Raw genomic sequence first — 55,820 nt, forward strand, 5'->3', positions numbered from 1 at the left:
ACCGCCTCGGCAGATTGACCCCCATTGAATTCGAGACCATCATCAACCACGAGGCCCCTCAGGCCGCGTGACTAACCCTGTCACCTATCCGTGCACCAGGCCCGAGCGAGCGTCGTCGCTGTTGCCCGGCTGCTTGGGCACGAAGACGCGGCAACGACGCTGCGTCACTACGCAGGCATGTTCCCAAGCGACCTCGAACACGTTGCGAAGAAGCTCGAGGCGCGGAGTCGGAAAGCGAGGCAAAGCTACGAACTGAGAACCGGATACCGGGCGAACACCACCCCGTCACAACCCGACAGGGTGTCCCAGACCATCGATTGACCTGCGAATAGTGTTCTGACCTGGTGGGGCGGGCGGGGCTCGAACCCGCGACCTACGGATTATGAGTCCGCGGCTCTAACCGACTGAGCTACCGCCCCGTGACCTCGGCAAACGAGGCCGCCGAACAGGTTACCGCAGGGCGGCGGCCATGCCGACCGCCGGTCCGGTCAGCGGGTGAGTGGCCCCACGGTCAGCAAGGTCACCGACGCCGACCGGCAGCCGGTGGGCTGTGGGTAGCGGATGAACAGCGACGCGGTGTCGTCGGGCGGATACACCCGAAATCCGTCGACCGCCGACGGTTGACACTGGGCGGGATCGTAATTGCCCGCCTGAGCGATACGCAGTGATGCATGCGCCGACGTGCCCGGCGTGAGCCACACCCTGGTGACCTCTACATCGTCGCGGCGCGTGGCCGGCGCCCCGATCTGCGTTCCATTGTCGTCTCCGACGAAGGAGACGCCGGGGAAACCACGCAGACTGCATGCCGCATCGGAGGAATTGGTGAGCACGAGATCGACCTCGGTACCTCCCGCCGCGCCGCCACCGCCTTGCCCGATGCTGCCCGTGAGGCTCGCCGCGTGGCACTGTGAGCGGTCGACCGGGGTGTTGGTGGTGGGAGCGGCCGATGTCGCGGGTGCCGCCGGTGCGGGTGCCGACGCCGTGACCGTCTCGGTGACCGGGGCAGCGGTGCTGGTCGCCGACGACGTGTTCGACCCGGAGTCCGAGCACCCGGCGACCAGCGACACCGCACCGACGACGGCCAGCGTGGCGACTGATGTGGCACCGACTCTCATGGCCCGATCGTGCCACCGGAAAAACTCAGCGTGCGCCATTTGATGCCGCGGCGTGGCACCAAGTCCATAGTGGGGAGATGGTGCGTCCTCCCGATCTCCCTGTTCTTGATCTGTCCGGTGCCGATTCCGACCCCGATGCCTTCCGCTCCGACCTGCTGTCGGCTGCACATGACGCCGGATTCTTCTACCTCGTCGGCCACGGGATTGACACCGGGCGAATTCGTGAGGTGCTCGACCTCGCTCGCGCATTCTTCGATCTGCCCGCGAGCGACAAAGAGGAGATCAGTCAGCTCGGCAGTCCGCAGTTCCGCGGCTACTCGCGGGTCGGGCGTGAACTGACCAATGGGCTCGTCGACTGGCGTGAACAGATCGACATCGGCCCCGAACGTCCCGCTGTCTCGGGGGCACAGGGATTCTGGAATCTGCAGGGGCCCAACAGATGGCCGAGCGCGTTGCCGCGACTGCGTCCGGTGATCGAGCAGTGGTCGGCCGATCTCTCCGACGTGGGCCTGCGGTTGTTGCGGCACTGGGCCGCGGCTCTGGGCGCAGACGAGAGCGTATTCGACGTGGCCTTCGCCGAGGCTCCCGCATTCCTGCTCAAGCTCGTGCGCTATCCGGGAACCGCCGAGACCGAACAGGGCGTCGGGGCGCACAAGGATTCCGGCGTGCTGACGCTGCTGCTCGTGGGTGAGCACGCCGATGGGCTGGAGGTCGAGACCGCGGAAGGGGAGTGGATCGACGCGCCGCCGGTTCCCGGTGCATTCATCGTCAACATCGGTGAGCTGCTGGAGTTCGCGACGGGCGGCTACCTTCGGGCCACCCGCCATCGTGTTCGCGCTCCGGCGCCAGGTAGCGACCGCATCTCCGTGCCGTTCTTCTTCAACCCCGCACTCGACGCACAGGTGCCGATCCTTTCGCTAACCCCAGAACTCGCCACTCAGGCGCGCGGGGTCGAAGACGACCCGAACAACCCGATCTTCGCGACGTACGGCGAGAACGCCTGGAAGTCGCGGGTGCGCGCACATCCTGACGTCGCCGAGGTGCATCACGGAATCGGCGCGACCGGTCGCGCCTCGGCGTATTGACCGACGCTTCGGCGCCTGGGTTCCCCGCTCCCGCGCAGTGGGAGCGGGGAACCTGGTGCTGCCGGGCTTCCCTCCCGACCACCCAGACGCTACGACGGGGTACCGACAGAGCGCTCTCGGATGGGCTCCCTCACATCGGCGCCCTCGGCTACGGCACCGTGAAGTAAACATTTATCAATGCGTAACAAAAATCTGACAACCCGAAACCTGGCCTGTCGGACAATTGCGCAGTGACAGCAGAGATCACCCTTCCCAGCGCTCCGACCGAACGCACCAAGACGCCCTGGTACAAGTCGATGTTCACCTGGCTGATCGTGGCCATCGTCGCGGGCATCGTGATCGGGGCCGTGTGGCCGGACTTCGGTTCGAGCCTCAAACCCCTGGCCGACGGCTTCATCAAGCTCATCAAGATGCTGATCGCGCCGATCATCTTCTGCACGGTCGTGTTGGGCATCGCGCATGTCGGCGACATTAAGGCGGTGGGCCGCATCGGGATCAAGGCGCTCGTCTACTTCGAGGTTGTCACTACCTTCGCCCTCGTCTTCGGCCTGGTGATCGGCAACATCGTCAAGCCAGGCGCCGGTTTCGACGTCAATCCCGAGACCTTGGCAACCGGTGCCGACGCGGTCGCCAAGAAGACCAGCAACGGCGAACTGCCCCACACCGTCGAGTTCCTGATGAACATCATCCCGACGTCGGCGATCTCCGCGTTCGCCGAGAACGAGTTGCTGCAGGTGTTGTTCTTCGCGGTGCTGTTCGGTCTGGCGCTGGCCAAGATCGGCGACAAGGCGCCTGTCGTCCTCGGGTTCGTCGACCAGTCGAGTCACATCTTCTTCACGATGATCGGCTGGATCATGAAACTCGCCCCGCTCGGCGCATTCGGCGCGATGGCCTACATCATCGGTCAGTACGGCATCTCGTCGCTGGGCAGCTACGGCAAGCTCATCGGCTGCTGCTACCTCGCGGCGGTGCTGTTCATCCTGGTGCTCGCGGTGATCGTGCGCGTCCTGGCAGGGGTGAACCTGTGGAAGTTCCTCGTCTACATCAAGGACGAGTTCTTCGTCGCACTCGGCACCGCCTCGACCGAGGTGGTGCTCCCGCGGATCATGACGAAACTGACCTACGCGGGTTGTTCACGCTCGACCACCGGTCTGGTTGTCCCGACCGGCTATTCGTTCAACCTCGACGGCGCGACGCTCTACCTCTCGATCTGCGTGCTGTTCCTGTCGCAGGCGATGGGCGTGGACCTGAGCCTCGGCGAGCAGCTGACCGCGATGCTCGTGTTGATGCTGACGTCGAAGGGGATGGCCGGCGTGCCGGGGTCGTCGTTTCTTGCGCTGTCGGCCACCATCTCGGCGATCGGGCACGGCTCGATTCCCGTCGCCGCTGTTGCGCTGCTACTGGGCGCCGACCGGATCATGGACTCGATGCGGGTGTCGGTGAACCTGATCGGCAACTGTGTGGCCACCTTCGTCGTCGCCGCCTGGGAGGGCGAACTCGACAAGGAGAGAATGCAACTGGTCCTCGACGGTCAACCGGTGCCGCCGCTCGAGGAGACCGACCCGATCACCGGGGCGCGGGAACTGCTCCCCGAAGAGGAAGGTCTCGGACTGCACACCGTGGAGTCGGACATGATCCAGCGACGAGTCGAACCTGCGGCGCAACCCGACTGAGGCTCCGGGGAGTCTGCGGCCAGGGGGATTCCGCGACCTCGCGGGCTGTCTCACTGTCAATCGACGGGACAGCCCGCGGCGGTCCCCGACCCGCAACAGCAGCAAAGGCGGTCCCGATTACCTCGGAAACCGCCTCTGAACTGGTCTTTCTCTGCTCCCCCAACTGGACTCGAACCAGTCGGTGCTACCCTGGTCAGAGTCATTTATCGCAGGTCAGCGCGGTATGGTGTGCCAGGATATAGCTGAAATATGCCAACTTCCCGCATCCAATGGCCCACGCGGGGCCCACGGGGCCCACGACGACAAGGAGCAGCCCATGGCCAAGCGACGCGAGTTCGGACGGATCGACCCACTGCCCAGCAAGCGCTTCCGCGCCCGGTACCCCGACCCGACCCCGGGCAGCACCGATCGCATCCCGGCGCCGAAGACGTTCACCACCAAGACCGCGGCGCAGGACTGGCTCAACGCCCGGCGCGCAGAGATCCAGAACGGCACCTGGGTCCACCCCGACGAGGCGAAGAAGCGGGCCAAGGCCGAGGCCGAAGCCGAGGCCGCCAAAGCCGCCGAAGCCGCCCGACGGCAGATCACTGTCGGCGAGTACGCCGAGCAGTACGTCCAGCGGCGCGTCAGCGCCGGCAAGCTCGGCGGCAAGACCGCTTACGACTACCGGCTGTACTGGCACGGACCGAGGCCGAAGGCCCCCGGCCAGCGCGCGACCGCTGGCGGCCGGCTGCACCACTTCGCCGACTGGCCCATCGGCGAGGTCACCTACGACGACGTGTGCTCGTGGCACGACGAGCAATTGGAGAGCGGCAAGCTGACCCAGGTGACCCGGTGCTACGAGCACCTCAAGACCATCATGCTCGACGCCGAGGACCGGGGCGTGATCGCGCGCAACCCCTGTCGGATCAAGGACGCCAAGGCGAGCACCGGCGTCAAGCGCGATCCGCCCACCGACGCCGAGCTGCCCGTCGTCATCTCGGCGATGCCGTTGCAGCTCCAGCCGCTGGTGATCCTCGCGGCCGCCGTCGGCGGCCGCTTCGGCGAGCTGACCGCGTTCCGCAAGCGCGACTTCGTGATCGAGCACGACGACCACGGCGCGGTCGAGTGCGTACGGGTCACCGTGGACAAGGCGATCACCTACGTGCCCGGCGAGGGCCGCAGCGAGAAGGGCCCCAAGACCGAGGCCGGTCGCCGGACCGTGCCGTTCTACGGCGACGACGCCCTGATCTTCGCCTCGCACCTGACCACCGTCACCGCGCCCGACCAACTGCTGTTCACCGACGCCACCGGCGACCACCCGCTCCCGCACGGCTCGTGGACCCACCACTGGATCAAGGCGCGCAACGATGCCGGGCGTCCGGACCTCCAGCTGCACTCGCTGCGGCACTACCACGGCACCCGCTACGCGCAGCTGTCCGACGCGTCATTGGCCGAGGTGATGGCTCGGCTCGGACACACGAGCGTCGCCGCAGCCATGCGCTATCAGCACGCCGGCTCGCGGGCCGACAAGTTGGCTCGCCAAGCAGCTGGCCAAGCCTGAGCACCACAACAACCGTGCTGGGCAGTGCATCCGGACGCCCGATGGCCGTACCCGCGTGCGATCACTTCACCCTGTCCCTCGCAGCCGACGGGAGCACCCGATGACCACGCCGCCGCCCAAGTTCCGTCGCCGGTTCCGCTGCGCGACGGCGCACTTCCACGATCTACTGGGGGGTGGACGAAGACGAGACGATGACCGAGGCCGAGATCGACGCGGAGTTCGAGCGCACTTAGCCCTAGGCAACGCGATCAACGCGCTGGCCCAGGCCGAGCTGGCGGTGGCGGCTGCCGACGGGCTGCGGCCGGACTATCAGGCCGTCTGGATCAGACTGTCGCGAATGTGTTTGACTGGAACTGAACTGCGGCAGCTGACCATGCTGCTATCTCACGTGGCACTCAGGTTTAACTGTCGCTGAGTATCTGCTGAATCCGGCTGCGACTCACTCCGAAGGCCTCCTGAAGCTCCTTGATGGCCACTCCGGCGGCTCTCAGCTCCCGGCACTGGTCATCCCGCTGCTTGATCAACGAGGCGTGTTCGGCCTCAACGATACGAAGACGTTCGACGAGTCCCACAGTCTGCCTCAGGAGCGCGGTTTTCCTCTCGGCTCGTTCGACCACAGTCATGCCAGTCATGGTATAGGCTGCTAGCTCTGAATGTGTAGCCAACTACACACTTACGTTCACTTGCATATACAATGAGACTATTCATCCAACCGCCAGGAGCATGCATTGACAGTTTTCGATACGAAGGCCGTCCCGACGGACGACAAGCTTCGCGGCGGTTACTACACACCGTCGCCGATAGCAGAGTTCGTTGCCGGCTGGGTCGCCCAGGCCGGCTGCCGACTGCTCGAACCCTCATGCGGCGACGGGAACATACTCGAGCCGCTCTCGCGGCTGTCGAAGAAGGTCCAAGGTGTGGAACTGTTCCCCGATGAGGCTGCGGCCGCCGTCGCCAGGACCGGGGTCAAGGTCGAGGTCGATGACTTCTTCAGCTGGTTTGATCAGGACAAACGCGAGAGTTTCGACGGCGTCGCAGGGAATCCGCCGTATATCCGTTTCGGCAACTGGACCGAACCCACTCGCACCAACGCCCTCGATCTCATGCGCTCGGTCGACATGCGGCCCAACAAGCTGACCAATGCCTGGGTGCCCTTCGTCGTCGGCTCAGTTCTCGCCACCCGTAAGAGCGGTCGCATCGGTCTGGTGATCCCCGCCGAGCTGATGCAGGTCGGTTACGCCGCTGGCCTGCGTGAGTTCCTAGTTGACAACTGCGCCGAGGTAAACGTCGTCACCTTCAAGCGACTGGTCTTCCCTGGAATCCTCCAAGAAGTTGTACTTCTATTAGCGGTGAGGGGAGAGGGTCCAGCGCGGATTCAGGTCATCGAAGTCGACGACGCCGCATCTCTCGCCACGCTTGACATAGGTGCAGCGCATGTCCGGGCACCCTTGCACGAGCGGGAGAAGTGGACGAAGTACCATCTCGATCCCACTCAGGTCGAAGCTGTCCGGTCGTTGCGGTCCGACGACCGGCTGCACGCGATGGACAACTTCGCGTCCGTCGACGTCGGCGTGGTGACCGGGCGAAACTCTTTCTTCGTCATGTCTCCGGACGATGCGAAGGCGCACCGTGTGAGCAATCTGACGATCCCTCTCGTGGCGCGTTCGGCCCAACTGAGTGGAATCGTCTACACCGATGACGACCATCAGCAGGCAACCGGACGCAAATCGCTCCTTGATGCGCGTGGAGTCACGCTGTCACGGCACCGCGGTCTGCGCGAGTACGTTGCGCTCGGCGAGGAGCAGGATGTCCATACCGGCTACAAATGTCGCATCCGCAAGCAGTGGTGGGTAGTGCCCTCGATCTGGGAAGCCGACGCTTTCATGTTCCGCCAGATTCACACCCATCCGCGGGTCATAGCCAACAAGACGTCAGCTACCTGTACCGATACCGTGCACCGGATGCGGCTCGCCGACGGGGTCAGCGGACCTCACCTGGCCACGGCATCGTTCAACTCGATCACCTTCGCCATGAGTGAGATCATCGGCCGCAGCTACGGCGGCGGGATCTTGGAGCTTGAACCGAGCGAGGCCGAGGAACTCCGCGTCCCAGACCCCGGGCTGGTACCGGGTGACTTGATCGACAAGGTCGACGAGCTCGTTCGTGCCAAGCGCATCGACGACGCTCTCGACGCCGTGGATCAGGTTGTCCTCGTCGACGGGCTTGGTTTTACCTCGGAGGAGGTGGCGTCGGCACGCTCTGCCTGGGTCACTCTCCGTGACAGGCGCAACGGGCGGGCCAAGGGCAAGACTGCTTGACCTCACGCGATAGTGAGCCAGTAATCATCATTGACGTCGAGCGCGATCTCCAGATGCATACCGGTCACGTCAACGCTCTTTAAGATGTCCGCGATCGGCTCAGTGTGAAGCTGACTGATAGGTACAGCTCGTGTCCCCTGCATTCTGTCTGGGTCAGTGCTGACCTTCAGAGTGATCAGCCCGTAGTACTTCCCACCGATCGTGGTGTGCATCGGCACCTGCGTCGTGTCGATGGGGTTGCCCTTGCTGTTGTTGCCGCTATGGGTCCAAACAAGCGGGCTGAACAACTGGTTCCTAAGGAAAGACACGAAGAAGTCCACCTGGTTCATACCTTTACTCTGATTAACCAGGCTACCCTTCCCTAGAGGGATGCTTCCGCGTGAGTTGGCCCCGGCTCCTGGCTTACGGCCAGCGTCCGATCTGGACAGCTTCTTGCTCCACTGACGAACGATGACGGCCGGGGCCGGCGCAGTCGAGGGAGGAGTCGGAGTGACGGGCCCGGGATGACCACCTGAGGTCGATCCGGCGGCACCGCCAGACTTTCGGGACGGTAGCGGTGCGTGCACTAGTGGAACCGAGACTAACGTGGACAGGGTATGCCCCGTTGGCTTCGGGCTGGCTTTGCTCCCCCCCGGGGAGGTGATCGTCCGTCTCGTTCGAGCTGGCTTGACGTCGAGGACACCAGCCTGCACCAGCGCCGTCAAATCCGCAGGGTTGGATATTACGTACAACCCTGACCTGGGGCTGACGAACCAGTCGTCGATGGCGTCGGCGATCGAGTCCAGCACCGCGGATGGGTCTGATTTGCTGTCGATGATCAACCCGGCCTCGACGTGCAGAGACGTGACGCCGTACCCGGTGAGGTTCGCCGATCCGACGTAAGCCGTGGAAGATCCGTCCGCGCGCGTGATGTGGATGACCTTGGGATGGAAGTAGCCCGTCTGATAACTGACTATCCCGAGCTCCATGCCAGTGCGTGGCGCACCGGTCACTACGAGAAGGTCCGCCATAGCGTCGTATGAGGTCTGCCCGTCATTCGAGCCGATCAGAAACCTGGTGTGCCCGTCACTCTGCGCAAGCGACCGCAGCGCATCTTCAAAGTAGCCGAGAACACCTGATCCGAAGAAGCCCGTCTGCACACGGAGCGCAGTCGGCCCCGAACCCCCGATCAACTCGCTGTCCAACCATGTGCCCAGCGCATGCCTCGGATCACGGGACCCAGAATCGATATAACGCATGCCGCTAACTATATCCAGCCCCCGCGCACCGGTGCGGCACGTAATCCTGGTCCCCGATAGCTGAGACACTGGACGCGCAGCTTCAGGCAGCGGCTTTCCGCGCAAGCCTGGCGCGTGTGTCTCGGCTAGTCCGCTACTGGGCCGACGACCGCTTCAGCGATCTGGTCAGCGATCTCGGCGATCTTGAACTCGCCGGTACTCAGCGCCCGCTTGTCGGCGAGCGACGGACTGTAGCCTCTGACTTGTTCGGCGGTCACGTCGTGCCAGATCGGTAGCATCGTCTGCTCGCCTGCCACGGTGCGCGTAACGAGGCCGTCCAGTTCGTGGTTCGTCCACCCTTTGGCGAAGAACGCCGGCGACAGCACAACGACGCCGAACCGGCTGGACCGGATACCCTCATCGATCTTGCGGCGCAGGCTGTCTCCGATCTTGATTTCGGTCTTGTCCAGCCACACCCGGACGCCGCGCTCAGCGAGCTCGTCGCGCAGCGGCACGGCTATCGAGTCCTTGTCCTCGGTGGCATGCGAGAGGAATACGTCCCAGGTCTGGCCGCCAAGGGCGTCGCCCACCGGCTCGACGGGCTCGCGGACCTGGATGTCGCGGACCACGCTCGACGACTGCCGGAACGTCGGAAGGTTGCCGCGTGGCGGGGGCTCCACATTGATCCCGGACCGAATCTTGCCGCTTCCGCCGCCGAGATCGATGGCGACGACCCACCGCCCGTTGCTTGGAATCTGTATGCGCGCAGGAGACCGCTTGACCAGGCCGCCGTAGTAGCGGTGCCTGCGGCCCGCTTTGTATGAGCGGTAGTCCGAGGAGGTCATGAGCAGGACGTTCGCCTGCTTGTCCAGGGAGACCACGACCGTGGCCCCTTTGCTCTGCTGGCCCAGGTCGTAGTGAATGTGCTGCACCCTCGGTCCCTACCGCTTGTCCCGCGGCGGGAATGGGTCACTGCCCGGCGCCACGGTGTCGGAGTCCCGGATCTTCCCGTCCTGGCCGTGGATGCGAACCTCGCCGCCGCCGGCATTGCCGACGATCTCCCTGGCTCGGGCGATCGCTTCGGCCTGAGTGTCGGTGTGCGCGCTTGCCCGGCTCCCGCCGGGCTTCTGCACGTTCCAACCGCCGTTGGTGTCCGGAACGACGTGCCGCCTGTTGTCGTTGCTCATGGCAGGGCCTCCTTGTGGGCATATCGATTTTGGGAGCAAGCCTATTCCGCAGGTACGACAGAGTCTGCGAACACGATAGCGTGCGTCGCACACCTGTTCGACTTGTTAGCCCTCGGGGCCTTTTCGCAAGCCGGTCGGTGAGCGGACGCTCCGCGAACGGTGTGTCGAGCAGGGCCGACACACGTCCGTAAGGCCTGTACGCAGAGAGTCGCATTGAAGGTACCGCTAACGTACACTTAAGGCATGAAGATCGGATACGCCCGCGTCAGCACCGACCGTCAGGACCTCACCGCGCAGATCAACGAGCTGGTGTCGCTCGGCGTAGACGAGAAGAACATCTACTCCGACCCCGGGTTCACCGGGACCAACCGGCAGCGGCCCGGTCTCGACCAAGCGCTCGCCGCCGCCAGCCACCCCGGCGCCGAGTTCGTCGTCACCAAGCTCGACCGACTGGCTCGCTCGATCCGCGACGCCAAGGACATCGCCGATGCGCTCGTCGCCAACGGCGCCGTCCTGCAGATCGGACGCAGCGCCTACGACCCGAGCGACGCGATGGGCAAGATGATGTTCAACATCATGGCGACCTTCGCCGAGTTCGAGGCGGATTTGATCCGCCAGCGCACCAAGGAGGGCATGGCCTTGGCCAAGGCCCGAGGTCGACTCAAGGGCAAGCGGCCCAAATTACCGCCGAACCAGGAGAAGCGCCTGGTCGAGCTGCACGCCACGGGTGATTATTCGATCACCGAGCTGGCAGCGGACTTCGGCGTCAGCCGTGCCACGGTGCACCGCGCCGTGGCACGGGCGGGCTAGATGTTGCGGGGCAGGAGGTTGTTGACGCCTGCCGGGGGCCGGTGTGATCAGGCTCCGTGCCCGGGAGCCCATAGCCCAGTCGCGGTACCGGCTTGAAGGTGCTCGCTGTAGACGCCGACCTTCCATTCGATCAGCGCCCGGCATTCTTCGAGCGCGTGGATCTGGGCCTCGATGCGTTGGCGGTGTTCGTCGAGGAGCTTGAGTCGTTCCTCCTCGTTGCCCGGCCCTTGCCTGACGAGGGTGGCGAACCGGGTCAGGTCCGCGAGAGGCATGCCGGACTCGCGGAGTTTGACGCAGATCTGGAGCCAGTCGATGTCGACGGCGGTGTAGGTGCGGCGACCGCCGGACGTTCGTTGGACTGGGCCGATGAGCAGGTCCTGTCGCTCGTAGTAGCGCAACGTGTGAACGCTGAGGCCGGTGCGCTCGGCGACCTCGCCGATCGTGAAGGTCTCCTGCTGCTGGGCCTTGGTGGTCATGCCAGACCTTTCCGCGCTTGATCTAGAGTCCGCTCTAGATTCTAGGTTCGCGTCATGACAATCAACCAACAGGCACCGCTCCAGTCAGGATTTACGGCCGCGTCCTCGGCAGAGGAGGTGATAGCCAGTGTTGATCTCGGCGGCAAGACGGCGCTGGTCACGGGCGGATATTCCGGCCTGGGGCTGGAAACCACGCGAGCCCTGGTGAGGGCGGGGGCGCGGGTGCTCGTACCGGCGCGGCGTCCGGAGCTCGCCGATGCCCGACTGGATGGCCTCGAGTGCGTCTCGGTGATTCCGATGGACCTGGCCGATCTCGCGAGTGTGCGCAGGGCTGGGCGGCGCCTCCGTGAGTCCGAACCGAAGCTGGACATCGCGATCGCTGCCGCTGGGGTCATGGCCTCACCGGAGCGGCGCGTCGGACCCGGATGGGAGAGCCAGTTCGCGATCAACCACCTGGGCCACTTCGTCCTCATCAACCTGCTGCTCCCGTTGCTTAGAAGCGCCGACGGTGCTCGCGTGGTGTCGTACTCCTCGGCTGGACACCACCTGTCTGATGTCCGGTGGGACGACCTGAACTTCGACCACGGCTACGACAAGTGGCTGGCATACGGCCAGTCGAAGACGGCCAACGTCTTGTTCGCAGTGCACCTTGACGCAGTCGCGAAGAACGAGGGGATCCGCGCCTTCTCCCTGCATCCCGGGGCCATCATCACCGACCTGCAGCGCGACATGACTGTGGCCGAACAGATCGAGCGGGGGTGGATTGACGCAGAAGGGAATGTCATTGGGCCCGGCTTCAAGACGCCGAGCCAAGGCGCAGCGACCGGGCTGTGGGCGGCGACGTCCCCCGTGCTGGAGAGCCGTGGCGGGGTCTACTGCGAGGACTGCGACATCGCGCCGCTCGCCAGCCCGGGAGGATCGATGGACAACGGCGGTGTTCGTGGCTACGCCATCGATCCCGAAAGTGCCGAGCGTCTATGGCAGGTGTCGGCCCAGGTCACCGGTGTCAACATCAATGGCGGAGGGACCGAGTGACTCACGCCAACGCACCACTGTCCATCGAGGGCCGTCGGCGGCTGATCGAGCGGTGCCGAACCCGACCGATCGCTCACGTTGCAGCTGAGATGGGCATCTCGCGCGCCTGCGCGTCGAAGTGGGTCAGCCGCTGGCGGCGTCACGGTGACGCTGGACTCCAAGATCGCTCGTCGACTCCGCATCGGAGTCCGCACGCGACTCCTGCCTGGGTCGTCGAGAACATCGAGACCTGGCGGCGTGAACACAAGTGGGCGGCCCAGCGCATCACCGACGAGCTTGCCGACCTGGGCTACCAGACCAACCGCCGTACCGTGACTCGACACCTAACCCGATTGGGCCTTGGTCGACGACGGTTCCTCGACCCTGGGGGCGAAAATAACCGCAAGCCGGGCAAGATCACCGCCCGCTGGCCCGGGCACATGGTGCACCTGGATGTGAAGAAGGTTGGCAGGATCCCCAACGGCGGCGGCTGGCGCATCCACGGCCGCGACAGCGACCAAGCCAAGGCCGCCGGCCGCGCCAAGTCAGCTGGCGCAAAACGCGGGTACACCTACCTGCACTCGGCCGTCGACGGATTCTCGCGGCTCTCCTACACCGAACCTCTACCCGACGAGAAGGGAGCGACCGCTGCAGCCTTTCTCGCCCGGGCCAGGGTCTGGTTCGCAGCCCACGGGATCACGCGCATCCACCGCGTCGTGACCGACAACGGCGCGTGCTATCGCTCGGGTGACTTCGCCCTGATCGTTGGAACCCAGTCCCGGCATCAGAAGACCAAGCCCTATACGCCTCGCCACAACGGGAAGGTGGAGCGCTATCAGCGAATCCTGGCCGAAGAAGTGCTGTACGCCCGGGACTTCACCAGCGAGGACGCGCGCTCAGCTGCAATTGCGGTCTGGAACGTCCACTACAACTACCACCGACCACACTCAGGCGCAGGCGGTCAGCCACCGGCATCCCGACTACGGGAAGGCGTCACCAACGTCCAGCCCTCATACAGCTAGATGTCAGACCCCGCCGATACCGTCGCCGCATGTCCTACACCGGCCCCTTCGGTGAGCCACCACCGCTGCCACCTGGTGCGGAGGGCCCGACCTACAGCGTGCCCAGCAGGGCCGGGGTCCCCGGCCCTGGGTGGGGGTTGGAAGGAAGGGAAGGGGGTGATGGTCGAATGACAGTGACGCTCAATGTCAGCGCCAGGGTCTACCCTCTGACCATGACCCGAGATCAGCTCATCGCCACCCTCTGGCGCCTCGTCGAGGTCGTCGAGGCGACGGAGCAGCGTTGGGCTGCCCTGCGTGGCCTGACCGCCGGATCGCCCGCTCACCGGCAGATTTCCGGCGAATTGAACCAGCTCAAGGCAGCGTTTGACGGCCTCGGCGGGCCGCAACTGCTCCCCGCCGACGCCGTGGACTCGATGGTGCTGACCGCCATCGTCGTCGCCATCGAGGACGAGCGTGCCTCTACTGTCCGTGGCGCCATCCGCGTGCTGGAGGATGACGAGCGCGCCGCCCGTGCCCGGGTCGCCGAGCGGTCACGGCAGCGCCGTGCCCGTCGTGCCGATCACGAGGCGCGGATGGCCAGCGATCACGCGGCGTGGGCCAACGCTCAGCGGACCCGCTGGGCGATCACGGACGCGGTCAGTGACCTCGGTCGCCGACTTCGACCCTGATCACTACCCAGACAAGAGATCCCGCCACCTTAGCCAGGTGGCGGGATCTTGTTTTATAGCGGTGTCAGCCGTAGGACGGACCACCGGGGGGCGGCCGACGCGGTGACGAGTCCTGCTGTGGCGCAGCATCATCAACCCCCGCGACTTTGAGATGTGACGGTAACGAGGGCCGGGTGCACGATTCACCCAACATCGACGCGAGCGAATCATGCGAGGCCTGCGTCGCCTCCGGCGACTGCTCCCACGCCACATACGCCGGGATGCCCTGGTCGGTGGTGGTGCGCAGCAGGAAATGCCGCATCTCCTCGCCCTCGGACTGAGTCACCTTGCCATCGGGTCCGCCGAGTGCAGCCAGCCCACCCCGCCGGCCCCTCCGCTGCAGCCGAGCCTCATAGGCATCGGCCAATGATGTGCCGTCAGCTGACCTCTCACGCATCAGAAACGCCGCGATCAGCCCTGCCGGAATGCCTACCAGCGGTGCCTCGCTGGTCAGACTGCCGATACCCTGTGCCACTTGTGCCCGAGTGCGGTCGCGGCGCTCGCGCTGCGCCGCCCGGTGCTCATCGGCATCGGCCAGATCCGCACGCGCATCCTCGACCGCGGCCTGTCGGCGCCGCAGTGCCTCGCGGCGATCGTCACTGCTGGTCATTGGGGTCTCCTATCTATCTAGTATCTGCACTCACCCTGCCGGGGGCGCCCACACCGGGGCACGCGCCCCGGTGTGGATCAGGTGGTGGTGGTGCGGCTCAGCGCGCCAGGGCACCGGCATCCGGGACGCCGGCGATGTCGACGTCGAACACATCGATACCGTCGATACCGTCGTGCACGGTGATGGGCGAGCCGGCGATCACCGTGCTCTCACCACCGGGCACACGGTGCAGCGTGCCGCTGTGACCGGCCACGGTCAGCACCCCGTCGCGGATCGTTGCCTGGCCGGCCCACAGCGTCGAGCCGGGCAGACCCGGGATGCCGGGGATACCGGCGATGGCCCGGTAGACGCCCGGGGCCGGGGCGGACAGACCATCGGCAGCACTGGCCGTACCGGTGCCGAGGACACCCCCGGCCACTGCGGCTGCTGCTCCGGTGGCCAGCACGGCGGCTGCGACGCGGTTGCGGAAAGTGTTGGTGTTCTTCATCGTTTCTCCTTGTGGGTTGTTGCTCGTGTGGTTGCTCAAGACGGTCGAGGGGGATCGTGGTGTGTGGTGGGCTCAGTCGGTCGGCATCACCTCCCCTCGGTGGTGGTCGCCGGAGCGGTCTGCTCCGGCACGTATTCCAGGGCGGCCACCACGACCGAGCTGCCCATCACCGCGACGACCCGGTTGGCCGAGTCATCCTGCGGCGCAGCAGTGGTCGTGGTGGTCGCAGCGGTGCCGGTGGTCTCGGTCGCCGAGGATGCGTCGCCCTTGATCGCCACCACGTCGACCTGGTCCTTGCGTAGACCGGCGGCATCGGCGGGTACGGCGCCGACCACGGCGTAAGTGCCGGCCTTGCCCGACGGGCAAGCACCGCTCGCATCCTGGTCACCACCTGGCCACGACGCCACAGTTCCGACCTTGAGGCCGTTGTCAGCGGTGTCGACTGGGATCTTCCACCAGGTCTGCTTCGTCGCCGTGTGCGGCGAGAAATCGTCGACCGCGCCCGTAGTCTGTTGCGGCTGAGGCAGATACAGGCCCCAGCTGTTCGCACTGAGCTGGAGCAGTTGCAGCTTTGCTGGATCGGTCTTGAGCGAGGTGGCCACCTGGCTGGGCAGCGGTGCGCTGTGGATCACCCGCAGCCGCATCGACGCAGACGACGGGATCGAGACCGTCTTGTCGACTTGGGCCTTGGCCAGGTCATTGCAGACGTCGATCGGCGGATGCTCGATCTCGTCGCGCTTAGCCGTCGCGGTGGTCTTGAGCGCGTTGGTCTTGTCGGTCACCTTGGTCTTGACGTCGGCGACCGTGCTCTGAGATCCGATGCTGTGCAGGCCATAAGCGACGCCGCCGCCGACGGCCAACACGACCGCCGCCGCCACGGCGACCGCGACCTTCGGCACGCGGCGAGCGGGAGCGGCCACGGTCTCGCCGGTCACTGACCCCGCCGCCGGCGGCTGCGCCGCAGGCGCGGGAGCCTGGGGCGCCACCGCTGCCGGGATCTCCTCGATCACCTCCTCGACGATCTCGACGTCGTCGCCGATCTCGCTGGGATCGACCGGATCGCCGTTCTCGTCGACGTACTCGTACTGATCAGGCATCGGGGACCTCCTTCTTCACGACGACCCGGCGCACCACGCGCCGCGTAGTCGGGGCCGGGGCGGGTGCCACCGGCGGCTGCGGGTAGGTCGGCTGCGGCGCGGGCCCATACGGCTGCGGCGCCGTCGGGGGTGTGTAGACCGGGGCCGCAGAGGGTGCCCCCTCGGGTCGCACCACGCCCTTCTGGCGCAACGACGCCATAAAGTTCGGGAACAGGCTCGGTGCCACCACCAGAGATCCCAGCAGCAGCGCGAAACCGCCAGCGATGAACATGTTCTGGAACATGGTGAGCGCCATCGTGATCGCGGTGCGCAGCCCCAGGAACAGGAGGCCGTAAGCGAGGCCGATCAGGCTCAGCATCGGCACCGAGCACCGGCTCAGGTACCCGCCGGACACGGCAGTGGCCGACTTGCCCACTTGTCGCAAAAAATCGGCATCGGCATCGCCGTTCGCCGGCTCACCCGACGCGGGGATCGCCAGGATGCCACGGCTCCACAGGCGGGTGGCGATGAACGCCACCGCCGCCGCGAGCACTGTGGCGACCTTTTCGGCATATCCCTGTTGGGCCACCACCCAGGCCAGTACGCCGATACCGCCAAAGGCGAGCAGCGTGCCGACGATGCGGATGATCTCGCCAGCACCTGTTTGGATGTGGACGTTGACCGGCTGCGGTTGTGGGTTCGTCATTTCTTCTCCTCGTTGTCTCGTGCGCGTGCGCGCTCGGCTGCGCGCTGATCCCGGATGGCGTTGACCGCCAGTGCGATCGGCCCGCTGTAATGGCCCAGCAGTCTGGGCACCGTGGTCAAGGCCAAGACGCCGATCACCAGCGCGGCCAAGGTCGCCGTCGGTCGGCCGCAGCGTCGTGGTGACGCTGGACCCGGGCAGCGGCCGGGTCCGCGGCAGCTCGGGTTCGATCCCGGCCAGGCGCCGCGTCTCGGCGCTCACGCCGGTGGGTGCGGGTGCCTCGCTCATCGGTTCCCCTCCCGGAACTTCTCGGGAAGCCGGTGCGCTTCGCCACGCACGGTCAGCCACGCCGCCACCGCGGCGTCCTGGCTCGTTCGGTCGTACGTCGAACGGTCAGCCGCGCTGTTCATGAACTCCAAGGCCTCGTCGGTCGTGAGCACGTTGCGCGCGAGCCAATCGGTCTTCGGCGGGTGCGCCTGACTCCAGTCGCGGACCGCCCAACGGATCGACTCGGCCACATCCCGCAGGCGCTCCTTCATGTCGCGGATCATCGCTCCTCGTCCTCCTTGCCCCAGTAGGTCTGCTCGTCCGCATCGTCGACGGCGATCGGCTCGGGTTCCGGCAGCAGCTCGTCGGCGCCGTAGACCTCGAAGCCGATGCGCTCGGAATCCGGGATCTCGCGCCAGCTGCCGTCGCGGTTCTTGGCCGACGGCGCGACGGCCCTGCGCGGCACCGCCGCCCAGCCCCAGGCGCGGATCGCCCACGCCGCCGTCGCGCACGCGACGACCAACGACCACTGGAGGTAGCCGAGCAGCCCGCCGAAGCCGATGAAGTCGGCGGGGAAGTAACGGCCCGTGCCCAGGCCCACGCCGAGCTTCGGCCAGCCGAGGTGCAGGTACGCCGAGGCGATCCACCGCCCCACCAGCAGTGCGCCGGCCGCGACCAGCCACGGCCAGGCCCACAGCCGTCCGATGCGCGGCGACGCCCACTGCAGCGCTCGGTAGACGCCGTGGCCGAGCAGCACGCCGGGCCCGACCCACACCGCGGCGAGCACCGCGAGCACGCCGAGCTTCCCGATGCGCCGGCGCTCGCCGCCGGAGCCGTGGGTCTGCCGGTACCACCACGACCGGCCCACGCCTGCGTGGCTGGTGGCGCCGGACAGACCCGCCTCGGCCCGGCCGGCCCGGACCGCGGCGCGCGTCAGCTTGTCGGCCCGCATAAGCGCAGACGACTCAGGCGCGGCCCCGTCGCGAAGGAAGTCGGCGCGCTCGGCCTCCCATCGAGACTCGTCGCGGGCGGGCCACTTCATCGGCCCTCCCCGAGGCAGCGGTCCAGATCCGCGGTCGTGGCGATCGGCAGGCAGCGGGCCACCCGCCCGCGCGTGTCGCCCTGGTGGCCGGTGGCCATCGATCCTCCGGCCATCGCGCCCAGGACGAACACCAGTGCCAGGGCGATCAGGATTATCACGGTCTTGAAACCGCCTGCGCGCATTGGCCTCAACCTCTCTACTTGACATAATGTCGTTGTCGGAGACATTACCCAACCGGGGTAGGGTATGCAATAGTTATGTCAAGTAGATCGATGAGAGAGTGGGAGCGACATGGCTGACCGACTGACCGCCAAGCAGGTGGTGCCGCTGACCGAGGAAGAGCGCGCCGAGCTGCGCGACATGGCCTCCGCGCACGAGATCACCCCGGGGTTGCTGGCGCGCGCGCTCCTGCTGCGGGGGATGGGCGAGCTGCGGTCCGGGGATGCGATGTCCCTCAGGGCCGTGGCCGCCGAGAAGATCGCGGCCGCCAAGCGGATCACCGCTGGCGCGCGGGCCGCCGTCGCCCAGCGATGGGGGAAGTGACCGTGGGCATCCGAGACATCTCCCGCTCGGCGCAGCAGCGCAGCGCCCCGCAGCCCGCCGACGAGCCCTACGTCGGGATGGCCGCCAAGGGCGATCCCCGCCCGCGCCGCACCGGGATGCCGCACGCACTCGTGACGGGCGTCACGGGATCAGGCAAGTCGAGGACCGTCCTGGCACCGGCGGCCCTGGAGTGGGGCAAGCGCCCCGCGGTCATCGTGAGCAGCAAGGCCGACCTGGCCGGGCTCTGCGCCCCGACCCGGGCCCGCTACGGGCCGACCTACCTCATGGACCTCTCGGGGGAGGTCGACGACGCCGAGCTGAAGGGCGCCCCGGTGATCCGCGTGGCCAGCGACCCCATCGCGCTCATCCACGACGACGACTCGGCGATGGAGCTGGCCACCCTGCTGCAGGAGGTGGGCCCCCTGGCCGCCGGCGACAGCACCGGCGGCGGCGGTGACTCCGGTTTCTGGAAGTCGCTCGCCCAGCAGCCGCTGGCCGCGATCCTGCGGGCCGCGCACGGCTACTACGACGTCGAGGCCAACGAGGACCGCGACGGCGGCGGCGTCCGCTGGGCGATCGATGCCACGATCAACAGCGACGCCCCGGCTTCCATGGCCAGCGGCGAAGACGACCAGGACGGCCCGCCGCCGCTCGACCTGGTCACCGCGAGCTGGGACACCGCCGTCCACCGGCTCGAATCGATCGGCAGCCGGCACGGCCGCGCACTGCTCACCGCCAAGGGGCGGCCCGACGAGCAGAAGGCCTCCATCGGCATCAACATGCAGGTCGCGCTGAACAGCTGGGTCATGGACGCCGTCGCCGGGTCCGGAGATCTCCCGGTGTTCCGGCCGGAGATGCTGGAGGCGCCCGGCGCGAGCCTGTTCATCGTCTCGCCGCTGACCGGTGCCGCCGGGCCCGCTGCCGCGGCCACCCTCACCGCGATGGTCAACCACTGGCGCAAGCGGGTCGGCAAGCTGCCGTCGCTGCTGATGATCGTCGACGAGCTGCCCAACACCAGCCCGCTGCCCCGGCTGGCCAACTGGATCGGCGAGGCGCGCGGGCTCGGGGTGCGGATCATGGCGGCCGTGCAGGCGACGTCACAGTTCGAGCCCCGCTGGGGCTCGGCCCAGCTCAAGGTCCTCAAGGACGTCTTCCCGCAGATCCTCGTCCTGCCGCCCGGCGTCACGGAGCAGGAACTCCTCGAACGCGCGGCCTGGGCCGCTGGCCAGGCCGAGCGAGCGACGACCAGCACCGACACCGCTGGCCGGGCATCGCAGGGGCGCGACCGCACCAACCGCATCGACGCGGCCGAGCTGATGCCGCCGCCCGGCTACGGTCGGCTGCTCATCTCCGGCACCCCCGGGCACCTGGTGCATCTGCCCGACCTCGACGCGACCGACCTCCGGCGCGCATAGCGCCGCCGACGACAAGAGACCCCGTGACGATCGCCGTCACGGGGTCTCTGGTCTCTGCACTGCCGCTCACATCTTCTGACCGGCGCCCTGGCGCTGCGCCTGCTCCTTGCGCCGGTCCTGCGCCTTGTTCGCCGCGTGAACCCGCTGACGGCTCGCCTCGACCCGTTCGCGGGCCCGCTGCTGACGCAGATCCCCGGCGCTCTCGGCGCCCGTCCGGCCCGCGGACGCCGGCCCGGTCTCGGCGGCCTGGGTCCGTCGCTGCCCTTCGGCCTGCTCGCGGCGCACCGCCTCGGCGCGCTCGGAGCGCGCCCGGTCCTCGTTGCGGGCCCGCTCGGCGTCGGCGACCCCGCGCTCGACCTGCGCCCGTTCCCGGGCCAGTGCCGCTCGGCGCTGGCGCTGCGCGTGCTCGAACTCGCGGGACTGCAGCGCGTCCTCGCCGAACCGCTGCGCGACCGCCTGCTCGCCCTCGGTGGCCAGCAGCGTCCGCATCTGCGCCGATCGCTCGACGTCCAGTTCTTCCTGTGCCATCAGATCCTCCCTCGTCTGCGAGCGAGCTCGCGATAGGCGTCGGCCCTGCGCCGCAGCGCCTGGGCCTCCTTGCGGTACTCGTCGGCGGTCGAGACCGACGACACGAAGTTGTAGGTGCCGCCGCCGTACCACCGCGCCGACCTCTCGTAGCGGCTGTCGGCCTGCGCCTCCAGCCGCGCGGCCTGCCGCTCCAGCAGGTCGGCCTCGACCTCCGGCGGCAGCTCATCGCTGTCGTTCATGTCACTTGCTTCCTTTCATCCTGCGCCCGGCCTGCTGCGATCGCCGCTGGCCGTTCTGCTCGATCTCCGTTGCCAGCGCATCGCTGCGCCCGCGCATCCGCACGCCGCGCTCCTCCGACGTCTCGGTCATGAAGGTCTTCTCGCTCACGGGATCGCCCACGCGCTGACGGCCCTTGTGGTTCTGCAGGCCCATCTTGTGCGCGGCCGTCAGCGCCTCCCGACCGTGCGGCACCACCTTGAGATTCCGCATCAGCTCGGCCGACGAGAACCGCTCGGCGGCCTCGGGGTCGTAGACGGGGATCGCGTCGCGGCGCTCCTGGGCCTCGCGGTTGGCCTTGGCGGCCTCGGCCTTCTCCGCAGCGGCCGCCTTACGATCGGTGACTGCATCCTCATGCACCTGCTTGGCCTCGGCCCAATCGGCATTCGCCTTCCGGCGGATCTCGTCCCGATCGCCCTTGGCGTCCTCGACGACCTCATGGGCGACCCGCTTGGCCTCGGCGGTGGTCTGTCGGGCAGCTGCGTCGGCGTCAGCCTTGATCTCCCTGGCCTCGACCTGGGCCTGTTCGGTGATGGTGCCCGCCTGGGTCTGGGCCGCGCTGACGATCTGGCCGGCCTCGGTCCGCGCATCGGCCTCCAGCGACTCGATCCGCTGCACCCGCTCGACGAGCCCGGCATCGACGTCGACGGCCAAGGGGCCCTCGCCGACGTCCACCCGGGCGCTCGCCCGGCCGTCGGCGCCGCGGACCAGCTCGACCCCGGGGACCTGTTCGCCGGTCGCCAGCGCCCGGGCGGCCCGGCCCTCGTAGGTGCCGCCGGTGGCCTGCACCGCCTCGGTGTAGGCGGCCTGGGCCTGCTCGTCGTCCCACGGCGGCTTGCCATCGACGGTGAGGTACTGCGGCCTGGGCCGGTCCGGTGCCACGGTCGGCGTGAGCGGCACCAGCACCGGCTCGGGCACGTCGAGGGTCTCGCCGCGCTCCAATGCCGCCGCGTTGGCCTCGCATCGCGCCTCGACCTCGGCCTTGGTGAACTCCGGGCCGATGCCGGTCTTGCCGCGGGCGCGCGCCTTGCGCTCCAGCCCGTCGTCGCCGACCCATGCGTAGCTGACGCCGGACTGCCCGTGCACCTGGACGTCGACGGCCATCGCCTGGCATCGGGTCACGTAGTCGGACCAGCCGTCGGACTGCGCCAACGCCTCGCGGAGCTTGAGTCTCACCTGGTCGTGGTTGGAGTAGCCGCGCGCTGCTCGCTGGGCCAGGTCTGCCTTGGCCACCTGGCCCTCGCTGAACCGCCGGCAACTGTCCACGTAGGCGGCGTTGTCGTAGCGCCACTGCTCCAGCACGACCTCGTCGACCATGCCCTGGAGCCGATAGATGTTCTTGATGTCGCCGTCGATGGCGCGCCCGGCCTTGTAGTGCTTGACCAGCTCGTCGCCGTCGGCGCTCGTCCACCGCAGCGTGACCTCCTGCTCGGCGACGTTGGCCACCATCACGTGGGTGTGCCAGTGGCCCTCCACCCACCGGCGGTCGTCGCCCTCGCCCTCCCAACGCCCGTTGTCGCGCTGGGTGACCAGCTTCGCCTGCCGGCCGGGGAACGTCCGCGCCACCCATTCCCGGGCGAGCTGGTGGGCGAGCCAGCCGTGGAAGTCGTTGGTCGGGTCCAGCTCCTCGTGGCTGTGGCTGAGCACGTAGGAGTACGCCTCGCGGACGAGGCTGGTCTGCCCGAAGGCGAGCGCCGTGCGCCGCATGTCGGGGACAAAAGTCTCGGGCGTGCAGTCGCCGACCGTGCTCACGTACTCCGCCCGCTGGCTCGGACCCCGCGGGTTGTCCTGGTCGTGGGCCGGCGCGGTGCCCATGTAGCCGTCGAGGGACACGGGGTCGTCGACCGCGCTGCCCACCAGGGTGGTCATCGCTCCACCAGAGCCTCGACGCTCGCCCGGAGCCGGGCCAGCTCCGCGGAGTTGGCGTCCAGCGCCGCGCGCAGCTGCTGCATTTCTCCGGTGACGCTCACCGGCAATTCCTTGTACCGATTGGTGAATTTAACGAGCTGATTGAAATTGTTCCCCTGGCGCGCCAGTTCCATTCTTTGATCGCCGACGGATTTGGCGACGGCCCGCAATTCCTCTTTCAGTCCTTTGCGCAGCTGCTCGCGCACGAGCACTTCCACTCCGGCCGTCCGGCGCTGCAGGTAGGCGTCGACAGCGGCCTGCACGATCACGGTGATGCTTCGGCCCTCGACCTCCGATCGGCGCTGGAGCGCGGCCCGGGTGCCGTGGCGCGGGCGCCAGCCGATCAGCTTGTCCAGCTCCGGCCGCTGCGCCCCCTTGCGCGCCCTCCGGGGCTTGGCCTCGCGGGCGTCGAAGCGCGGATCGATCCGCGCCGCGGCCCGGCACCAGCTCGCCGCCCGCTTCTCGCTGACGCCGTCGATCGCCGAGGCGATCTCCGCGTACGGCGCGCCTTCGGCGCGCCGTCGCAGCGCGTCCCGCACTGCGGATCGCGACGGCTCCGGGCCCCGGGGGCCCGTCACCGCCGCGACGACCTCGGAGGCCAGCACCGTCAGATCCACGACGGCTGACGCCGTCGGATCTTCGCTGCTGGCCTCCTCGGTCATGGGAGCCACGATACCAGAACATCTGCGACCGGAGGTTGCAGCCACGGTGAACGTCCCCGCCGTTAAACGTCGGCGGCTTCGCCGCCTCCGTTCAACGCCCCTCTCGCTGGCGCTCGCGGGGTCCGCGGGGGTCCACCAGGGGGGTGCTGCGCCCCCCTGGACCCCCAGCCAACAAACGGCCCTGACCTGCGACGATGCGATCATCGCCCCGAATGCGCCCACGCGCCGGCTCGGCCGCGCATCCGAGAACCGCCGCCGACCGGCAGAAAAATGGCCCCTGCGTCACGGCGCCTTATTACTAATGGGCCTATTCCGTCGGCGCCATACCGCGCCGTTTATGCCGCGAATCGCCTGTGCAACCTGCTGACCTGCGAATAACCGCCGCGAACACATAGCCACCGCCAGCGGTTCCGAGGGCCTGAAACAGAATTGGTGCTGGCTATGTCCGATTTCAACCCCTGGTCAGAGGCCATTTTCACTGGCTGGGTGCCTTCTGGCCGTGACGCAGGTGTCAGGGTGCCAAATATCGGCCCCTGACGGCCTCGACGGCCGGTGCGGGGGCCTCTGCGGGCACCATCAGTGACCGGTGCGATCCCGCGGCTGTGGCCGCCGATCCGGTGGCGGGCGCGTCGTCACATCGCCCGAGAGGCTCGGGACGCGCAAGGGGATGGGCAGCGGATGCCGGTGCCCATCAGGTCGTTGCCCGGCCGGCACGGGCCAGGGCCGCCCTGCTTCCTCTCGCACGTCCATCGCGGCCGAGGATCGCTGCAGGCCGCTGAGCGGGCCGCTGCGGGCCGCGGAGCCCCTCGTGGCCGCTGCAACTGCGCGGTCGCCGCCCGGAGCCGTCACCGGCGCCGTCAGCCCCCGGAAGGAACCCCTGGTCGACGGCCCGGCGATCGGCGGGGATAAATCCACGGAAAAGAGACGGAAGAATTGCACCGCAGGACGCAGGAAAATGGTTATGAATAAATGCCCGAGCGCCCGGAAAGAATGTCGCTGAGAAATGCACATCGACATCGAAACAATGACCGACGACCCCACTGGATAAATGCCGCCGACAAATGCAGCAGGCCCCGATCCCGTGGTGGGATCGGGGCCTGCCTGCAGCCATCTGCTCACATCAGAGCACTGACTCCACCAGCGTATGCGAGTGGCGGCCGTGCGGCTGCCTGGTTGCGTCCGCCAGCTCCTCGCCGGACGCCCTCCACTTCCGCACCAACGTCCGGTCCACGCCGACCGCGTCCGCGACGGCCCGCTGGCTCTCGCCCGCAGCGGTCAGCCGCAGGACCTCCGCCACCACCTCCACCGGCTTGATGGTCCCCGTGGCGGCGTGGACCGCCCTGGCCAGCTCGATGGTCGACTCGTCCACCGGAGCGGCCGACTCCAGCGGCTGATCCGCCACTGCGGCGGGCCCAGCCGCCATCGTGGGCGACTCGGCCACCGGGTGGGTGATTGCGGCGGTGGGCGCGGTGGGCGACTGGTTGGTTGCGGCGGTCTCGTCGACGGCCGCCGGAGCCTTCGCCACCGGCTGCTGGTGGTGGATGGTCGACTCGCCGGTGGACTCGGCCACCCCCCCGCTGACCTGCGGTGGTTCCCCGGAATCACCCACGGAACCAACCACGGAGTCGGCCGAGTCGCCCACGGGATCACCCACCGAATCGCCCACGGCAGCCGCCTCTGCGCCGGTGGTGGTCGAGTGGCTGGTCGGAGCGGCCGAATCGCCCACGACGGTCATCGCCGGTGATGGGCGATCCGCCACGGTGGTGGTGACCGGTGGGACGACCGGCATCGGCCGATCATCCGCCACCGGCGCTGCCGGCTCGTTGGCCACCACGGCCTGATCGCGCCGGATCAGGTCGCTGGCCGCCCACAGCGCCAGCGTCGCCCCGATGATGGGCAGGTCCACCGTCAGCGGCGCCAGCCACGCCAGGTGCCGCTCGATGCCGAACAGCTCTCGTGCGGCATAGGCCAGCGCCTCGTAGCTGATCGCGAACGAGATCACGGCCACCACCGCGGCCAGCCCGGCGGTCACGGCCCGCACCCACCCGCCGAACCGCTTGGCGGTCAGCACCGTCAGCTCGGTCATCATCAGCAGCAGCAGCGGGAACACCGCCGCGCCGACCGACGCCAGCACGGACCCGCCGGTGACCGAGTGGGCGTGCAGGGCGTTGCCCGCCACCGACAGGGCCACCCCGGCCACCAGCACCACGGCGTAGTACCCGCGCTTGTGCTCCTCGGACCTGTTCGGCTTGGTCATGCGACCATCTCCTTCGCTAGATCCTCGATACGTCCGGGACGGAACCCGGACCAGTGATCGTCGCCGACCACCACGACCGGCGCCTGCAGGTAGCCCAGGGCCATCACGTAGTCGCGGGCCTCGGGGTCCTGGCTGATGTCCACCACCTCGTAGTCGAGGCCGTGCTTGTCGAGAGCCTTGTAAGTCGCGGTGCACTGCACGCACGAGGGCTTGCTGTAGACGGTGATCATGCGGCATCACCGCCCTCGATCTCAGGGGCGCGTGCCAGATCGCGGGTCCATTTGTCGAGGATTGCCGCGACCCTCTCATCGGTCTCGTGGGCCGGACGGCGGCCAGAGCCGGTGGCCGGGGCCTGCTGCTGCTCGGCGTCGGCGATGGCCTGTTCCACGGCGCGGTCGGACGCCGCCACCGCTGACGCAGCGGCGTAGAACTCACCGAAGCCGTACTTGGTCGCGGTGACGCGGGTCAGCGCCGGGCACCGGCTTGGCAGACTCTGAGCCCTGGCGATCGTGCCCGACGGCGTGTTCACCATGCGGGTCCAGCGGGCCAGCTGGCCGTACCCGGTCAGCTCCTCCTCGAAGTCAGACTTCGAGTTGCCGTCGCGAGGAACGAGCCGCACCTTGCCGAACTCGCCGAAGTGCTCGATGACGAACTTGGCCCCATCGCTGCCGATCCAGCCGGTCAAGCGCGGCTTCTTGCGGTTGTCGTTGCCGTCCCGCTCGTCGCGCCAGAGCCCGCTGCCGGTCGCCTCCGGCACCAGCCGGTCCAGAAACGCGCGCTTCTCGACGGGGACAGAACCCTTGCGGGTGCCCCGCATCCAGCCGACGTACGCGTCGTGGAGCATGTCCAGGGGCAGCGAATCGAGTCCGCTCCCGGCGAAGACCTCGCCGAACTCGGCCCAGAACGCGACCACGCTGTCGTTGTTCTCGCGGTAGGAGTCCAGCGCCGCGCTCACCTCGGCAGTCTCCGTCAGCGAGTCGATGGCGCCCAGCTGCATGGCCTGCCACACGAGCCACTCGCGCACGCCGTCGCGCTTGACGTAGTCCGCCTTGATGGCCGGGTCCTTGGCGATCTCGGTGCCCTTGTCCATGAACCGCTTGTTGAACTTGACGATGAACAGCCGCCGGTCGACCGCTCCGGTCTTGTCCTTGATCTTCGGAAGCCTGTTGACGCTGAAGATCATCGGCACGTACAGCTTGACCGAAACCGGATCCTTGTGCTTGCGGTTGACCTGGATCGAGTCGTGCGACGAGATCGCCTTGAGCAGTCCTGACGACGCCATGAACCCGTCCGGGTTCGACTCGTCGGACAGGTTGGCGACCGCGCCGATGAGCTGGGTCAGCATGAAGCTGTCGGTGGCCCCGCCGAACGCCTCCAGCGGGATCGAGACGCACCGACGTCCCGTCGACCCGCCCAAGATGCACCTCAACATCTCAAGGACAGTGCCCTTGCCGTTGGACCCGTCCTCTGCGTACAGCATGACGACCTTGTCGTCGCGGAACGAGCGGGGGCGCATCGCCCAGTTCACCAGCTCCAAGATCGTGCGAGCACCCTGCTCTGAGCCCATTGTTTCCACCAGCCAGCTCCACGGGTCCCACGAGGTGCCGTCAGCCCTGGTGATGACCGGCAGCGGAGGCTCGGTGAGAGGCATCCGCGTGCGCACCTTGGACAGCACCACCCGATCGGGCGAGTGCGGCTCGCGCTCCCCGGTGGACACGTGGTAGACGCAGTCCTCGAAGAACACCAGATCTGAGTCCTCGCACTGGCGCCGCAGCGGCGCGAGGTCGCGGATCGCCCGCAGGCACTCGTCGAGGTACGAGCCCTTGGCGGTATAGAAGACCTCGCGCATCCAGCCCGTCAACCGGTTGGAGGAGCCGAACGCCTCCACGTGGCAGCCCTCGTCGGCGTCGTAGACCGCGAGCATCGCGCTGTCTCGGTTCTCGCCGTCGTCGGTCGGGATCAGAACGACCCGGTTGTACGCCAGGAGCAGCTCGGCCGCCTGTCGCGGATACAGCTCCCTGATCCCGCGCGGTTCCTGCTCGCGGGCCTTGCACCACGCCGCGAGAGCGAGGTTCGTCGCCTTCAGCAGCTCGGCCTTGGCCCGCTGCGGGCTCCCTCGGAGCGCCTCCGGGCGGTCCGTCCCGCGCAGGAACTTCTTGGTGGCCGCGGCGATGACCTCGTCCTCAGTCATCGCCCGCATGTCCCGCGCGCCGCTCGCGCCATCGGAGGCGGATGCAGTAGTATGCGTAGTTGTACCCATTAATCGCTCCTTCCAGGCGATCAGAGGCACCCTCGCGGACCTGTTACCAGCAGGCCCAGTAGCGGGGGTGCTTTTCTTGTATGGTCAGGCCGACGTGGCCTGCAGATCGAACTGCTTAGTGATGTAGGCCTGCACGTCCGAGCGCCGGACGTAGCGGTGCTTGCCGATCCAGATCGACGGGATCTCCGCGTTCCGCAGCAGCTTCTGCCACCTCTTGATCCCGAAGCCGGTCTCCGTGCGAACCTTTTCGCTGAGGCCCATGTCGTCGGGCAGTGCGCTCGTCACCGCTCGAACCGGTTCGCTGACGATCACGTCCGCTGGCGTTGTGGCCATCGCTGCCTCCCTAGTCGGTGGATATGGATTAATCCGATTAATCCGTGCTTCCAAGGTAGCACGGACCCAGCCGAGCGAGCGTCGACACGTTGGCAACGTCGGGCAGACAGGAAGTCAGTGCAAGACCGTACGATTTAGCGATGCCTGCCAAGAAAGTCGAGATCGGCGAGAGCGGCCGCACGGTTGCGCTCAACGTAGCCTTCCACCGAGCCTCCCAGGGGATGACGGCCGCGGAACTGGCCGCGAAGGTCAATGCCAACGGCAGGGCCCTCGCCCAGCAGACGATCGGAGAGATAGAGAACCTCCGGCGCCGCTGCGACGTCGACGACCTGATCGCGCTCGCGCAAGGCCTCGGCGTATCACCAGCCACGCTGCTGATGCCTCGCTCCGACGATCCGCACGAGTCGGTCGCCTTCACCGGCGGCGACATCGACGAACCCGGCAGCACCGGCCGGCAGCGCATGCCGGCGCATGTCGTCTGGCAGTGGCTCTGCGCGAGGATGCCGCTGATCCACCCCAGCGAGCACGACAGCGACCCGACGCACTACGAGCAGTACGTCGAATACTTCGACCAGCGGGCCACGCCCGCCTGGTCGAGGATCGACCGGTCCCGGGACGACGAGGCCTGATAGATCCAGCGTCGCGACGCCGGTGCTGGACCGACCCAGCAGCCCTCGGCCCGACGAGGAGAAGGCGACGATCGGGCCGCCCTCGACGCCCCTGCTGGTCCAGTGCCGCTCCCGCTGGTCCAGTCGAAAACGGCGTTGGACCACCCATTGGACCAGCTGTATGCGCAGGTAGAAGCATGTTTTCGACGGGCGTGGTCCAATGGTCCAATCGATGAGGCCCAAACTCCAAAGCGCGCGCATGCGCGCACGAGCGCGCACATGTATTAAAAGTGCGATGTGATTGGACCATTGGACCAGTGAAGAAGAAAATATAGTCTGACCTGGCGTTATGGGTGGTCCAATGGGTGGTCCAATGGGCAAAATGACTGGACCACCCATTGGACCACTGGACCAGGCCCTGCTCCGGGGCCCTGCTGCCGATCGGGTGCTCCCAGCGGATGCTGCCCTTCCCTGACCGTCCCGCGAATCAGTGCGATGGCTGCTCAACCCGCAGCACGAGACGCAGGAGAGAGGTGCACTCCGAGGGATGCTCCCGCGCCGGTCCACCGCCGACATGGCAGCCGAGCCCACCAGCAGCCTCCCGTCCAAGCTCCCCACCGCAGCCTGCACCTCACACCCGTCCTATCGCCGCCGGGCGAGCTGCTGAACTCAGCGGCTCAGGACAAGTAGTAGGACACTGCAGGAAGGCGGGTGCTTCCCACGGGAACCGGGGCGGTCGCCGCCGGGCCGGAGGACGGCGCGCGACCGACCGGGCCTGCTGCCCACCGCGGCATCCTCACCGTCCGCTGCCGGACCGCCACCGCCGACGATGGCTTCCTGCGCCCTCCGGCTCGGTCGGGTACGGGCCCACGGGTACAGATTGTGCCGCTGCCTCATTTCGTACCCGGCGCCGGTACCCGGCCGCGCCGGGGCAGCCGGGCCCACCGGCCGCCGGACCCCAGCCAACCCGGCGCGGCCGGGTCCCGCTGCCCGCGCCGCAGAACGAACGAGCCCCCGGCAGCAGTGCTGCCGGGGGCCTGTGCACCGAGGCGGATCAGCTGGCGACGCCATCGGTGTGGCCGTTCTCCAGCAGGGCCCGCAGCGACGGGCTCGGAACGCGCACCGGCACCCCGCGCTCCCGCTTGAACAGCGTTGTCAGCCGGCCCGCGGCGATCAGGCGCCACACCTGGCGCTCGCTGATCCGCAGCCGGGCGGCCACCTCGGGGACGGTGAAGGCCTGCAGGTCGTCGGCGAGGCCGACGGGACTGGCAGTCGTGGACATGACGGAACTCCCAAAGGATCTTGGTGTTCCGCACGGATCTATTGCATCAGTTCTGCGGCGGGCCTCGCACGATGCGGCGGCCCTGTCGTTATCCCCCCGCTCGCACCAGGTCCGCTGATGCTCCACAGGCTGTCCGCCTGAACGCGCTCGACCGCCCTCGCAGGCGACCGGTGGGGTCCGTATGCGCCCCATTATCCACATCTGCCATGCCGTGTCAATGGTCTGCCAACAAAGGCGCATTCAATGGCCCACGCAGGGCCCACGGGCACTCGTTGCGACGGACCCATGAAAGCAGAAAACCCGCTGTGACCAGCGGGTTTTCCTTGCTCCCCCAACTGGACTCGAACCAGTAACCGTTCGATTAACAGTCGAATGCTCTGCCAATTGAGCTATGGGGGATTGTGCTCACGGTGTCGGTGGTGATCCATCGGCAACCGCTGGAGAACTGTATCTTACCCACCCCGGGACACTGCAAATCGGCTGGTCAGAGAGGTGGCATCGATCGGCTCTCCACCGCAGCGTGCCGATCGGGCAGGATGGGTGTCACCGTGCGGTCGGATCTGTGGGGATCACCGAGTGAGTCCACGATCGCCGAGCCGCCCGTCTACACGATCGAGCCGCACCCACACCATCGAGTCGGCTGCATAACCTCTGGAGGCTGTGTTCACATGCTGCGTACGGTTGCCGCTATCGGAATCGGATATGTCCTGGGCGCCAAGGCCGGGCGCCGACGCTACGAACAGATCAACCGCGCCTACCGCGCCGTCGCCGACTCGCCGGCGACCAAGAAGGCCGTGGGTGTGGGCAGGCAGAAGCTGTCGGAGCAGTTGAGCACCCAACCGCCGCTCACCACTCTCGTCGCGATTGACGAGAAGACCGTGGTCCTCGGGCCCGACGAACAGGCTCGCTGAGTCCGACGCCGCCGTCACGGGGTCTGGCGAACACGACGCCGCAACTCGGCCAATCACAGTGGACGGCCACCCGAGAGGCGCTACGTTGGCCCCGATGAGCATCTCTGAGGACGCCGCGACCACTGCCGGCGACTCCGCTGCCGGCGACGCGCCCGGCGACACCGCTGGCGGTGCATCCGGTGTGCCCGTCGCGAGGTCTCGGCGTCCCGTGAGCCGGCCGGCTCGTCGATGGATCCTCGTGGTGGTTGTCGCTGTCGCGATCGCGGCGCCCACCGCGGTGGCCGTCACCTATGCGACGAAGTATTACGACGCCCGCTCGTCGGCGCGGCACTCGGTGACCTCGCCGGCCTTCGCCGCGGATGCGATGGACACCGCGCGTCGCTATGCGGCCGAGCTGCTCACGTATGACGCCGCCGGCTACGACCGGCTCGACGCGCGGATCAGGCAGATCTCCACACCGGCCTTCGCCGACACCTACATCCGCGCCTCGGCGCAGGCACGGGAGGGCAACGCCGCGGTGTCGGGGTCGTCGCACGCGGAGTCCAAGGAAGCAGGCATCGAGTCGATCTCGCCGACCCGAGCGGTGGTGCTCGCGACCCTCGACCAGACGGTGACCTCTCCGCAGCTCACCGCCGACGTCCCCGCAGGCGTGCCGTATCAATCCCGGGTGCGCATCACGCTGGTCCGCCAGGACGGCCATTGGCGTATCGACGACTTCGCGGTCGTCTGACGAAATATGTGATCTAAGCCTCACACACCCACTAGCGTATGGGTACCAAGTGAGAGGACCGTCACTGTGACTGCAGCACCGATCGATTCGCCTGTCAGTGCCGACCGCAGTACCGGTCGCGACGCCGCCGATCCGGCTGCCGAGGCGGCCCGGTACGGGCGGCGGCACTGGAACAACCAGATCCGCCGCCACGCGATGATGATCGGCGACCAGACCGCGTTGCGTTTCGCCGGAGAGTCGATTACCTGGGCCCAGCTGTCACACCGAGTCGACGCGCTCGGCGCGGCGTTGAGCCGTCGCGGCGTCGGCGCGGGCGACCGCGTGTTGATCCTCATGCTCAACCGGCCCGAAGTTCTCGAGACGGTGTTTGCGGTGAATGCGCTCGGCGCCGTCGCGGTGCCGGTCAACATCCGGATGGCGGTCCCGGAAGTCGCCTACGTGGCGAGTGACAGTGGCGCCGGTGTGGTGGTGGCCGACGAGGCGCTCGCACCGCTGGCGTACGCGGTCGCCCAGCAGGTGGAGGCGATCGAACTCGCGGTCGTCACCGGCGGTGCCGACGGGCTGGCGCCCGCGCCCGTGCGCGCCGAAGCCTACGAAGACCTGATCGCCGAGGACGGGCCGGCACCGAGGGTCGATGTCGCCGACGACGCTCTGGCGCTGATCATGTACACCTCGGGCACAACCGGAAAGCCCAAGGGCGCGATGCTGTCTCACGCGAATATGCAGGCGCAGGCGATGACCACCGTCGTGTCGTTGCAGACGGACGTCGAGTCGATCTCGGTCCTTGCGGCCCCGCTGTTCCACATCGCGGCGATCGGCTCGGCCACAGCATCGATCTACATGGGGTCGACGATGGTGATCAACCCGCTGGGGGCATTCGATCCCGACAACCTGCTCGACATGCTCGAACGCGAGGGGGTCACCTCGATCTTTCTCGTCCCTGCGCAGTGGCAGGTGGTGTGCGCGGCGCAGCGTGCGCGCCCGCGGGACCTGTCGCTGAAGGTGATCTCCTGGGGTGCAGCGCCGGCGTCGCAGACCCTGCTGGCCGAGATGAACGAGACATTCCCCGACGCGCTCAACGTCGCGGCGTTCGGACAGACCGAGACCGCGCCACTGACCTGCGTGATGCACGGCGACGATGCGATGCGCAAGATCGGGTCGGTGGGCAAGGTGGTGCCCGGCGTCGCGGCCCGGATCGTCGACGACGACATGAACGACGTGCCGGTGGGCGAGGTGGGCGAGATCGTCTATCGCGGCGCGAATGTCACCTCCGGCTACTGGCACAATCCCACCGCGACCTCGGATGCGTTCCGCGGCGGATGGTTTCATTCCGGCGATCTCGTTCGAATGGACGATGAGGGCTTCATCTACGTGGTGGACCGCAAGAAGGACATGATCATCTCCGGGGGAGAGAACATCTACTGCGCGGAAGTGGAGAATGCGCTCTACGCGCATCCGGAGATCGTCGAAGCCGCCGTCATCGCCAACAGTGACCCCCGGTGGGGAGAGGTGCCGGTCGCGGTCGTGGTGCTCAGTGAGGGATCACATCTCGGCGTCGAGGAACTCAGCGCATTCCTCGACGATCATCTCGCGCGGTACAAGCATCCCAAACGGCTGGTTGTCGTCGACGAGCTGCCGCGCAACCCCAGCGGCAAAGTCGTCAAACCGACGTTGCGTGAGCGCTTCGGCGGTCGTGACGAGGGACTGGCGTCGGCGGATCGCTGACCCGGCACCCGCACATGCGTACGGGCCACCGATCACGCAGCGGGCGTCGATGTGATGCGATGAAGTCATGCGTGCCCTGGAATCGCTGACACAGTGGCCGGTCGACAATGTTGCCGCGGCGGTGGTGCGGCCCTCCGGCGAGGTCGCCGCTCACGGCGACACCGACCGGGTCTTCGAGCTGGCGTCGGTCACGAAAACTCTTGTCGCGCAGGCTGTGCTGATCGCCTGTGAGGAAGAGGCGATCAGCCTCGACGACCCGGTGGGTCCACCGGGGTCGACCGTGCGGCACCTGCTCGCGCACGCCTCGGGGCTGGCATTCGATTCCGACACCGTCGAGGCGCCGGTGGCCACCAAGCGCATCTACTCCAGCTTCGGTTTCGAACTGCTCGCCGCGCATGTCACCGAGTGGACCGACATCGCCTTCGCCGACTATCTCGCCGAGGCGGTGTGCGCGCCGTTGGGCATGATGTCGACCGCGCTGGTCGGCCCTGCCGGGCACGGCGCGCGCTCGAGTGTGGCCGACCTGTCGCGGTTCGCCGGCGAATTGCTCACACCGCAGCTGCTCAGCGGGGGACTGCATCGGGAATCGGTGACGGTCGCCTTTCCCGGTCTCGACGGTTTCGTCCCCGGCTACGGCAAGCACCGCCCGAACGACTGGGGGCTCGGATTCGAGATCCGAGCGCACAAGCATCCGCACTGGACCGGACAGACCAACTCGCCGGCCACCTACGGTCACTTCGGGCAGTCGGGGACGTTCTTGTGGGTCGACCCGGAGCTGGGGGCGGCCTGCATCGTCCTCACCGACCGCGCGTTCGGGTCGTGGGCGAAGCCGCTGTGGTCGGAGTTCAACGATGCGGTGGTCGCCGAACTCCGGTCGTGACTGCTGCGGATGCGGGGTGTGGCCCGCCTGTCCAGCACCATTTGCCACTGTAGATAGCAGAATGTAACAACATTAACTGGCGCAACACGTGTCTCATAGTGCACAATGGCGGTGTCAGATGTGCTAGTCCGATGTCGTTCGAGGGTCGTTGGGGAAGACGTTTCTCGTCGAAATCGGAGGTGGTGCACGTGCGCAATCTGAATCAGTTTGCGGACATCACGACGGGTGTGGTCTACATCCACTCGTCGCCGACGGCTCTGTGCCCGCATGTGGAGTGGGCGCTGTCGTCGACCCTTGACGCGCGAGCGAATCTCAAGTGGTCGGCGCAGGAGGCAGAAGCCGGACTTCAGCGTGCCACCGTCGACTGGGCCGGCCCGGTCGGAACCGGTGCGCGGCTCGTCGGCGCGCTGCGTGAGTGGTCTGCGCTGCGTTTCGAGATCACCGAGAACCCCAGTGAGGGTGTCGACGGTGAGCGGTTCTGTCATGTGCCGGGACTCGGACTGTGGCGCGGGGGGATGAGCGCCAACGGTGATGTGGTTCTCGGTGAGATGCAGTTGCGATGCCTGCTCGATCGCCACGGCGACACCACCAGCTTGCGGCGGGCTCTCGACCTGGCGATGGGGACCGCGTGGGATGAGGAACTCGAGGCCTACCGGATGGGGGGTGCGGGTGCCGAGGTCACCTGGCTCCAGCAGCGCGTGGGCTGAACGGCGCGGAACGAGCGGCCGTACGAGGCGGTCTAGACGCCACCGAACGACAACGCAGCAGGCCCGGATCCTCGGATCCGGGCCTGCTGCGTTGTCACGGTTGTGCTGCAGTCACCGTGTGCTGCAGAGGACGCTGGGGTGTCCGGTCTTCACCGGACACCCCAGACGGTCACAGCGGGATGTTCTTGTGGCGTCCGCGACGTACGGGTGCGGCACCGAGGGCCTCGGCGATTTTGCTCCGTGTTCTCGCGGGATCGATGACCTCGTCGACCACGCCGATCGCCACGGCGCGATCCACGCCACCGGCGATCTGCTCGTGCTCGACGGTGAGTCGCTCGTGCAGTTCATCGCGTTCGTGGTCGGCCGCGGCGGCGAGCTTCTTCTTGTGCAGGATGCCCACCGCTGCCTTGGCGCCCATCACGGCCACTTCTGAACCGGGCCAGGCGAAGACGGCTGTTGCGCCCAGCGAGCGGGCGTTCATGGCGATGTAGGCGCCACCGTAGATCTTGCGGGTCACCAGCGTGACGCGGGGGACCGAGCACTCGGCGAAGGCGTGCAGCAGTTTGGCGCCGCGGCGCACCACGCCATTCCACTCCTGACCGACACCGGGCAGATAGCCCGGGACATCGGTGATGACCACCAGCGGGATCCCGAAGGCATCGCACAGACGCACGAAACGTGCGGCCTTCTCGGCACTTTCGGAGTTGAGGCAGCCGCCCATTCGCAGCGGGTTGTTGGCGATCACGCCGACACTGCGGCCCGAGAGCCGACCGAAGCCGGTCACGATGTTGGGTGCCCACTTGGCCTGCATCTCCTCGAAGGAGGAGATCTCGGTCTCGCCGTCGGCGGCGAAACCCTTGTCCAGCAACGCCTCCACGATCGGATGGACGTCGTAGGCGCGGCGGTTCGACTCGGGGAGAAGCGCGCGCAGGTCACTGTCGTGCGCCTCGGCATCGGCGCGGTTGAAATGTCCCTGCTGCGAGAACGTTCCGATCAGCCGCCGTGCGCGCCACAGGGCATCGGGTTCGGAGTCGGCGGTGATGTGGCTGACACCGGACTTCTTGCCGTGGGTGTGCGGACCGCCGAGCGACTCCATGTCGACCTGTTCGCCGGTGACGCTTTTGACCACGTCGGGGCCGGTGACGAACACGCGGCCCTCCGGGGCCATGATCACGACGTCGGTCAGTGCCGGACCGTACGCTGCGCCGCCTGCGGCGAATCCGACCACCACCGAGATCTGCGGGATGTAGCCCGATGCGCGGACCATCGCCTCGAACACCTGACCCACCGCGTGCAATGCCTCGACGCCTTCGGCCAGCCGAGCGCCGCCGGAATGCCAGATGCCCACGACCGGAGCCTGATCGGCGATCGCGATGTCGATCGCGTTGACGATGTGGGCGCATCCCTGCGACCCCATCGCCCCACCCATGACGGTGCCGTCCGTGCAGAATGCGACGGTCCGAACGCCGTTGACGAGGCCGACGGCAGTCTGCACGCCGGAGCGGTCGCGCTCGTGGAGCGGCGACAGCGTGCCCTCGTCGAAGAAGTTCGTGAGTCGCAGGATCGGATCACGGGGATCCACGGACTCCTGCTCGTTCATGATTGGGGCGATGGTGGTCATCGAAACCCTCCTGGATCGTGCGGTGTGTGGATACGTCAGTAGCGGCCGAAGGCGAGCGCCACGTTGTGCCCACCGAATCCGAATGAGTTGTTGATCGCGTAATCGATACGCCCGTGCCGAGGTTCGCCGGCGACGACCTCGATGTCGCACTCGGGATCCTGATTTTCCAGGTTGAGTGTCGGCGGGATGACCTCGTCCTCGATGGACTTGATCGTCAGGACCGATTCGAGGGCACCGACGGCACCGATCGAATGGCCCAGAGCCGATTTCGGCGCGTACACCGCGGCGTGGTTGCCCACGGCCGCGTTGATGGCGAGTGCCTCGGCGGTGTCGCCCACCGACGTCGACGTCGCATGCGCGTTCACATGGGTGATGTCGGCCTTGGACAGGCCGGCGGTCTGGATCGCCCTGGTCATCGCCCGCGCGGCGCCGCTGCCGTTGGGATCGGGTGCCACCAGATGGAATCCATCGGAGGTGATGCCCGAACCGAGGAGGCGGGCGTGGATGTGAGCGCCGCGTGCGACCGCATGCTCCTCGCGTTCGAGGATGAGAAGTGCTGCGCCCTCACCGAATACGAAGCCGTCGCGGTCTGCGTCGAATGGACGCGACGCCCGTGTCGGCTCGTCGTTGCGAGTGCTCATCGCCCGCATCATCGCGAAGCTCGCGATCGGCACCGCATCGATGTGCCCCTCCACGCCACCGGTGATGGCCATGTCGGCATCTCCGAGGACGATCTGACGCCAGGCATGCGCGATGGCCTCCGAACCCGATGAGCACGCCGAAACCGGTGTGATCACACCGGCTTTGGCGCCCACCTCGAGACCGATCACGGCGGCCGGGCCGTTGGGCATCGCCATCGGCACGGCCAGCGGCGACACCTTGCGGTAGTTACCCGTCTCGAGCATCGCGTTGTTGTTGGCGATCAGTGCGTCGCCGCCGCCGAGTCCGGTGCCGATCACCACGGCGAGCCGTTCTTTGTCGACCTCGGGCTCATCGGCCTGCGACCACAACCGCTTACCCATGACATAGGCCACGCGTTCCACATACGACATACGTCGGGCCTCGACGCGGGAGACCTCCTCGGCGGGGTCCTTGATCATCCGGCCGCCGATGCGGACGGGCAGATCGTAATCGGTCACCCAGTCGTCGGTCAGTTCCCGGATGCCGGACTCGCCGGCGAGAAGACCCTTCCAGGTGGAATCGAGGTCCTCACCGACCGAGGTGGCCGCGACCATGCCGGTCACGACAACGCTCGGGAAGTTGCCTCCGAGTGTCGAGAAATCGCGAAGTGATGTGGTCACAGGGATTTACTCGCTCTTGTCGGCGTCGATGCGCTCGCGGATGGCAGCGGCTGCGTCGGCGTTCTCCGACTCCAGCTTCTGGATGTAGCTCACGGCATCGCCGACGGTGCGCAGACCTGCGAGGTCCTCGTCGGGGATCTTGACGCCGTACTTGTCCTCGGTCTGCACAGCGATCTCGACCATCGACAGCGAGTCGATGTCGAGGTCGTCGACGAACGACTTGTCGACGGTCACCTCGGACGGCTCAATGCCGGTGACTTCCTCGATGATCTCGGCGAGACCGGCAATGATTTCTTCCTGGGTGGCGGCCACGGGGTGGCTCCTCTCATATCGCACTTGTGTGTAGCTGCCCGCATCTCTGATGAGACTGCGGACCTGTCGGAACAGCTGCAGGACGACATCGCGTCGTCGTGCGGGCTGCCTGGACCAGCTGACCTTCGTCAGCTCTCCGGTGTGCCGGCGTCCTCGCCGGCACCTTCATCCAAGATCGGTGACGCCCTCGAGATCGTCGGGTGACTTGAGGGCGTGGGTGGGGGTTCCCTTCAGCTCGCGCTTGGCGATGCCCACGAGGGTTCCCGCTGGTGGGAGTTCCACGACGGCTGAAACCCCGGCATCGCGCATCGTCGCGGAGCACAGATCCCAGCGGACGGGACGGGTGACCTGTCGGACCAGCTTCTCGAGGGCATCGGTGCCCGAGCTGACCAGCTTCCCGTCGGAATTCGACAGCAATGTCATGGTCGGGTCGGAAGGGGTGATCTCCGCGGCGGCCGATGCCACGGCATCCTGGGCCGGATCCATGTAGGACGTGTGGAAGGCCCCGGCCACGGACAGTTTACGGGTACGGGCGCGTTCTGGCGGGTCGGCGATGAGCGCGTCGATCGCGTCGATCGGACCGGCAGCCACGATCTGGCCCGCGGCGTTGCGGTTGGCGGGTACGAGACCGAGCTCGTCGAGCCTCGCCAGCACCGTCTCCTCGTCACCTCCGAGTACCGCGGCCATCGTGGTCGGTGTGAGTGCACAAGCGCGTGCCATCTCGCGTCCGCGCACGGCCGCAAGGCCCACGGCCTGATCGGGGGTGAGGACACCGGCGATCGCCGCGGCGGCGAGTTCGCCCACCGAGTGACCGGCGACGATGGTGTCGGCGGGGATGTCGCGGCGCTTGGTCAACTGGTCGTAGGCGAGCAGGGCCGCCGCGACCACGAGCGGTTGGGTGATCGCCGTGTCGGTGATCTCATCCGCGGTCGCCGTGGTGCCGAGTCGCTCCAGCTGCAGACCTGTGGTCTTCGACCAGGTCGCAAGCTGATCGCGGGCACCTGTCTCCTCGATCCAGGGAGACAGCATGCCTGGGGTCTGGGAACCCTGTCCGGGTGCAAGCAACGAGAACACGTGAATTAGGGAACACCTTCCTTTACGTTCCTGCGCGTGTTGTGGGTGATGAACCTTGACGAGATGTTTTGTAGGGTTCCCACAAATACGTGTGTCTGTGTGTCCCCATCGTCATCGACTCGAGATTCGTTACACGTCCCAGGAAGTTGGTCCTCAATTCATGCGAAGCTCCATTTTGGCCGTTACTCGTGTGACTGACGTGAATTCTGTTTAGTTTCTGTGACGTTGCTGTGACAGTCTTCCGACCGTTGATGCCACTCTGAGCACATAGCCGTCGCGAGCGTGAGTTGGCTCACGTCCTGTGATGTCGGCCACTCGTTTTAGTCGATACCGAACAGTATTGGGATGGACGTAGAGCTCTCGTGCACAGGCCTCGATCGAGCCTCCGGCGTCGAGGTAGGCGTCGAGTGTCTGTGTCAGGACCACTCCACCGCGCTCGAGCGGTTCGACCACCATGGCGGTGAGTCGCGCCAGCGCGGACTCGTCGCCGAGCAGTGCGCGCTCGGGCAGCAACTCGTCGCTGTGCACCGGTCGGGGCGCGCGCGGCCATCCCGGCGCGGCGCGCATCGCCGACATCGCCTCGGCGGCCGAGGTGTGGGCCCGCTCGAGGGAGTCCTGGGTGGGGCCCACCACCACGGGCCCGTCGGAGAAGTGTTCGAGGAGACGTTCGAGGAACGGTGAGCGCGGCTCCACCGGGCCGCTGACGAGAACCACCAGCTGGCTGCCCTGCACCACCGACAACGCCGAGCGGCCGAACTCGCGGGCAGTGGTGTGGATGGCGATCGGTACGGAGATGTTCTCGTCGGGGCGTGGGCGGCCGATGATGACGGTGGCCGGTGCGTCGGAATCCCAGTTCAGTGCTGCCGCCCGCGACAGCAACTCCGGGCCGCTGTCGCCGCGGACCACCGCGTCGACCACCAATGCCTCCAGGCGGGTGTCCCAGGCTCCGCGGGACTCTGCGGCGGTGGCATAGATCGTCGCGGCGGCGAATCCGATCTCGCGTCCGTAGCGCAGAACGGCCTCGGTGAGGGCGCGCAACTGCTCGTCGTTACGTGCCAGTCGGGGCAGCCACTGCTCGAAGAACTCCATCGCGACCCGGACCATCTCCACGGTCTGCAGCAGCGTGACCCGTCTCGCGAGATCCTGGGGCACCACCTGGAACGCCTGGACGGTGAAGGTGACATTGCCCTCGGGGTCCTGCAGCCACTCCACGAAGTTCACCACGGCCGTCTGCACCACCAGCTGAACACTTGCCCGCTGACCGGCCTCGAGGTCGGAGAAGTAGGGCAGGTGGTCGGCCATCGAGTGGATGGCCTCGGTGGCCAGCCGTCCGCTGTACTGCTTGACCCGGCGCAACAGGGTGTCGGGGAGGACGTCGTGCAGCGTCGGCGGCGTGGCGATGCGAGTGGTGATCGACGAGGAGAACACGTCCTCGGGAGTCAGCGACGGGATCGAGGAGAGGGTCGGCGAGGTGTCGGGGGCCGACCGGCGTCGCGGTTCGACGCCATTGTCGTCTGCCCGCTTCTGATGGAGTCGTTGCTGGTGGCTTGGCGTTGGCTCGGACGCGCCCGACTCGGCTCGGGTCGGGACCGGGTCGGTCGGTTCGGGGCCGTCGGGTGCGGGCACGCCTGCCAATCTATGCCCGAGGTGGCCAGGTCGCGGACGGACCGGGCCACCTCGGGCAGATCAGATCGGACAACGATCAGTGATCAGGCGACGCCGGGGTCACTGGTCTGCTCCGGCGCGGCCAGCACATCGGTGATCTGGTACTTCTCGGCGGCCTGCGCGGCGACGTGCATGTCGATGGCACCGTCACGGGCCAACGCGACGAGGACACCCACCGCGATCGACTCTGCATCGATGTTGAAGAAGCGACGGGCCGCCGGGCGGGTGTCAGAGAACCCGAACCCGTCGGCGCCGAGCGTGAGGTAGGTGCCGGGCACCCATGCACGGATCTGCTCGGGTACCCCGCGCATGAAGTCGCTGGCCGCCACGAACGGACCGGCCGCGTCACGCAGTGACTCGGTGACGAACGGAGTCTCGTGGACCGCCTCGGGCTCGCGCACGCATGCGCGTTCGTAGGCGATGCCGTCGCGGGCCAACTCGTTCCATGAGGTCACCGAATACACGTCGGCACCGACGCCCCAGTCCTCGGCGAGCAGATCCTGTGCGCGCAGCCCGTCGCCCATCGTGACACCCGACACCAGGATGCCCGCATGCAGCGACTTGCCCTCGGGGGCACGGCGATAGAGATACATGCCCTTGAGAAGTGCTGCGGTGTCGAGGTTTTCGGGAACGGCCGGCTGATGGATCGGTTCGTTGTAGACGGTCAGGTAGTAGTAGACGTGCTCAGATGCCGGACCGTACATCCGCCGGATGCCGTCGGTGATGATGTAGGACAGCTCGTAGGCGAAGGCCGGGTCGTAGGCCACCACACCGGGGTTGGTGGAGGCCAGCAGCAGCGAGTGTCCGTCGGCGTGCTGGAGTCCCTCGCCGGTCAGCGTGGTACGGCCCGCGGTCGCACCCACCAGAAAGCCCCTGGCCATCTGGTCGGCGGCAGCCCACAGACCGTCGCCGGTGCGCTGGAACCCGAACATCGAATAGAAAATGTAGACGGGGATCATCGGCTCGTCGTGGGTGGCATACGACGTCCCGACCGCGGTGAACGACGCCGCGGAGCCGGCCTCGTTGATGCCTTCGTGGAGGATCTGCCCCACCGAGCTCTCCTTGTAGGCAAGCATCAGATCGGCGTCGACCGAGGTGTAGAGCTGCCCGTTGGGGTTGTAGATCTTCAGCGACGGGAACCACGAGTCCATGCCGAAGGTGCGTGCCTCGTCGGGGATGATCGGCACGATCCGCTTACCGATCGTCTCGTCGCGGAGAAGCTCCTTGAAGATGCGGACCAGCGCCATGGTGGTGGCCACCTGCTGTTTGCCCGATCCCTTGGCGGTGGCCTTCAGCGCGCCCGCGTCGGAGAAGTCGAGCACCTTGGACTTCGTGCGCCGCGCGGGCAGGAAACCTCCGAGTTCCTTGCGCCGCTCGAGCATGTAGCGGATCTCCGGTGCGTCCATCCCGGGGTGGTAGTACGGCGGCAGGTAGACGTCCTCTTCGAGCTGGGCGTCGCTGATCGGGATCTGCTCGCGGTCGCGGAACTGTTTGAGATCGTCCAGGGTCAGCTTCTTCATCTGGTGGGTGGCATTGCGACCCTCGAAATGCGGTCCGAGGGTGTAGCCCTTGATGGTGTGGGCCAGGATGACCGTCGGCTGGCCCTTGTGCGCCATCGCCGCCGCGTAGGCGGCGTAGACCTTGCGGTAGTCGTGTCCACCTCGTTTGAGGTTCCAGATCTGCTCGTCGGTGAGGTCTTTGACGAGCTCCTTGGTCCGGGGGTCGCGATTGAAGAAGTGTTCGCGCACATAGGCGCCGTCGTTGGCTTTGTAGGTCTGGAAATCGCCGTCGGGTGTGGCGTTCATCAGATTGACCAGAGCACCGTCCTGGTCAGCCTGCAGCAGCGCATCCCATTCGCGGCCCCACACCACTTTGATCACATTCCAGCCGGCACCCCGGAAGAACGACTCGAGCTCCTGGATGATCTTGCCGTTACCGCGCACCGGGCCGTCGAGACGCTGCAGGTTCGCGTTGATGACGAAGGTCAGGTTGTCCAGACCCTCCATCGCCGCGACGTGGGTCAGACCCCTCGACTCGGCCTCGTCCATCTCGCCGTCGCCGAGGAACGCCCACACGTGCTGATCGGAGGTGTCCTTGATGCCGCGGTCGTGGAGATAGTGGTTGAACCGGGCCTGATAGATCGCGTTCATCGGGCCCAGGCCCATCGACACCGTCGGGAACTGCCAGAAGTCGGGCATCAGACGGGGATGGGGATAGGACGGCAGGCCGCCGCCGGCGCCGGCGTGGCTCTGCTCCTGGCGGAAGCCGTCGAGTCGGTCGGCGTCGATGCGACCCTCGAGGAAGGCGCGGGCGTAGATGCCGGGGGAGGCGTGTCCCTGGATGAAGATCTGATCGCCGCCGCCGGGATGGTCGTGACCGCGGAAGAAGTGGTTGAACCCGACCTCGTACAGCGCGGCCGAGGAGGCATAGGTGGAGATGTGACCGCCGACCCCGACACCCGGGCGTTGCGCGCGGTGCACCATGATCGCGGCGTTCCAGCGGATGAAGGCGCGGAAGCGGCGTTCGACGGCCTCGTCGCCGGGGAAGAGCGGTTCGTTCGCGGTCGGGATGGTGTTGACGTAGTCGGTCGAGGTCAGTGCCGGGATCGAGACGTGTCGCTCGCTGGCACGCTCGAGCAGGCGCAGCATCAGATAGCGGGCGCGCGCGGGGCCCTCGGCGGCGACCAGGGCGTCGAAGGACTCCAGCCACTCCCGGGTCTCGTCGGGATCGACATCGGCGAGGTAGGCGGCAACGCCCTCCTGGATCACGCGGACGCGACCGTCTGCGGTGGTGGCCCCCGAACGTGTGGATGACCTGGTGTCGGTCACTGCGATAACTCCTGTTCTGACCCGATCAGGGCCGGACTTGTCGGTGCGCGAGCCGGACGGATGCTCCGGCGATCGCGGCTGTGGCCGGCGGTTGTGCCGGTCCACGTCTCACCCTGCTCTCATCGTGCACCAATCGGTCACGTTTGGCACCGGGTCGGGCGTCGCGGATTGCTCGCGCATCGGCCGCCGCTGCCGGTCGGCGCGGCGGAGCCGGAGCAGGGCGGGGACGTCGATGAGCGCCGAGTTGACACGTATTCGGTGGATCTGTGCATGCTTTCGGCCGTGAGGTGGGGGCTGGTGGGGGTGGCGGAGGCGCGCATGGGGTGCGGCGAGAGCCGCATGTCGCGGGCGGCGATGTCGCTGGTGGCGGCAGCGGTGGCGTTCGCGGGCTCGACCTCGTGCGCGACCGAGGTGTCGGGATCCTCGGCCGCACCCGCTGCCGGGGTCAGCGCCTACCGTGAACGGATACAGGCCAGCGAGTCGCTGGATGCGGCGCGGGCGGCGACCGTAGCCTTCTGCGCGCGATCCATCGAGTCGGCGCGTACATCTCTGGACTCTTACAACCGCTTCATCGCGAAACTCAATGCAGTCCAAGAGTATTCGCGCCTGGGTGGCGCCGATATCGCTGCGGCGACGACCTTCGACAACGGTGTGGCGGCAATGCGTTCGGCTCTCGGATCGTCGGTGGACCCTGACGTCGTGCAGCGCGGGCAGGAGCTCATCGTGGCCTCGACCACCGTCTCGGCGACGATTCGCGCGAAGAACACGCGCCGGGTCAACGCCGACATCGACGCCTGGATCCGCGCCCGCGACACCCTCGTGGTGGCGTGTCAGTCGGCGGTGCCGGTCGCCGAGGGCGCGGACGCCGGTGGCCCCGGGACGGAAATGTCCACATCCGAGCCGTCTCCGACAACCCCGAGTCGATGACGAGCTGGAGCATCTGAATTACAATTCCCTGTATCCGGGTTGCAAGATCGCCGTCGAACCTGTTCGCTTGAGGCAACTTTGCGGCACCTGGGTGTCGTATCGCCTGTTCACATCACTGCCCGAGACATACCTCGGGCTCGACACAGATCGTCAGGAGGTCATCCCCGTTGGTTACCGCCGCGGAAGGTAATCGCGCTGCGCAACTCGGTTTCAAGACCGGGATGGTGGTGCAGGAAATCGGGTGGGATGAGGACACTGACGACGACCTGCGCGCCGATATCGAAGATGCCATCGATGCCGAAATGCTCGACGAGGACTCCGATGACGTCATCGACGTGGTGGTTCTCTGGTGGCGTGACGGTGATGGCGACCTGGTGGATGCCCTGATGGATGCGATCGGACCGTTGTCCGACGAAGGATATCTCTGGGTGTTCACTCCCAAGACCGGCGAATCCGGATACGTCGACCCCAGTGAGATCGCCGAATCCGCGCCCACCGCGGGTCTGACGCAAACCTCCAATGTGAAGCTCGGGGCATGGTCGGGGACGCGGCTCGTTCAGCCGAAGACCCGTGCCGGGAAGCGTGCATGAGTTCGGGGTCGCCCACGCTCGACGATGGCCCGCTGCAGCCGGGAACCGCTGCGCCTGATTTCGTGCTGATGAACCAGGACAACCGTCCGATCCGACTCTCGGACTTTCGCGGAACCAAGAACGTTCTGCTCGTTTTCTTCCCGATGGCGTTCACCGGGAATTGCGAAGGCGAGCTCGGGATGATCCGCGACAATCTGCCCAAGTTCAGTAACGACGACACCGAGCTGCTCACGATTTCGGTGGGATCCCCACCGACGCACAAGGTCTGGTCGGGTATGCAGGGGTACCTCTTCCCACTGCTGTCGGATTTCTGGCCGCACGGTGAGGTGGCCCAGCGCTACGGTGTGTTCGATCACGATCGTGGCTACGCGATGCGGGGGACCTTCCTCGTCGATCGCGACGGCATCATCACCTTCTCCGAGGCGCACCCCTCCAGTGACCCGCGTGACCAGTCACTTTGGGAGAAGGCCCTGGCCGCGCTATCTTCTTGAATGGCTTCTGCGAGGTGCCGCCGCCGGCTGCGGCGCCTCACCGGGTCCACGCGCGTATAGCTCAGCGGTAGAGCTCTGGTCTTACACACCAGCGGTCAGGGGTTCGAATCCCTTTGCGCGCACCACGTGAAAGTGCTGTTCACCGTCGTATTTCCTCCGCTGGCATGCGATTTCGCCAACCTCGCTGTTGCGCTCTGTCGGTCGCTGTTGCTGTGTCGCCCACTCTTGTGGGCAAGAGGTAGGCACGGATGGTCTGACTGCCGGATCTATAGCTTCCGCACACTCGTACAAGCGTTCGGGGACGCCGGATAGACGAAAAGACCACCGCCGCCTTTGGGAAGAATGGCGACGAGGTCTCGTCTTTTCGGGGTCAGTATTCGTCGCGCCAGCGGCGGGCGTACGTCTTTCCGTCGGGGCGCTGGCGGCGACGTTCACGTCTCGTGTCGCCGTGGCACATCGGGCAACAACACACCTTGGTGCCGGTGTATTCGAACTCCCGCCAGCAGCGGCCCGGCTCGTACTCGAACGCGTCATGGGCGTCAGTAGCCGGGAGTGTGCAGCGCCCCTCGTCATGGATGTGGCGTTCGATCCAGTGCAGGTCGCCGTCGCGCAGCTTCACAGTGAATGGCTTGGTCTTGTCGGTGCGACTCATCGTGTCCTCGGGGATGACTCCGCTTACGAGGCGAAGGGTCTGACGTTACACGCCACCGTCATCGTCGTCACGCTGCCAGCGCTCGGGGTCCCGGTGTCTCACAGCATCGCGCCGGTGGGGTTGGGGTGGTCGCAGTTCAGCAGGCGTGCTCGTCGAGGTTGTCCGTGCACTGCCGAAAACGGACCGTGGGTATGTTGTCTGCGGTCACCGAGCAACTACTGATCTCATCGCTGTTGTCGACCCACGATCCGACGTCTCTGGTGGTGTCCGGGGAGCACCGCCGCATCACGCGACTCTCGCAGCCCCGGCGCTCGGGTGCTGCTGTGCCGCAATCTCGTCGACGGACAGCGCGCGCAGCCGACCGTCGACCATGTCGTAGACCGCATCCATCCGGTGCAGATGGGTCGGGTCGTGGGTGACCAGGATCGTCGCGGCATTCTGCGTGCGTGACATCCTGATCAGCAGGTCGATGATCTCGCTGCCGCGCTGCTGGTCGAGCGCACTGGTTGGTTCGTCGACGAGCAGCAACGCCGGATCGTTCATCAGACTGCGCGCGATGTTCACCCGCTGCCGCTGCCCACCCGAGAGCTGACCGGGCAGTTTGTGCATGTGCTCCGCCAGGCCCACCTCGGTGAGCAGGGCACGGGCGCGGTCGTGGACCGCGCGGCGGCGCCCTCTGCTCAGGACGAGGTGTTGGCCGAGATGCGCGGTCACCTCGAGCTGTTCGATCGCAGTCAGCGAACCGACGAGATTCGACTGTTGGAAGACGAATCCGAGGTGGTCCCGGCGCACCCGGGCCGACTGCCTGCGCGACAGCGCACCCAACTCGACAACATCACCGGGCACACCGCCCGACTCGACAGCCGCCGACTCGACAGCCGCCGACTCGAGATCGCCGCCACTCTCGGCGCCCGGCGCTGTCGCGATCGAGACACGTCCGGAATCGGGTCGGATGAGGCCGCCCGCTACCGCGAGCAGGCTCGATTTCCCCGAGCCCGACGGCCCGGTCACCGCGACGATCTCGCCCGGTGCCACGGCCAACTCGACGTCGTCGAGAGCGGTCACCCGACCCGCGCCGTCGGGGAAGGTCAGCGTCACCGCCGACATGTCAAGAGCGGGAATGGTTGTCGGTGAGGTGGTCATGGTCATCGTGCGCCTCCCAGTGCGGTGAGTGGATCGGTGGTAATGAGGAATCGCAGTGCCAAGGCCGCGCCGACGAGGCCGAGCGCGATGATCGCCACGGCGGGCAGGATCGTCGTGGATGCGGTCAGCACGAAGGGGATTCCGCCGAGAAAGCCGCCGACGAGTGCTGTGATAGCGGTTCCGAGCCCCGTGCCGACGATGAGGACAACCGCTGCCTGGCCCAGTGCGTCGCGCACGAGCGAGCCTGTCGACGCACCCAACGCCTTGAGCACGGCGATGTCGGGGACGCGTTGCACGGTCCACACGGTGAAGAATGCGCCGATCACCAACGCGGAGATCACGAACAGCAGGACGGTCATCAGGGTCAGTGAACTGTTCTCGGCTTTGTAGGACGCCAACGCCGACAGCGCATCGGCGGAACTCGTGACGGTGGTCTGGGTCTCCCTTGCCACCGTTGACGTCCCGTCGGTTCCCGACGGGGTGAAGGTCGCGACGGTCGCAGCGCCGGAGTGCGGCGAGAGTGACTGCCAGTCACCGAGCGAGAGATAGACGACAGGGCTGTGGGCGTACCAGTCGTCGCCGACCACCCGCGTGACGGTGAAGCGTTGACCGCCGAGTTCGACGATCGAGCCGGCATTCGCATGCAGGTCGTGGGCAACCGGGGCACTCAGCTCGACGTGCCCCTCGGCCGGAGCGTCGCGGTCGGTGCCGATCAGTGCCACCGGAAGCGGAGAATCGGGACGTGCGGACGTCGAGATCCGCGACCGCGAGACGCCCACGGCGACGGTGCTCGGCTCGGCGGCGCGCCACGCGTCGAGTTGTGCTGCGGTGAGCGACGATTCGTCGAACGACGGCGATGTGCCGGTGTCGGCGAACACCACCGACGAGCCCGGCAGAGCCTGTACTGCGGAGACGTTCTGATGTTTGAGGCCCGCTGTCAACCCGCTGAGGAAGGTGACGAGCACCGCCACGAGTACGACGACGAGCGCGATGAGCGCGAATCGTCCACGAGCGCGACGCAGATCGCGAAACGCGACATACATCGAGAGTCCTTTCTGCTGCGTCGACCGGGGAGACCCGCCGACGCAGATGTCGATATCGGGTATGTCCCCATGCTCGGCCCCGAGGCCCCGTGCGCGCGTCGTCCATGGGAGTGCGAGGTTCTCCACCCTTCCGGCGTCGCGATCTCGCACTTTCGATGGATGTGCGCGGCATGTCCGGGGTTATCGTTGGGTCACATGCACACGTCCCCGCTCACCCCCGTCGTCGCAGGACTGCGGTGGGGTCTGCACCTGCTCGCCGTCGCGCTGACCGCGGTGGTGATGGCGCGCGCACTGATCGCGACCCCCGCCGACATCGCTGCGGCGGTCGTTGCGGCGGTGTGGCTCGCGGTCTACTTCGCCCGCGGACTCACACTCGGCGATCGGCGCCGCGCACTGGCGTGGTTGACGGTCCTGACCGTGGTGTGGCTGGTCGAGTTGGCGCTGACCCCCGAGGCGACCTATCTCGTGTTCGTCCTGTTCTTCCTGTACCTGCATCTGCTCGGCAGGCGCCGGGGGTTGGTGGCCGTGGTGCTCGCGACGGCTGTCGCGGTGATCGGATACGCGGTGCACAGCGGATGGTCGGCAGCGGCGGTGATCGGACCGGTTCTGGGTGCCGGTGTGGCCGTGGTGATCTCGGCGGGCTACGCGCAACTGTTCGCCGAGGCAGCGCAGCGCGAACGTCTCATCGACGAATTGGTCACGGCGCGGGCTGATCTCGACGAGCAGCAACAGGCGGTGGGGCGGGCAGCCGAACGAGAACGCCTCGCAGCCGAGATCCACGACACCGTGGCGCAGAGTCTGTCGAGTATCCAGCTGCTGCTGCATGCGGCCGAGCAGGCGACAGGCGAACGCGCGCAGGAGTCGATCGCCCTCGCGCGCACCGCGGCAGCCGAGGCACTCACCGAGACCCGACGCCTCATCGCCGAACTGTCACCGGCGCCGTTGGACGGGTCCTCACTGGCCGATGCACTGCGTCGGGTGGCGGCGGACGCGTCCGGCCACGGAATCGACACCAGCGTGGTGATCGACGGTGACGTCGAACCGCTCGCCATGCCGACGGAGGCCGCACTGGTTCGCATCGCCCAGGGTGCGGTGTCCAACGTGATACGTCACTCGCAGGCGACCGCGTTGCATCTGACCCTGACCTACACCGACGACGACGTACACCTCGACATCGTGGACGACGGAACGGGTTTCGCCTCCGACGCCGCGGAAGGCTATGGGCTCACCACGATTCGACGTCGTGTCGCCGACCTTGGCGGTATCGCCGACGTCTCGTCCGACGCAGGTGGTACCACCGTCGCGGTGTCGTTCCCCCTCGCTCCCGAGCCCGCCGAGGAATCCCGCACCGGGGCCGCGGATGTGACAGCTGCGCACACGAGGGAGGGGCGCCGATGATCCGGCTGCTGCTCGCCGACGACCACCCCATCGTTCGCGCCGGCCTGCGCGCGCTACTCGCGAACGCCGACGACATCGAGGTCATCGGCGAGGTCGCCACGGCAGAAGACGCCGTCGCCTGGTGCGCCGATGCCGACCGGTCACCGCAACCCGATGTCGTCTTGATGGATCTGCGCTTCGGGGAAGGACTTTCGGGGGTGGAGGCGACACGCAGCATTCACGAATTGCCCCGTGCACCCCGTGTCCTGGTCGTCACCAACTACGACACCGACGCCGACATCCTCGCCGCGATCGAGGCGGGCGCGAGCGGTTATCTCCTCAAGGACACCCCGCCCGCGGAGCTCCTGGCGGCCGTGCGCGCTGCGGCTGCGGGGGAGAGCGCCTTGTCGCCGACGGTGGCCACGAGGTTGTTGACCCGTGTCCGTGCGACCCCCGCCACCGTGTTGACACCACGGGAGATCGACGTCGTCGCACAGGTCGCGACGGGTCGCAGCAACCGAGAGATCGCACGAGCGTTGCATGTGAGCGAGATGACGGTGAAATCGCACCTCGTACACATCTTCACCAAACTCGGTGTCGGGTCGCGGACCGCTGCCGTCGCCGAGGCGCGTCGCCAGGGACTCATCGACTGAGGTCTCTGCCGCGTCCTGCCCGATACGGCGAATTGTGTCGGTGTGGCTTGCTAGCTTCTCTACGTGCTCACGAACCGAACCCGCCCACGTGTCGACATCGTCTGGCCCGTCGCCGCGACCCTGGTCGCCGCCGGGGCCCTCATCCCCGCCTCCTCGGCCTCGGCCGCGCCTGCGGTTCCCGTCCCGTCGGCTGCCTCGAGCGCAGAGGCTGCGTTGGCCACGCTGCCGGTGAAGGGCCGTGCGCCGAAGACCGGGTACGAGCGGTCACAGTTCGGTCAGGCGTGGACCGACGACGTCACGGTCGCCGACGGTCACAACGGCTGCGACACCCGCAACGACATCCTGCGCCGCGACCTCACGAACATCACGGTCAAGCCCAACACGCGCGGATGCGTTGTGCTCTCGGGCACCCTCGCCGACCCCTACACCGGGAAGGCGATCGCGTTCACCCGCGGATCGACCACCTCGTCGAAGGTGCAGATCGACCACGTGGTGGCGCTGTCGGATGCATGGCAGAAGGGTGCACAGCAGCTCTCGGCCGAGCAACGACAGAACCTCGCCAACGACCCGCGCGACCTGCAGGCCACCGACGGGCCCACCAATGCGGCCAAGGGTGATGGCGATGCGGCCACGTGGTTACCGCCGAACAAGGCCTACCGGTGCACCTACGTGGAGCGGCAGATCCAGGTGAAGGTCATCTACCACTTGTGGGTCACCGCGGCCGAAAGGGATGCGATGAACCGGGTGCTGTCATCGTGTGGCGCAACTACTCCCGCACCCGCACCCGCACCCGCGGCGCCTGCGCCGGCACCACCGGCGGCGCAGTCGGTGTATTACGCCAACTGCTCGGCTGCGCGTGCAGCCGGCGCCGCCCCGATCTACGCCGGTCAGCCCGGGTACTCACGCAAGCTCGATCGCGACGGCGACGGTATCGCCTGCGAGTGACCGTTGCGAGTGACCTGGGAGTCACCCTGACCGGCCGTCGCTGCGGCCGATCAGGGTGTCAGTCGGTCCGGGTCTACTTCGGGGCGTCTATGTTCATCTCGTCGGGATGGGTTCCGACGCGCTCCCCGGTGTCGAGTGCGGCGATCTTCGCCATGTCGTCGTCGTCGAGGGAGAAGTCGAAGACGTCGATGTTCTCCTTGATCCGTTCGTCGTGAACGGATTTCGGGATCACGATCAGGTCGAGGCGGATATGCCAGGCGAGGATGATCTGCGCGGGTGACTTGCCGTGTTTGTCGGCGATCTTGGCGATCGTCGGGTCCGTGAGCACCGTGTTGGGTTTCGAGTTCGGGCCCCAGCCGGAGTTCGGCGTGCCGCCGAGCGGACTCCACGACTCGATGGCGATGTCGTGGTGGCCGGCGAATTCGCGCAATTCGCGCTGCTGGAGATGGGGGTGCAACTCCACTTGGTCGACAGCGGGGATCATTCCGCCGCGGTCGATGATCAGCTGGAGATGGTGGGGTTCGAAATTGCAGACACCGATTGCGCGGGCCTTGCCGTCCTCGGCGATCTTCTCCATCGCGTCCCAGGTCCGCAGCAATTGGTCGGAATCCTGGAGCGGCCAGTGGATCAGATAGAGGTCGACGTAGTCGGAGTCGAGTTTGCGCAGACTCGTGTCGATCGCCTTGAGGGTCGACTGGTAGCCGTGATCGGCGTTCCACAGCTTGGTGGTCACGAAGACGTCCGAACGATCGACCGAGGAAAGCACGAGTCCTTGCCCCACACCCTGTTCGTTCCCGTAGGCGGCAGCGGTGTCGATGTGGCGATATCCGGCCTCGTCGAGGGCGAAATGCACGGCGTGTGCGGTCTGCTCGATGGTGGCCTGCCAGACACCGAGTCCGAGCTGGGGGATGTTGGTTCCGGAGTTGAGCTTGACGGAGGGAACGGTCATTGCTCCGGTGTACCAGACAACTCGCCCGACCGGGTTCGCCCGACCGGAGGCGGGCATCGGTGTGCCCACGTGGGCGGGCGCGACGCCGGGTGTGCGCGGTGCCGACGACGCGATGACCGTTGACACCCGCCGACCGCCCACTACGATCGGCTGTGCGAGTCCTCAGCAGCCACGGACTCACACTTCGTTGTCGCGGTGACGATCCAGCCCAAGAGAATCGTTGCGCGGCAACCACATCGATCCGCCGACCAGGTCGGTTTCACTGCCCGTGGTCGACCGATCGGATTATGCGTGGAGGATGCCACATGTCGGACAATTCGTTCTATACGACCACCGATTCGGGCGCACCTGCCGGCAGCGACGAACATTCTTTGACCGTCGGGGCGGGTGGTCCCATCGTGCTGCACGATCACTATCTGATCGAGCAGATGGCACAGTTCAATCGCGAACGTGTGCCCGAACGACAGCCGCACGCCAAGGGAAGTGGAGCCTTCGGGGTGTTCGAGACCACCGAAGACGTGTCCGCGTACACCTGCGCGTCGTTGTTCCAGCCGAAGGTCAAAACCGATATGGTCGCCCGGTTCTCCACCGTCGCCGGAGAGCGGGGAAGCCCGGACACCTGGCGCGATCCCCGTGGTTTCGCGCTGAAGTTCTACACCGACCAGGGCAATTACGATCTGGTGGGCAACAACACCCCGATCTTCTTCATGAAGGACCCGTTGAAGTTTCAGCATTTCATCCGGTCCCAGAAGCGCCGCGCCGACAACAACCTCCGCGACCACGACATGCAGTGGGATTTCTGGACGCTGTCGCCGGAGTCGGCGCACCAGGTGACCTGGCTGATGGGTGACCGCGGGATTCCGCGCACCTGGCGACATATGAATGGCTATAGCTCCCATACGTATTCGTGGGTGAACGCCGACGGACAGAAGTTCTGGGTGAAGTATCACTTCATCAGTGAGCAGGGGATCGAGTTCTTCACCCAGGACGAAGCCGATCAGATGGCGTCGGCAGACACCGATTACCACACGCGAGATCTGTTCGAGCACATCGCCGACGGCAAATATCCCCAGTGGCGTCTCAAGGTCCAGATCATGCCGTTCGACGACGCGAAGACGTACCGCTTCAACCCCTTCGATCTCACCAAGGTGTGGCCGCACGGTGACTACCCGCTGATCGATGTGGGCACGATGACACTGAATGCGAACCCCACCGACCACCACACGCAGATCGAGCAGGCCGCGTTCGAGCCGAACAACCTCGTTCCCGGAATCGGCTTGTCGCCCGACCGGATGCTGCTGGGACGGTCCTTCGCCTACTCCGACGCACATCGGTACCGCATCGGTGCCAACTACAAGCAGCTGCCGGTCAACGCACCCCACAACGAGGTGCACAGCTACTCCAAGGACGGCGCCATGCGGTACACGCCGGTCAGCGACCCGGTGTACGCACCCAACTCCAAGGGTGGACCGGCGGCGACGTTCAGCGGCCAGCCCGAACCGGAGTGGGCGGCCGACGGGGAGATCATCCGCTCGGCGTACGTCGACCACCCCGAGGACGACGATTTCGGTCAGGCCGGGACGATGGTGCGCGAGGTCCTCGACGATGCCGCCCGCGAACGACTCGTCGACAACATCGTGGGGCATCTGCTCAACGGCGTCACCGATCCGGTGCTCGAACGTGCCTACGAGTACTTCTCGCGCGTCGATGCCGACCTCGGTGCCGCCATCAAGGCCGGAGTGACCGCCAAAGCCGGCGAACTCGATCCCAAGGCCGCCGAACAGGGCAACTCCGCTCGCAGCAGCATGCAGGCCAAAGCGTAGGCAGCTGTGCAGGAGTGACCGTGACAGTTCCCGGCGGGTGGACCCGCCGGGAACTGTCGTATCCGGGTCCTACCCTGGACGGGTGCTTTCCGACTGGTCACATGCGCTGAACGCGGAGCGTCTGCGTGAGGTGTTCGACGCCGCCGATGTGGACACGGCCGTCGAGCTGGCGGCACACGGCGCGGTCACGTCGGTCGAGTGGGATCCGCGGATGATCACCGCCGAAGGGCTGTGTCAGGTGACCCAGACGCAGGTGGAGACTGTGCGGGTCGGTTTCAAGACCGTCGGACCGCACTGGCGGCTCGCACGGATGCAGTGTTCATGCCGCAAGCGTCACGGCTGCGCGCACGTCGCCGCGATCCTGCTCGCGCTGGGCGCCGAGGGCTCGGGGACCAGCGGGTCTCAGTCGTCGGCGGGATGGGAGCGCGCGTTGGCCCCGCTGCTGGAGGTCGCGCCGGCTCGTGCGGTGGCAGTCGACTCCAGGGCGCTGGGCATCGTGGTGCGCGGGGGGCTTGGTCCCGACCAGCGGACCCTGCCTGTCCAGATCCGCCCCATCGAACGCGGACTCACCGGCTCGTGGGTGGCCGGACGCATCTCCTGGGCGGATCTGCGCCACCCCGACACCTCCGGTGTCTACAACGCGGGTCATCGCGATGCGATGTCGGCGCTGGCCGGCGCGCTGCGGTCGCCGCGTGGACGGTGGATCGATCTCGACGACACCGGGCCCGGGCTCTGGACCGCGCTGTCCCTTGCGCTCACGGCGGGGATCGAACTGGTCGGCGAGGCCTCGTTGACCGAGCCCGACGATCTCCACGACGCACCGCGAGGGGCCGAGCGCGTGGCTGTGGCGCCCGCGGCCACCCTCGCGGTGGAGATCACCACCGCTGTCGATGGGTCCACGCTCGTCGAACCGGTGCTGAGCCTCGGGGACAGGCCACCGATCGATGCGGTCCGCGACCTCACCGACCACGATCTCGAGGCCGACCTGCACATGCGCTTCCTCGGTGGCGGGTCCCCGCACGGCATCGCCATCGTCGTCGGGCGGACGC

57 protein-coding genes and 3 tRNA genes (1 of these 60 running past the window's edge) are annotated in these 55,820 nt (G+C 67.0%); 25 read left to right on the plus strand and 35 right to left on the minus strand.

Annotated features, from left to right (window positions below; genetic code table 11):
• Positions 1-342: 342 nt before the first annotated feature.
• Together IEW22_RS01315 and IEW22_RS01320 are read right to left on the minus strand one after the other, a co-directional pair.
• Positions 343-419: transfer RNA gene (locus IEW22_RS01315), tRNA-Ile, on the minus strand.
• Between the two features lie 69 nt (positions 420-488).
• The gene (locus tag IEW22_RS01320) at positions 489-1,115 is read right to left on the minus strand and encodes a DUF4232 domain-containing protein (RefSeq protein ID WP_188584794.1); all 627 of its coding nucleotides are present in this window, start codon (positions 1,113-1,115) and stop codon (positions 489-491) included.
• Positions 1,116-1,192: 77 nt separating this feature from the next.
• Here IEW22_RS01320 and IEW22_RS01325 point away from each other — a divergent pair, with 77 nt between their 5' ends.
• The 3 genes from IEW22_RS01325 to IEW22_RS01335 all read left to right on the plus strand — a co-directional run bounded on the left by IEW22_RS01325 (position 1,193) and on the right by IEW22_RS01335 (position 5,416).
• Complete coding sequence (locus IEW22_RS01325; RefSeq protein ID WP_188584795.1) at positions 1,193-2,200, plus strand: isopenicillin N synthase family dioxygenase; 1,008 nt, start codon at positions 1,193-1,195, stop codon at positions 2,198-2,200.
• A gap of 230 nt (positions 2,201-2,430) precedes the next feature.
• Positions 2,431-3,873 (plus strand): C4-dicarboxylate transporter DctA, encoded by a 1,443-nt coding sequence (dctA, locus tag IEW22_RS01330; protein WP_188584796.1) that lies wholly within the window; start codon positions 2,431-2,433, stop codon positions 3,871-3,873.
• Between the two features lie 316 nt (positions 3,874-4,189).
• Positions 4,190-5,416, plus strand: a complete 1,227-nt coding sequence (locus IEW22_RS01335) for a tyrosine-type recombinase/integrase (RefSeq protein ID WP_188584797.1) — start codon at positions 4,190-4,192, stop codon at positions 5,414-5,416.
• Positions 5,417-5,817: 401 nt separating this feature from the next.
• Here IEW22_RS01335 and IEW22_RS01340 read toward each other — a convergent pair whose 3' ends face one another.
• The gene (locus IEW22_RS01340; protein WP_188584798.1) at positions 5,818-6,039 is read right to left on the minus strand and encodes a hypothetical protein; all 222 of its coding nucleotides are present in this window, start codon (positions 6,037-6,039) and stop codon (positions 5,818-5,820) included.
• Positions 6,040-6,144: 105 nt separating this feature from the next.
• On the opposite strand from IEW22_RS01340, the gene IEW22_RS01345 reads away from it, so the two are divergent.
• Complete coding sequence (locus tag IEW22_RS01345) at positions 6,145-7,734, plus strand: Eco57I restriction-modification methylase domain-containing protein (protein WP_188584799.1); 1,590 nt, start codon at positions 6,145-6,147, stop codon at positions 7,732-7,734.
• 2 nt (positions 7,735-7,736) lie between these two features.
• Here the strand turns inward: IEW22_RS01345 and IEW22_RS01350 are convergent, their stop codons facing one another.
• The 3 genes from IEW22_RS01350 to IEW22_RS01360 form a co-directional block, all read right to left on the minus strand.
• Complete coding sequence (locus IEW22_RS01350) at positions 7,737-8,972, minus strand: phospholipase D-like domain-containing protein (protein ID WP_188584800.1); 1,236 nt, start codon at positions 8,970-8,972, stop codon at positions 7,737-7,739.
• A 125-nt stretch (positions 8,973-9,097) separates the two neighbouring features.
• Positions 9,098-9,883: a DUF1883 domain-containing protein gene (locus tag IEW22_RS01355; protein WP_188584801.1), complete on the minus strand. Its 786-nt coding sequence runs from the start codon at positions 9,881-9,883 to the stop codon at positions 9,098-9,100.
• A gap of 9 nt (positions 9,884-9,892) precedes the next feature.
• Positions 9,893-10,138: a DUF2188 domain-containing protein gene (locus tag IEW22_RS01360; protein ID WP_188584802.1), complete on the minus strand. Its 246-nt coding sequence runs from the start codon at positions 10,136-10,138 to the stop codon at positions 9,893-9,895.
• 243 nt (positions 10,139-10,381) lie between these two features.
• On the opposite strand from IEW22_RS01360, the gene IEW22_RS01365 reads away from it, so the two are divergent.
• Positions 10,382-10,948: a recombinase family protein gene (locus tag IEW22_RS01365; protein WP_188584803.1), complete on the plus strand. Its 567-nt coding sequence runs from the start codon at positions 10,382-10,384 to the stop codon at positions 10,946-10,948.
• 47 nt (positions 10,949-10,995) lie between these two features.
• Here the strand turns inward: IEW22_RS01365 and IEW22_RS01370 are convergent, their stop codons facing one another.
• A complete protein-coding gene (locus IEW22_RS01370) occupies positions 10,996-11,424 on the minus strand; it encodes a MerR family transcriptional regulator (RefSeq protein WP_188584804.1) in 429 nt (142 codons plus the stop codon).
• Positions 11,425-11,478: 54 nt separating this feature from the next.
• Between IEW22_RS01370 and IEW22_RS01375 the strand changes: the two genes are divergently transcribed.
• From IEW22_RS01375 to IEW22_RS01385, 3 genes are all read left to right on the plus strand, one after another.
• Positions 11,479-12,459, plus strand: a complete 981-nt coding sequence (locus IEW22_RS01375; RefSeq protein ID WP_188584805.1) for an oxidoreductase — start codon at positions 11,479-11,481, stop codon at positions 12,457-12,459.
• A complete protein-coding gene (locus IEW22_RS01380; protein ID WP_188584806.1) occupies positions 12,456-13,460 on the plus strand; it encodes an IS481 family transposase in 1,005 nt (334 codons plus the stop codon). The genes IEW22_RS01375 and IEW22_RS01380 overlap by 4 nt, the downstream gene beginning before the upstream one ends.
• Positions 13,461-13,633: 173 nt before the next feature.
• Positions 13,634-14,128, plus strand: a complete 495-nt coding sequence (locus IEW22_RS01385; protein WP_229742080.1) for a hypothetical protein — start codon at positions 13,634-13,636, stop codon at positions 14,126-14,128.
• A 64-nt stretch (positions 14,129-14,192) separates the two neighbouring features.
• Here IEW22_RS01385 and IEW22_RS01390 read toward each other — a convergent pair whose 3' ends face one another.
• The 8 genes from IEW22_RS01390 to IEW22_RS01420 all read right to left on the minus strand — a co-directional run bounded on the left by IEW22_RS01390 (position 14,193) and on the right by IEW22_RS01420 (position 18,534).
• Positions 14,193-14,777, minus strand: a complete 585-nt coding sequence (locus IEW22_RS01390) for a hypothetical protein (RefSeq protein ID WP_188584808.1) — start codon at positions 14,775-14,777, stop codon at positions 14,193-14,195.
• Positions 14,778-14,874: 97 nt separating this feature from the next.
• Positions 14,875-15,264 carry a hypothetical protein gene (locus tag IEW22_RS01395; RefSeq protein ID WP_188584809.1) on the minus strand — a complete coding sequence of 130 codons (390 nt, stop codon included), beginning with the start codon at positions 15,262-15,264 and terminating at the stop codon, positions 14,875-14,877.
• 86 nt (positions 15,265-15,350) lie between these two features.
• Positions 15,351-16,361, minus strand: a complete 1,011-nt coding sequence (locus IEW22_RS01400; RefSeq protein ID WP_188584810.1) for a hypothetical protein — start codon at positions 16,359-16,361, stop codon at positions 15,351-15,353.
• On the minus strand, positions 16,354-17,046 hold the full coding sequence (locus tag IEW22_RS01405) for a hypothetical protein (RefSeq protein WP_188584811.1): 693 nt from the start codon (positions 17,044-17,046) through the stop codon (positions 16,354-16,356). Before IEW22_RS01405 ends, IEW22_RS01400 begins: the two co-directional genes overlap by 8 nt.
• Positions 17,043-17,171: a hypothetical protein gene (locus IEW22_RS20360; RefSeq protein ID WP_268235449.1), complete on the minus strand. Its 129-nt coding sequence runs from the start codon at positions 17,169-17,171 to the stop codon at positions 17,043-17,045. The genes IEW22_RS01405 and IEW22_RS20360 overlap by 4 nt, the downstream gene beginning before the upstream one ends.
• A 156-nt stretch (positions 17,172-17,327) precedes the next feature.
• A complete protein-coding gene (locus IEW22_RS01410; RefSeq protein WP_188584812.1) occupies positions 17,328-17,594 on the minus strand; it encodes a hypothetical protein in 267 nt (88 codons plus the stop codon).
• Positions 17,591-18,352 (minus strand): hypothetical protein, encoded by a 762-nt coding sequence (locus IEW22_RS01415; RefSeq protein ID WP_188584813.1) that lies wholly within the window; start codon positions 18,350-18,352, stop codon positions 17,591-17,593. Before IEW22_RS01415 ends, IEW22_RS01410 begins: the two co-directional genes overlap by 4 nt.
• Complete coding sequence (locus tag IEW22_RS01420; RefSeq protein WP_188584814.1) at positions 18,349-18,534, minus strand: hypothetical protein; 186 nt, start codon at positions 18,532-18,534, stop codon at positions 18,349-18,351. The genes IEW22_RS01415 and IEW22_RS01420 overlap by 4 nt, the downstream gene beginning before the upstream one ends.
• Before the next feature lie 109 nt (positions 18,535-18,643).
• On the opposite strand from IEW22_RS01420, the gene IEW22_RS01425 reads away from it, so the two are divergent.
• A complete protein-coding gene (locus IEW22_RS01425; protein WP_188584815.1) occupies positions 18,644-18,895 on the plus strand; it encodes a hypothetical protein in 252 nt (83 codons plus the stop codon).
• 2 nt (positions 18,896-18,897) lie between these two features.
• A complete protein-coding gene (locus tag IEW22_RS01430) occupies positions 18,898-20,310 on the plus strand; it encodes a type IV secretory system conjugative DNA transfer family protein (protein WP_188584816.1) in 1,413 nt (470 codons plus the stop codon).
• A gap of 66 nt (positions 20,311-20,376) precedes the next feature.
• Here the strand turns inward: IEW22_RS01430 and IEW22_RS01435 are convergent, their stop codons facing one another.
• From IEW22_RS01435 to IEW22_RS01470, 8 genes are all read right to left on the minus strand, one after another.
• Positions 20,377-20,838, minus strand: a complete 462-nt coding sequence (locus IEW22_RS01435; RefSeq protein WP_188584817.1) for a hypothetical protein — start codon at positions 20,836-20,838, stop codon at positions 20,377-20,379.
• Positions 20,838-21,077 (minus strand): hypothetical protein, encoded by a 240-nt coding sequence (locus IEW22_RS01440; protein WP_188584818.1) that lies wholly within the window; start codon positions 21,075-21,077, stop codon positions 20,838-20,840. Before IEW22_RS01440 ends, IEW22_RS01435 begins: the two co-directional genes overlap by 1 nt.
• 1 nt (position 21,078) lies before the next feature.
• Positions 21,079-22,983, minus strand: coding sequence for a relaxase/mobilization nuclease domain-containing protein (locus IEW22_RS01445; protein ID WP_188584819.1), 1,905 nt, complete (start codon positions 22,981-22,983; stop codon positions 21,079-21,081).
• Complete coding sequence (locus IEW22_RS01450) at positions 22,980-23,684, minus strand: hypothetical protein (protein ID WP_188584820.1); 705 nt, start codon at positions 23,682-23,684, stop codon at positions 22,980-22,982. The genes IEW22_RS01445 and IEW22_RS01450 overlap by 4 nt, the downstream gene beginning before the upstream one ends.
• Before the next feature lie 1,120 nt (positions 23,685-24,804).
• Entirely contained in the window at positions 24,805-25,941 is a 1,137-nt protein-coding gene (locus IEW22_RS01455; RefSeq protein ID WP_188584821.1) for a helix-turn-helix domain-containing protein, read from the minus strand.
• Positions 25,938-26,171, minus strand: a complete 234-nt coding sequence (gene nrdH, locus IEW22_RS01460; RefSeq protein WP_188584822.1) for a glutaredoxin-like protein NrdH — start codon at positions 26,169-26,171, stop codon at positions 25,938-25,940. The genes IEW22_RS01455 and nrdH overlap by 4 nt, the downstream gene beginning before the upstream one ends.
• The gene (locus tag IEW22_RS01465; RefSeq protein WP_188584823.1) at positions 26,168-28,132 is read right to left on the minus strand and encodes a phage/plasmid primase, P4 family; all 1,965 of its coding nucleotides are present in this window, start codon (positions 28,130-28,132) and stop codon (positions 26,168-26,170) included. The genes nrdH and IEW22_RS01465 overlap by 4 nt, the downstream gene beginning before the upstream one ends.
• 153 nt (positions 28,133-28,285) lie before the next feature.
• Positions 28,286-28,534: a helix-turn-helix domain-containing protein gene (locus tag IEW22_RS01470; RefSeq protein WP_188584824.1), complete on the minus strand. Its 249-nt coding sequence runs from the start codon at positions 28,532-28,534 to the stop codon at positions 28,286-28,288.
• 140 nt (positions 28,535-28,674) lie between these two features.
• On the opposite strand from IEW22_RS01470, the gene IEW22_RS01475 reads away from it, so the two are divergent.
• Positions 28,675-29,163, plus strand: a complete 489-nt coding sequence (locus IEW22_RS01475; RefSeq protein ID WP_188584825.1) for a helix-turn-helix domain-containing protein — start codon at positions 28,675-28,677, stop codon at positions 29,161-29,163.
• 1,033 nt (positions 29,164-30,196) lie between these two features.
• On the opposite strand, the gene IEW22_RS01480 is transcribed toward IEW22_RS01475, so the two are convergent.
• Both IEW22_RS01480 and IEW22_RS01485 read right to left on the minus strand, forming a co-directional pair.
• Positions 30,197-30,424, minus strand: a complete 228-nt coding sequence (locus tag IEW22_RS01480) for a helix-turn-helix domain-containing protein (RefSeq protein ID WP_188584826.1) — start codon at positions 30,422-30,424, stop codon at positions 30,197-30,199.
• Positions 30,425-30,750: 326 nt separating this feature from the next.
• Positions 30,751-30,823 (minus strand) — tRNA-Asn (locus tag IEW22_RS01485).
• A 269-nt stretch (positions 30,824-31,092) separates the two neighbouring features.
• On the opposite strand from IEW22_RS01485, the gene IEW22_RS01490 reads away from it, so the two are divergent.
• From IEW22_RS01490 to IEW22_RS01510, 5 genes are all read left to right on the plus strand, one after another.
• Positions 31,093-31,335 (plus strand): hypothetical protein, encoded by a 243-nt coding sequence (locus IEW22_RS01490; RefSeq protein WP_188584827.1) that lies wholly within the window; start codon positions 31,093-31,095, stop codon positions 31,333-31,335.
• Positions 31,336-31,429: 94 nt separating this feature from the next.
• On the plus strand, positions 31,430-32,065 hold the full coding sequence (locus IEW22_RS01495; protein WP_188584828.1) for a hypothetical protein: 636 nt from the start codon (positions 31,430-31,432) through the stop codon (positions 32,063-32,065).
• An 81-nt stretch (positions 32,066-32,146) separates the two neighbouring features.
• Positions 32,147-33,790 (plus strand): fatty-acid--CoA ligase FadD5, encoded by a 1,644-nt coding sequence (gene fadD5 / locus IEW22_RS01500; RefSeq protein ID WP_188585010.1) that lies wholly within the window; start codon positions 32,147-32,149, stop codon positions 33,788-33,790.
• Between the two features lie 67 nt (positions 33,791-33,857).
• Positions 33,858-34,670: a serine hydrolase domain-containing protein gene (locus IEW22_RS01505; RefSeq protein WP_188584829.1), complete on the plus strand. Its 813-nt coding sequence runs from the start codon at positions 33,858-33,860 to the stop codon at positions 34,668-34,670.
• Between the two features lie 188 nt (positions 34,671-34,858).
• The gene (locus tag IEW22_RS01510; RefSeq protein WP_188584830.1) at positions 34,859-35,377 is read left to right on the plus strand and encodes a DUF3145 domain-containing protein; all 519 of its coding nucleotides are present in this window, start codon (positions 34,859-34,861) and stop codon (positions 35,375-35,377) included.
• A gap of 169 nt (positions 35,378-35,546) precedes the next feature.
• Here IEW22_RS01510 and IEW22_RS01515 read toward each other — a convergent pair whose 3' ends face one another.
• The 6 genes from IEW22_RS01515 to aceE form a co-directional block, all read right to left on the minus strand.
• On the minus strand, positions 35,547-36,998 hold the full coding sequence (locus IEW22_RS01515) for an acyl-CoA carboxylase subunit beta (RefSeq protein ID WP_188584831.1): 1,452 nt from the start codon (positions 36,996-36,998) through the stop codon (positions 35,547-35,549).
• Positions 36,999-37,033: 35 nt separating this feature from the next.
• Positions 37,034-38,299, minus strand: a complete 1,266-nt coding sequence (locus IEW22_RS01520) for a KasA/KasB family beta-ketoacyl-ACP synthase (protein ID WP_188584832.1) — start codon at positions 38,297-38,299, stop codon at positions 37,034-37,036.
• A gap of 6 nt (positions 38,300-38,305) precedes the next feature.
• The gene (gene acpM, locus IEW22_RS01525; RefSeq protein WP_188584833.1) at positions 38,306-38,611 is read right to left on the minus strand and encodes a meromycolate extension acyl carrier protein AcpM; all 306 of its coding nucleotides are present in this window, start codon (positions 38,609-38,611) and stop codon (positions 38,306-38,308) included.
• 165 nt (positions 38,612-38,776) lie between these two features.
• Positions 38,777-39,685, minus strand: a complete 909-nt coding sequence (locus IEW22_RS01530; protein ID WP_188584834.1) for an ACP S-malonyltransferase — start codon at positions 39,683-39,685, stop codon at positions 38,777-38,779.
• A gap of 210 nt (positions 39,686-39,895) precedes the next feature.
• Positions 39,896-41,137 carry a PucR family transcriptional regulator gene (locus IEW22_RS01535; protein WP_373284120.1) on the minus strand — a complete coding sequence of 414 codons (1,242 nt, stop codon included), beginning with the start codon at positions 41,135-41,137 and terminating at the stop codon, positions 39,896-39,898.
• A gap of 257 nt (positions 41,138-41,394) precedes the next feature.
• Complete coding sequence (gene aceE, locus IEW22_RS01540; protein WP_229742110.1) at positions 41,395-44,184, minus strand: pyruvate dehydrogenase (acetyl-transferring), homodimeric type; 2,790 nt, start codon at positions 44,182-44,184, stop codon at positions 41,395-41,397.
• Between the two features lie 264 nt (positions 44,185-44,448).
• On the opposite strand from aceE, the gene IEW22_RS01545 reads away from it, so the two are divergent.
• The 4 genes from IEW22_RS01545 to IEW22_RS01560 all read left to right on the plus strand — a co-directional run bounded on the left by IEW22_RS01545 (position 44,449) and on the right by IEW22_RS01560 (position 46,311).
• On the plus strand, positions 44,449-45,105 hold the full coding sequence (locus IEW22_RS01545) for a hypothetical protein (RefSeq protein ID WP_188584836.1): 657 nt from the start codon (positions 44,449-44,451) through the stop codon (positions 45,103-45,105).
• 167 nt (positions 45,106-45,272) lie between these two features.
• Positions 45,273-45,695 carry a DUF3052 domain-containing protein gene (locus tag IEW22_RS01550; RefSeq protein ID WP_188584837.1) on the plus strand — a complete coding sequence of 141 codons (423 nt, stop codon included), beginning with the start codon at positions 45,273-45,275 and terminating at the stop codon, positions 45,693-45,695.
• Positions 45,692-46,186 carry a peroxiredoxin gene (locus tag IEW22_RS01555; protein ID WP_188584838.1) on the plus strand — a complete coding sequence of 165 codons (495 nt, stop codon included), beginning with the start codon at positions 45,692-45,694 and terminating at the stop codon, positions 46,184-46,186. The genes IEW22_RS01550 and IEW22_RS01555 overlap by 4 nt, the downstream gene beginning before the upstream one ends.
• Before the next feature lie 50 nt (positions 46,187-46,236).
• A tRNA-Val gene (locus tag IEW22_RS01560) sits at positions 46,237-46,311 on the plus strand.
• Between the two features lie 245 nt (positions 46,312-46,556).
• On the opposite strand, the gene IEW22_RS01565 is transcribed toward IEW22_RS01560, so the two are convergent.
• The 3 genes from IEW22_RS01565 to IEW22_RS01575 form a co-directional block, all read right to left on the minus strand.
• Positions 46,557-46,838 carry a hypothetical protein gene (locus tag IEW22_RS01565; protein ID WP_188584839.1) on the minus strand — a complete coding sequence of 94 codons (282 nt, stop codon included), beginning with the start codon at positions 46,836-46,838 and terminating at the stop codon, positions 46,557-46,559.
• A gap of 285 nt (positions 46,839-47,123) precedes the next feature.
• Complete coding sequence (locus tag IEW22_RS01570) at positions 47,124-47,987, minus strand: ABC transporter ATP-binding protein (protein ID WP_188584840.1); 864 nt, start codon at positions 47,985-47,987, stop codon at positions 47,124-47,126.
• The gene (locus IEW22_RS01575) at positions 47,984-49,024 is read right to left on the minus strand and encodes an ABC transporter permease (protein WP_188584841.1); all 1,041 of its coding nucleotides are present in this window, start codon (positions 49,022-49,024) and stop codon (positions 47,984-47,986) included. Before IEW22_RS01575 ends, IEW22_RS01570 begins: the two co-directional genes overlap by 4 nt.
• Before the next feature lie 195 nt (positions 49,025-49,219).
• Here IEW22_RS01575 and IEW22_RS01580 point away from each other — a divergent pair, with 195 nt between their 5' ends.
• The 3 genes from IEW22_RS01580 to IEW22_RS01590 all read left to right on the plus strand — a co-directional run bounded on the left by IEW22_RS01580 (position 49,220) and on the right by IEW22_RS01590 (position 51,999).
• Positions 49,220-50,422 (plus strand): sensor histidine kinase, encoded by a 1,203-nt coding sequence (locus IEW22_RS01580; protein WP_188584842.1) that lies wholly within the window; start codon positions 49,220-49,222, stop codon positions 50,420-50,422.
• Positions 50,419-51,054, plus strand: coding sequence for a response regulator (locus tag IEW22_RS01585; RefSeq protein WP_188584843.1), 636 nt, complete (start codon positions 50,419-50,421; stop codon positions 51,052-51,054). Before IEW22_RS01580 ends, IEW22_RS01585 begins: the two co-directional genes overlap by 4 nt.
• A gap of 63 nt (positions 51,055-51,117) precedes the next feature.
• Complete coding sequence (locus tag IEW22_RS01590; protein ID WP_188584844.1) at positions 51,118-51,999, plus strand: GmrSD restriction endonuclease domain-containing protein; 882 nt, start codon at positions 51,118-51,120, stop codon at positions 51,997-51,999.
• A gap of 73 nt (positions 52,000-52,072) precedes the next feature.
• Here IEW22_RS01590 and IEW22_RS01595 read toward each other — a convergent pair whose 3' ends face one another.
• Positions 52,073-52,948: an aldo/keto reductase gene (locus tag IEW22_RS01595; RefSeq protein WP_188584845.1), complete on the minus strand. Its 876-nt coding sequence runs from the start codon at positions 52,946-52,948 to the stop codon at positions 52,073-52,075.
• Positions 52,949-53,253: 305 nt separating this feature from the next.
• Between IEW22_RS01595 and IEW22_RS01600 the strand changes: the two genes are divergently transcribed.
• A complete protein-coding gene (locus IEW22_RS01600; protein WP_188584846.1) occupies positions 53,254-54,771 on the plus strand; it encodes a catalase in 1,518 nt (505 codons plus the stop codon).
• Positions 54,772-54,853: 82 nt separating this feature from the next.
• On the plus strand, positions 54,854-55,820 hold the beginning of the coding sequence (locus IEW22_RS01605) for a DEAD/DEAH box helicase (protein WP_188584847.1). The gene runs 2,570 nt beyond the window's last position; 967 of the gene's 3,537 nt are visible here — the first part of the coding sequence; the start codon lies at positions 54,854-54,856; its stop codon lies beyond the right edge, outside the window.

This window comes from Gordonia jinhuaensis (assembly GCF_014639795.1).
GTDB lineage: Bacteria > Actinomycetota > Actinomycetes > Mycobacteriales > Mycobacteriaceae > Gordonia_B > Gordonia_B jinhuaensis.

What these genes read in the sequence shown, in the direction of transcription:
- IEW22_RS01320 (WP_188584794.1), bottom strand. Translation starts at nt 1,115, where the DNA reads ATGAGAGTCGGTGCCACATCAGTCGCCACGCTGGCCGTCGTCGGTGCG.
- IEW22_RS01325 (WP_188584795.1), top strand. Translation starts at nt 1,193, where the DNA reads ATGGTGCGTCCTCCCGATCTCCCTGTTCTTGATCTGTCCGGTGCCGAT.
- IEW22_RS01335 (WP_188584797.1), top strand. Translation starts at nt 4,190, where the DNA reads ATGGCCAAGCGACGCGAGTTCGGACGGATCGACCCACTGCCCAGCAAG.
- IEW22_RS01340 (WP_188584798.1), bottom strand. Translation starts at nt 6,039, where the DNA reads ATGACTGTGGTCGAACGAGCCGAGAGGAAAACCGCGCTCCTGAGGCAG.
- IEW22_RS01350 (WP_188584800.1), bottom strand. Translation starts at nt 8,972, where the DNA reads ATGCGTTATATCGATTCTGGGTCCCGTGATCCGAGGCATGCGCTGGGC.
- IEW22_RS01360 (WP_188584802.1), bottom strand. Translation starts at nt 10,138, where the DNA reads ATGAGCAACGACAACAGGCGGCACGTCGTTCCGGACACCAACGGCGGT.
- IEW22_RS01365 (WP_188584803.1), top strand. Translation starts at nt 10,382, where the DNA reads ATGAAGATCGGATACGCCCGCGTCAGCACCGACCGTCAGGACCTCACC.
- IEW22_RS01370 (WP_188584804.1), bottom strand. Translation starts at nt 11,424, where the DNA reads ATGACCACCAAGGCCCAGCAGCAGGAGACCTTCACGATCGGCGAGGTC.
- IEW22_RS01375 (WP_188584805.1), top strand. Translation starts at nt 11,479, where the DNA reads ATGACAATCAACCAACAGGCACCGCTCCAGTCAGGATTTACGGCCGCG.
- IEW22_RS01390 (WP_188584808.1), bottom strand. Translation starts at nt 14,777, where the DNA reads ATGACCAGCAGTGACGATCGCCGCGAGGCACTGCGGCGCCGACAGGCC.
- IEW22_RS01395 (WP_188584809.1), bottom strand. Translation starts at nt 15,264, where the DNA reads ATGAAGAACACCAACACTTTCCGCAACCGCGTCGCAGCCGCCGTGCTG.
- IEW22_RS01400 (WP_188584810.1), bottom strand. Translation starts at nt 16,361, where the DNA reads ATGCCTGATCAGTACGAGTACGTCGACGAGAACGGCGATCCGGTCGAT.
- IEW22_RS01405 (WP_188584811.1), bottom strand. Translation starts at nt 17,046, where the DNA reads ATGACGAACCCACAACCGCAGCCGGTCAACGTCCACATCCAAACAGGT.
- IEW22_RS01410 (WP_188584812.1), bottom strand. Translation starts at nt 17,594, where the DNA reads ATGATCCGCGACATGAAGGAGCGCCTGCGGGATGTGGCCGAGTCGATC.
- IEW22_RS01415 (WP_188584813.1), bottom strand. Translation starts at nt 18,352, where the DNA reads ATGAAGTGGCCCGCCCGCGACGAGTCTCGATGGGAGGCCGAGCGCGCC.
- IEW22_RS01420 (WP_188584814.1), bottom strand. Translation starts at nt 18,534, where the DNA reads ATGCGCGCAGGCGGTTTCAAGACCGTGATAATCCTGATCGCCCTGGCA.
- IEW22_RS01425 (WP_188584815.1), top strand. Translation starts at nt 18,644, where the DNA reads ATGGCTGACCGACTGACCGCCAAGCAGGTGGTGCCGCTGACCGAGGAA.
- IEW22_RS01435 (WP_188584817.1), bottom strand. Translation starts at nt 20,838, where the DNA reads ATGGCACAGGAAGAACTGGACGTCGAGCGATCGGCGCAGATGCGGACG.
- IEW22_RS01440 (WP_188584818.1), bottom strand. Translation starts at nt 21,077, where the DNA reads ATGAACGACAGCGATGAGCTGCCGCCGGAGGTCGAGGCCGACCTGCTG.
- IEW22_RS01445 (WP_188584819.1), bottom strand. Translation starts at nt 22,983, where the DNA reads ATGACCACCCTGGTGGGCAGCGCGGTCGACGACCCCGTGTCCCTCGAC.
- IEW22_RS01450 (WP_188584820.1), bottom strand. Translation starts at nt 23,684, where the DNA reads ATGACCGAGGAGGCCAGCAGCGAAGATCCGACGGCGTCAGCCGTCGTG.
- IEW22_RS01455 (WP_188584821.1), bottom strand. Translation starts at nt 25,941, where the DNA reads ATGACCAAGCCGAACAGGTCCGAGGAGCACAAGCGCGGGTACTACGCC.
- nrdH (WP_188584822.1), bottom strand. Translation starts at nt 26,171, where the DNA reads ATGATCACCGTCTACAGCAAGCCCTCGTGCGTGCAGTGCACCGCGACT.
- IEW22_RS01465 (WP_188584823.1), bottom strand. Translation starts at nt 28,132, where the DNA reads ATGACTGAGGACGAGGTCATCGCCGCGGCCACCAAGAAGTTCCTGCGC.
- IEW22_RS01470 (WP_188584824.1), bottom strand. Translation starts at nt 28,534, where the DNA reads ATGGCCACAACGCCAGCGGACGTGATCGTCAGCGAACCGGTTCGAGCG.
- IEW22_RS01475 (WP_188584825.1), top strand. Translation starts at nt 28,675, where the DNA reads ATGCCTGCCAAGAAAGTCGAGATCGGCGAGAGCGGCCGCACGGTTGCG.
- IEW22_RS01480 (WP_188584826.1), bottom strand. Translation starts at nt 30,424, where the DNA reads ATGTCCACGACTGCCAGTCCCGTCGGCCTCGCCGACGACCTGCAGGCC.
- IEW22_RS01490 (WP_188584827.1), top strand. Translation starts at nt 31,093, where the DNA reads ATGCTGCGTACGGTTGCCGCTATCGGAATCGGATATGTCCTGGGCGCC.
- IEW22_RS01495 (WP_188584828.1), top strand. Translation starts at nt 31,430, where the DNA reads ATGAGCATCTCTGAGGACGCCGCGACCACTGCCGGCGACTCCGCTGCC.
- IEW22_RS01505 (WP_188584829.1), top strand. Translation starts at nt 33,858, where the DNA reads ATGCGTGCCCTGGAATCGCTGACACAGTGGCCGGTCGACAATGTTGCC.
- IEW22_RS01515 (WP_188584831.1), bottom strand. Translation starts at nt 36,998, where the DNA reads ATGACCACCATCGCCCCAATCATGAACGAGCAGGAGTCCGTGGATCCC.
- IEW22_RS01545 (WP_188584836.1), top strand. Translation starts at nt 44,449, where the DNA reads ATGCTTTCGGCCGTGAGGTGGGGGCTGGTGGGGGTGGCGGAGGCGCGC.
- IEW22_RS01555 (WP_188584838.1), top strand. Translation starts at nt 45,692, where the DNA reads ATGAGTTCGGGGTCGCCCACGCTCGACGATGGCCCGCTGCAGCCGGGA.
- IEW22_RS01565 (WP_188584839.1), bottom strand. Translation starts at nt 46,838, where the DNA reads ATGAGTCGCACCGACAAGACCAAGCCATTCACTGTGAAGCTGCGCGAC.
- IEW22_RS01570 (WP_188584840.1), bottom strand. Translation starts at nt 47,987, where the DNA reads ATGACCATGACCACCTCACCGACAACCATTCCCGCTCTTGACATGTCG.
- IEW22_RS01575 (WP_188584841.1), bottom strand. Translation starts at nt 49,024, where the DNA reads ATGTATGTCGCGTTTCGCGATCTGCGTCGCGCTCGTGGACGATTCGCG.
- IEW22_RS01580 (WP_188584842.1), top strand. Translation starts at nt 49,220, where the DNA reads ATGCACACGTCCCCGCTCACCCCCGTCGTCGCAGGACTGCGGTGGGGT.
- IEW22_RS01585 (WP_188584843.1), top strand. Translation starts at nt 50,419, where the DNA reads ATGATCCGGCTGCTGCTCGCCGACGACCACCCCATCGTTCGCGCCGGC.
- IEW22_RS01595 (WP_188584845.1), bottom strand. Translation starts at nt 52,948, where the DNA reads ATGACCGTTCCCTCCGTCAAGCTCAACTCCGGAACCAACATCCCCCAG.
- IEW22_RS01600 (WP_188584846.1), top strand. Translation starts at nt 53,254, where the DNA reads ATGTCGGACAATTCGTTCTATACGACCACCGATTCGGGCGCACCTGCC.